Annotated in this window: 52 protein-coding genes and 1 tRNA gene (1 of these 53 cut by a window edge); 28 read left to right on the top strand and 25 right to left on the bottom strand. The window is 63.7% G+C overall.

What is annotated here, in order from left to right:
* Window positions 1-454, bottom strand: partial view of a serine O-acetyltransferase gene (gene cysE / locus P7A97_RS02850; protein WP_277688427.1) — the 5' portion only. Its footprint begins 326 nt before the window's first position; the window shows 454 of its 780 coding nt (coding positions 1-454); the start codon lies at window positions 452-454; the stop codon falls past the left edge of the window.
* A complete protein-coding gene (gene trmJ, locus P7A97_RS02845; protein WP_277688426.1) occupies window positions 447-1226 on the bottom strand; it encodes a tRNA (cytosine(32)/uridine(32)-2'-O)-methyltransferase TrmJ in 780 nt (259 codons plus the stop codon). The genes cysE and trmJ overlap by 8 nt, the downstream gene beginning before the upstream one ends.
* Window positions 1227-1372: 146 nt before the next feature.
* Between trmJ and suhB the strand changes: the two genes are divergently transcribed.
* Complete coding sequence (suhB, locus tag P7A97_RS02840; protein WP_277688425.1) at window positions 1373-2188, top strand: inositol-phosphate phosphatase; 816 nt, start codon at window positions 1373-1375, stop codon at window positions 2186-2188.
* A 54-nt stretch (window positions 2189-2242) separates the two neighbouring features.
* Here the strand turns inward: suhB and P7A97_RS02835 are convergent, their stop codons facing one another.
* The 6 genes from P7A97_RS02835 to queA form a co-directional block, all read right to left on the bottom strand.
* Entirely contained in the window at window positions 2243-2782 is a 540-nt protein-coding gene (locus tag P7A97_RS02835) for a glycine zipper 2TM domain-containing protein (RefSeq protein WP_277688424.1), read from the bottom strand.
* A gap of 172 nt (window positions 2783-2954) precedes the next feature.
* Window positions 2955-3860, bottom strand: a complete 906-nt coding sequence (secF, locus tag P7A97_RS02830) for a protein translocase subunit SecF (RefSeq protein ID WP_277688423.1) — start codon at window positions 3858-3860, stop codon at window positions 2955-2957.
* Window positions 3861-3873: 13 nt separating this feature from the next.
* Window positions 3874-5742 carry a protein translocase subunit SecD gene (gene secD / locus P7A97_RS02825; RefSeq protein WP_277688422.1) on the bottom strand — a complete coding sequence of 623 codons (1869 nt, stop codon included), beginning with the start codon at window positions 5740-5742 and terminating at the stop codon, window positions 3874-3876.
* Between the two features lie 60 nt (window positions 5743-5802).
* The gene (gene yajC, locus P7A97_RS02820; RefSeq protein WP_277688421.1) at window positions 5803-6144 is read right to left on the bottom strand and encodes a preprotein translocase subunit YajC; all 342 of its coding nucleotides are present in this window, start codon (window positions 6142-6144) and stop codon (window positions 5803-5805) included.
* A 98-nt stretch (window positions 6145-6242) separates the two neighbouring features.
* Complete coding sequence (gene tgt, locus P7A97_RS02815) at window positions 6243-7382, bottom strand: tRNA guanosine(34) transglycosylase Tgt (protein WP_277688740.1); 1140 nt, start codon at window positions 7380-7382, stop codon at window positions 6243-6245.
* A 5-nt stretch (window positions 7383-7387) separates the two neighbouring features.
* Window positions 7388-8443: a tRNA preQ1(34) S-adenosylmethionine ribosyltransferase-isomerase QueA gene (queA, locus tag P7A97_RS02810; protein ID WP_277688420.1), complete on the bottom strand. Its 1056-nt coding sequence runs from the start codon at window positions 8441-8443 to the stop codon at window positions 7388-7390.
* A 108-nt stretch (window positions 8444-8551) separates the two neighbouring features.
* On the opposite strand from queA, the gene P7A97_RS02805 reads away from it, so the two are divergent.
* The 3 genes from P7A97_RS02805 to P7A97_RS02795 all read left to right on the top strand — a co-directional run bounded on the left by P7A97_RS02805 (window position 8552) and on the right by P7A97_RS02795 (window position 9706).
* Window positions 8552-8636: transfer RNA gene (locus P7A97_RS02805), tRNA-Leu, on the top strand.
* A 252-nt stretch (window positions 8637-8888) separates the two neighbouring features.
* Entirely contained in the window at window positions 8889-9101 is a 213-nt protein-coding gene (locus P7A97_RS02800) for a cold-shock protein (RefSeq protein WP_044406025.1), read from the top strand.
* Between the two features lie 107 nt (window positions 9102-9208).
* Window positions 9209-9706 (top strand): RDD family protein, encoded by a 498-nt coding sequence (locus tag P7A97_RS02795; RefSeq protein WP_277688419.1) that lies wholly within the window; start codon window positions 9209-9211, stop codon window positions 9704-9706.
* Between the two features lie 4 nt (window positions 9707-9710).
* Here the strand turns inward: P7A97_RS02795 and P7A97_RS02790 are convergent, their stop codons facing one another.
* Complete coding sequence (locus tag P7A97_RS02790) at window positions 9711-10592, bottom strand: GIDE domain-containing protein (protein WP_277688418.1); 882 nt, start codon at window positions 10590-10592, stop codon at window positions 9711-9713.
* A gap of 28 nt (window positions 10593-10620) precedes the next feature.
* Complete coding sequence (locus P7A97_RS02785) at window positions 10621-11193, bottom strand: LemA family protein (RefSeq protein WP_277688417.1); 573 nt, start codon at window positions 11191-11193, stop codon at window positions 10621-10623.
* Window positions 11194-11353: 160 nt separating this feature from the next.
* On the opposite strand from P7A97_RS02785, the gene P7A97_RS02780 reads away from it, so the two are divergent.
* The 7 genes from P7A97_RS02780 (at window position 11354) to P7A97_RS02750 (ending at window position 22867) form a co-directional block, all read left to right on the top strand.
* Window positions 11354-12688, top strand: coding sequence for an imelysin family protein (locus P7A97_RS02780; protein WP_277688416.1), 1335 nt, complete (start codon window positions 11354-11356; stop codon window positions 12686-12688).
* Between the two features lie 230 nt (window positions 12689-12918).
* Window positions 12919-14331, top strand: a complete 1413-nt coding sequence (locus tag P7A97_RS02775; RefSeq protein ID WP_277688415.1) for a di-heme oxidoredictase family protein — start codon at window positions 12919-12921, stop codon at window positions 14329-14331.
* A 10-nt stretch (window positions 14332-14341) separates the two neighbouring features.
* Window positions 14342-15403, top strand: coding sequence for an imelysin family protein (locus P7A97_RS02770; protein WP_277688414.1), 1062 nt, complete (start codon window positions 14342-14344; stop codon window positions 15401-15403).
* Window positions 15404-16498 carry a DUF1513 domain-containing protein gene (locus P7A97_RS02765; protein ID WP_277688413.1) on the top strand — a complete coding sequence of 365 codons (1095 nt, stop codon included), beginning with the start codon at window positions 15404-15406 and terminating at the stop codon, window positions 16496-16498.
* A 280-nt stretch (window positions 16499-16778) separates the two neighbouring features.
* On the top strand, window positions 16779-18404 hold the full coding sequence (locus tag P7A97_RS02760) for a methyl-accepting chemotaxis protein (RefSeq protein ID WP_277688412.1): 1626 nt from the start codon (window positions 16779-16781) through the stop codon (window positions 18402-18404).
* Between the two features lie 200 nt (window positions 18405-18604).
* Window positions 18605-19738, top strand: coding sequence for an efflux RND transporter periplasmic adaptor subunit (locus P7A97_RS02755; protein WP_277688411.1), 1134 nt, complete (start codon window positions 18605-18607; stop codon window positions 19736-19738).
* Window positions 19739-19819: 81 nt separating this feature from the next.
* On the top strand, window positions 19820-22867 hold the full coding sequence (locus tag P7A97_RS02750; RefSeq protein WP_277688410.1) for a multidrug efflux RND transporter permease subunit: 3048 nt from the start codon (window positions 19820-19822) through the stop codon (window positions 22865-22867).
* 57 nt (window positions 22868-22924) lie between these two features.
* Here P7A97_RS02750 and P7A97_RS02745 read toward each other — a convergent pair whose 3' ends face one another.
* The 4 genes from P7A97_RS02745 to P7A97_RS02730 form a co-directional block, all read right to left on the bottom strand.
* The gene (locus P7A97_RS02745) at window positions 22925-23161 is read right to left on the bottom strand and encodes a hypothetical protein (RefSeq protein WP_277688409.1); all 237 of its coding nucleotides are present in this window, start codon (window positions 23159-23161) and stop codon (window positions 22925-22927) included.
* Entirely contained in the window at window positions 23161-23832 is a 672-nt protein-coding gene (locus tag P7A97_RS02740; protein ID WP_277688408.1) for a lipopolysaccharide kinase InaA family protein, read from the bottom strand. The genes P7A97_RS02745 and P7A97_RS02740 overlap by 1 nt, the downstream gene beginning before the upstream one ends.
* Window positions 23833-24008: 176 nt before the next feature.
* Window positions 24009-25280, bottom strand: a complete 1272-nt coding sequence (locus P7A97_RS02735) for a HAMP domain-containing sensor histidine kinase (RefSeq protein WP_277688407.1) — start codon at window positions 25278-25280, stop codon at window positions 24009-24011.
* On the bottom strand, window positions 25270-25953 hold the full coding sequence (locus P7A97_RS02730; RefSeq protein ID WP_277688406.1) for a response regulator transcription factor: 684 nt from the start codon (window positions 25951-25953) through the stop codon (window positions 25270-25272). The genes P7A97_RS02735 and P7A97_RS02730 overlap by 11 nt, the downstream gene beginning before the upstream one ends.
* Before the next feature lie 159 nt (window positions 25954-26112).
* On the opposite strand from P7A97_RS02730, the gene P7A97_RS02725 reads away from it, so the two are divergent.
* A complete protein-coding gene (locus P7A97_RS02725) occupies window positions 26113-26835 on the top strand; it encodes a phosphatase PAP2 family protein (protein ID WP_277688739.1) in 723 nt (240 codons plus the stop codon).
* A gap of 66 nt (window positions 26836-26901) precedes the next feature.
* On the opposite strand, the gene groL is transcribed toward P7A97_RS02725, so the two are convergent.
* The 4 genes from groL to P7A97_RS02705 form a co-directional block, all read right to left on the bottom strand.
* Window positions 26902-28542: a chaperonin GroEL gene (groL, locus tag P7A97_RS02720; protein ID WP_277688405.1), complete on the bottom strand. Its 1641-nt coding sequence runs from the start codon at window positions 28540-28542 to the stop codon at window positions 26902-26904.
* A gap of 45 nt (window positions 28543-28587) precedes the next feature.
* Window positions 28588-28881, bottom strand: a complete 294-nt coding sequence (locus tag P7A97_RS02715; RefSeq protein ID WP_277688404.1) for a co-chaperone GroES — start codon at window positions 28879-28881, stop codon at window positions 28588-28590.
* A gap of 210 nt (window positions 28882-29091) precedes the next feature.
* On the bottom strand, window positions 29092-29541 hold the full coding sequence (locus P7A97_RS02710) for an FxsA family protein (RefSeq protein WP_277688403.1): 450 nt from the start codon (window positions 29539-29541) through the stop codon (window positions 29092-29094).
* A 63-nt stretch (window positions 29542-29604) separates the two neighbouring features.
* A complete protein-coding gene (locus tag P7A97_RS02705; RefSeq protein WP_277688402.1) occupies window positions 29605-30336 on the bottom strand; it encodes a DUF2470 domain-containing protein in 732 nt (243 codons plus the stop codon).
* A gap of 107 nt (window positions 30337-30443) precedes the next feature.
* Between P7A97_RS02705 and P7A97_RS02700 the strand changes: the two genes are divergently transcribed.
* Window positions 30444-31202, top strand: coding sequence for an SDR family oxidoreductase (locus P7A97_RS02700; RefSeq protein WP_277688401.1), 759 nt, complete (start codon window positions 30444-30446; stop codon window positions 31200-31202).
* Between the two features lie 195 nt (window positions 31203-31397).
* Here the strand turns inward: P7A97_RS02700 and P7A97_RS02695 are convergent, their stop codons facing one another.
* The 5 genes from P7A97_RS02695 to P7A97_RS02675 form a co-directional block, all read right to left on the bottom strand.
* A complete protein-coding gene (locus P7A97_RS02695; RefSeq protein ID WP_277688400.1) occupies window positions 31398-32285 on the bottom strand; it encodes a ChaN family lipoprotein in 888 nt (295 codons plus the stop codon).
* Between the two features lie 183 nt (window positions 32286-32468).
* Window positions 32469-33236, bottom strand: a complete 768-nt coding sequence (locus P7A97_RS02690) for a heme ABC transporter ATP-binding protein (protein WP_277688399.1) — start codon at window positions 33234-33236, stop codon at window positions 32469-32471.
* The gene (locus tag P7A97_RS02685) at window positions 33236-34219 is read right to left on the bottom strand and encodes an iron ABC transporter permease (RefSeq protein WP_277688738.1); all 984 of its coding nucleotides are present in this window, start codon (window positions 34217-34219) and stop codon (window positions 33236-33238) included. Before P7A97_RS02685 ends, P7A97_RS02690 begins: the two co-directional genes overlap by 1 nt.
* Window positions 34220-34269: 50 nt before the next feature.
* Entirely contained in the window at window positions 34270-35157 is an 888-nt protein-coding gene (locus P7A97_RS02680; protein WP_277688398.1) for an ABC transporter substrate-binding protein, read from the bottom strand.
* Between the two features lies 1 nt (window position 35158).
* Window positions 35159-36223, bottom strand: a complete 1065-nt coding sequence (locus P7A97_RS02675) for a ChuX/HutX family heme-like substrate-binding protein (RefSeq protein ID WP_277688397.1) — start codon at window positions 36221-36223, stop codon at window positions 35159-35161.
* Between the two features lie 214 nt (window positions 36224-36437).
* On the opposite strand from P7A97_RS02675, the gene P7A97_RS02670 reads away from it, so the two are divergent.
* Window positions 36438-38732, top strand: a complete 2295-nt coding sequence (locus P7A97_RS02670; protein WP_277688396.1) for a TonB-dependent hemoglobin/transferrin/lactoferrin family receptor — start codon at window positions 36438-36440, stop codon at window positions 38730-38732.
* A 74-nt stretch (window positions 38733-38806) separates the two neighbouring features.
* On the top strand, window positions 38807-39124 hold the full coding sequence (locus P7A97_RS02665; protein ID WP_277688395.1) for a Rieske 2Fe-2S domain-containing protein: 318 nt from the start codon (window positions 38807-38809) through the stop codon (window positions 39122-39124).
* A 32-nt stretch (window positions 39125-39156) separates the two neighbouring features.
* Here P7A97_RS02665 and sfsA read toward each other — a convergent pair whose 3' ends face one another.
* Both sfsA and P7A97_RS02655 read right to left on the bottom strand, forming a co-directional pair.
* On the bottom strand, window positions 39157-39861 hold the full coding sequence (gene sfsA / locus P7A97_RS02660; RefSeq protein WP_277688394.1) for a DNA/RNA nuclease SfsA: 705 nt from the start codon (window positions 39859-39861) through the stop codon (window positions 39157-39159).
* A complete protein-coding gene (locus tag P7A97_RS02655) occupies window positions 39851-41032 on the bottom strand; it encodes a pyridoxal phosphate-dependent aminotransferase (protein ID WP_277688393.1) in 1182 nt (393 codons plus the stop codon). Before P7A97_RS02655 ends, sfsA begins: the two co-directional genes overlap by 11 nt.
* A gap of 184 nt (window positions 41033-41216) precedes the next feature.
* Between P7A97_RS02655 and dksA the strand changes: the two genes are divergently transcribed.
* The 13 genes from dksA to P7A97_RS02590 all read left to right on the top strand — a co-directional run.
* Window positions 41217-41660: an RNA polymerase-binding protein DksA gene (gene dksA, locus P7A97_RS02650; protein WP_277688392.1), complete on the top strand. Its 444-nt coding sequence runs from the start codon at window positions 41217-41219 to the stop codon at window positions 41658-41660.
* 93 nt (window positions 41661-41753) lie between these two features.
* A complete protein-coding gene (gene gluQRS, locus P7A97_RS02645; protein ID WP_277688391.1) occupies window positions 41754-42641 on the top strand; it encodes a tRNA glutamyl-Q(34) synthetase GluQRS in 888 nt (295 codons plus the stop codon).
* A gap of 74 nt (window positions 42642-42715) precedes the next feature.
* Window positions 42716-42892, top strand: coding sequence for a hypothetical protein (locus P7A97_RS02640; RefSeq protein WP_277688390.1), 177 nt, complete (start codon window positions 42716-42718; stop codon window positions 42890-42892).
* Window positions 42876-45830 (top strand): sensor histidine kinase, encoded by a 2955-nt coding sequence (locus P7A97_RS02635; protein WP_277688389.1) that lies wholly within the window; start codon window positions 42876-42878, stop codon window positions 45828-45830. The genes P7A97_RS02640 and P7A97_RS02635 overlap by 17 nt, the downstream gene beginning before the upstream one ends.
* Before the next feature lie 65 nt (window positions 45831-45895).
* A complete protein-coding gene (locus P7A97_RS02630; RefSeq protein WP_277688388.1) occupies window positions 45896-47320 on the top strand; it encodes a sigma-54 dependent transcriptional regulator in 1425 nt (474 codons plus the stop codon).
* Between the two features lie 674 nt (window positions 47321-47994).
* The gene (locus tag P7A97_RS02625) at window positions 47995-49398 is read left to right on the top strand and encodes a polynucleotide adenylyltransferase PcnB (protein ID WP_277688387.1); all 1404 of its coding nucleotides are present in this window, start codon (window positions 47995-47997) and stop codon (window positions 49396-49398) included.
* A gap of 1 nt (window position 49399) precedes the next feature.
* On the top strand, window positions 49400-49885 hold the full coding sequence (gene folK, locus P7A97_RS02620) for a 2-amino-4-hydroxy-6-hydroxymethyldihydropteridine diphosphokinase (RefSeq protein WP_277688386.1): 486 nt from the start codon (window positions 49400-49402) through the stop codon (window positions 49883-49885).
* 178 nt (window positions 49886-50063) lie between these two features.
* Entirely contained in the window at window positions 50064-50864 is an 801-nt protein-coding gene (panB, locus tag P7A97_RS02615; protein ID WP_277688385.1) for a 3-methyl-2-oxobutanoate hydroxymethyltransferase, read from the top strand.
* Complete coding sequence (gene panC, locus P7A97_RS02610) at window positions 50861-51709, top strand: pantoate--beta-alanine ligase (protein ID WP_277688384.1); 849 nt, start codon at window positions 50861-50863, stop codon at window positions 51707-51709. The genes panB and panC overlap by 4 nt, the downstream gene beginning before the upstream one ends.
* A 127-nt stretch (window positions 51710-51836) precedes the next feature.
* The gene (gene pgi / locus P7A97_RS02605) at window positions 51837-53501 is read left to right on the top strand and encodes a glucose-6-phosphate isomerase (protein ID WP_277688383.1); all 1665 of its coding nucleotides are present in this window, start codon (window positions 51837-51839) and stop codon (window positions 53499-53501) included.
* A gap of 152 nt (window positions 53502-53653) precedes the next feature.
* Window positions 53654-55591 (top strand): acetate--CoA ligase, encoded by a 1938-nt coding sequence (acs, locus tag P7A97_RS02600; protein WP_277688382.1) that lies wholly within the window; start codon window positions 53654-53656, stop codon window positions 55589-55591.
* 68 nt (window positions 55592-55659) lie between these two features.
* The gene (locus P7A97_RS02595) at window positions 55660-56526 is read left to right on the top strand and encodes an oxygenase MpaB family protein (protein ID WP_277688381.1); all 867 of its coding nucleotides are present in this window, start codon (window positions 55660-55662) and stop codon (window positions 56524-56526) included.
* An 84-nt stretch (window positions 56527-56610) separates the two neighbouring features.
* A partial coding sequence (locus P7A97_RS02590) for a beta-ketoacyl synthase N-terminal-like domain-containing protein (protein ID WP_277688380.1) occupies window positions 56611-57187 on the top strand: 577 nt, incomplete at its 3' end.

The raw sequence follows: 57187 nt of genomic DNA, 5'->3' as shown, positions 1-57187 counted from the left end.
TGGTCACCACCGCATTGGAGCCCACTTTAGCTCCCGCACCGACAGTGAACGGGCCCAGCACCTTGGCACCCGCCCCCACGACCACACCATCCTCCAGCGTCGGGTGACGCTTGCCCTTGTTCCAGCTGGTGCCACCTAGGGTGACCCCCTGATAGAGCGTCACGTCGTCACCAATTTCCGCCGTCTCGCCGATAACGATGCCCATGCCGTGATCAATGAAGAAGCGTCGACCGATCTTGGCCCCTGGGTGAATCTCGATACCGGTCAGCCAGCGACCGAAATTCGACACCACCCGCGCCAGCCACTTCCACCCTGCACCCCACAAGGCATGGGCAACACGATGCAGCCACACGGCATGCAAGCCGGGATAGCAGGTCACCACCTCAAAAGCATTGCGCGCCGCAGGGTCACGATGGAAGACGCTCTGGATATCCTCGCGCATACGCTCAAACATCTTCTTCTCTCCGCTTGTGGGACTCGCCACGCGCCGCCTTCTGAGTTTCCGTGAGAATGCCGCGCAGGATGTTCATTTCCAGCTTGCTGATACCCGAGCGCCCATAGAGGCGGCGCAGGCGCGACATCAAGTGGCGCGGCTTGGCAGGATCAAGGAAACCGATATCCACCAAGGTAGTCTCAAGGTGCCCATAGAACAGTTCCAGTTCGTCAGTGGTCACTGGCTGCGTATTCAGCATCGCGGTGGTTTCCACCTTGCTCATCTTGGTCGGCTGACCTTGAATCGCCAGCCAAGCCATGCGCACCTCATAGGCCAGAACCTGCACGGCAGCCGCCAGATTCAGCGAGCTGAAATCCGGATTTGAAGGAATATGCACATGAAACTGACAGCGCTGCAGCTCTTCATTGGTCAGGCCGGCATATTCACGCCCGAACACCAGCGCCACCTCACCACCCTGCTCCACATGCTGCAGAGAAGTCGTTGCGCATTCACGCGGATCGAGCAACGGCCAGGGAATTCGACGATCCCGCGCACTGGTGCCCAGCGCCACGCTGCAACCCACCAACGCTTCCTCCAAGGTATTCACAACCACGGCGGAGTCGAGAATATCGGTCGCGCCCGAAGCACGCGCCACCGCCTCACCACTGGGAAAGTCCAGCGGATCGACCAGTACCAGGCGCGACAGCCCCATGTTTTTCATGGCCCGCGCAGCGCCGCCTATGTTGCCGGGATGACTGGTATTGACCAGAACCACACGAATATTCTGCAGCACGCTCGCCCTGCCAATAATGCAAAAGGGCTATGGATGTTACAGAAGGCCACAGCCCAATGCCATGCACCGCAATATGCCGGCTGCGTAGAAAAAGCTAGTCTGCTAGAATGCTCGGCTTTCTTCTTTAACGACCCAGGTAACCTTCCATGCAGCCTATGCTGAATATCGCGCTGCGCGCTGCGCGCAGTGCCGGCGAACTGATCATCCGCTCCGTCGAACGCCTGGACGTCATCTCGGTCAACGAGAAAGATGCCAATGACTACGTCAGCGAAGTCGACCGCGCCGCCGAACAGACCATCATCCAAGCGCTGCAGAAGGCCTACCCGAACCACGGCTTCGTCGGTGAAGAGAGCGGCGTCATCAAAGGCAGCGGCGAAGGCGCTGACTACCAGTGGATCATTGACCCGCTGGACGGCACCACCAACTTCCTTCGCGGCGTACCGCACTTCGCCGTGAGCATCGCCTGCAAATACCGTGGTCGCCTGGAGCACGCAGTGGTGCTCGACCCAGTACGCCAGGAAGAGTTCACCGCCAGCCGTGGCCGCGGCGCCGCCGTCAATGGGCGCCGCATCCGCGTCAGCAATCGCAAAAGCCTGGACGGCGCACTGCTGGGCACCGGCTTCCCATTCCGCGCTGAGCAGGTCGACAACCTCGACAACTACCTGGGCATGTTCCGCAGCCTGGTCGGCCAGACCGCCGGCATCCGCCGCGCCGGCGCCGCCAGCCTGGACCTGGCCTACGTCGCCTCCGGTCGCTATGACGCCTTCTGGGAGTTCGGCCTGTCGGAATGGGACATGGCTGCTGGCGCCCTGCTAATCCAGGAAGCTGGCGGCCTGATCAGCGACTTCAGCGGCGGTCACGAATTCCTTGAGAAAGGCCAGGTGGTCGCCGGCAACACCAAATGCTTCAAGGCCGTGCTGACTGCCATCCAGCCGCATCTGGCCCCCTCAATGAAGCGCTGATCGCTAGCCAATAAAAAAGCCGCCCTAGGGCGGCTTTTTTATTGCTGGCAAAATCTACTGAGCAGCCTGGGTCAGCACCAGCTGCCCCTCCTTGTTGACCGGAATCTGCGAGCCAGGATCACGATCCATACGCACCTGCCCGACCTTGCCGTCCAGCTGATACTTCACGTCATAGCCGACCACTTTCTCGCTCGTATCCGTAACCGTGCTGCAGCGGGTCTCGGTCGTGGTGTAGGTATCACGCTCCTGCATACCCTCCTGCACCTTGTTGCCGGCATAACCACCGCCGACAGCACCTGCCACGGTGGCAATCTTCTTACCGCTGCCGCCACCGACCTGGTTGCCGAGCAAGCCACCCACTACTGCACCAATGGCAGTACCGGCGATCTGATGCTGATCCTTGACGGGAGCCTGACGTGTAACGGCGACGTCTTTACAGACCTCACGCGGGGTCTTGATGGTTTCCTTGACCGGCTGCACGGCCAGTACTTCTGCATAGCTTGGGCCGCTGACCAGGCTGTAAGTGGCGACTGCACCGCCGGCAGTGACACCTACCGCACCCAGCACCGCACCCACGATCATCGACTTGTTCATCTCGCCCTCCTCAGGCTTTAACGAGCGTTTTTCGCCCTTGCTCTCAGCCTTGGAAAGCTAAAGCCTGGCGCGAGTTCCACGAAAGGCAAATCGACACCGATAAATGGGACAACCTTCACAGGCCAGAAACGACAAGGCCCGGCATATGCCGGGCCTTGCTCAGTGGCGCGCCTCAAGGACGCTCGTCAACCTCTTCGACTACCGGAGGAATCAGATCATCACGGGTCAGTTTCAGCCAAACAAGCAGCGTGCTGGCGATATACACCGACGAGTAGGTACCCGCAGTCACACCAATAAACAGCGCCAGCGAGAAGCCCCACAGGTTTTCACCACCGAAGACCATCAACGCAATTATCGCCAGCAAGGTGGAAACCGACGTCGCCAAGGTCCGCAGCAGGGTCTGAGTGGTCGAAATGTTGATGTTCTCGATCAGCTCCGCCTTGCGCAGCACGCGGAAGTTCTCGCGAATACGGTCGAAGACCACAATCGTATCGTTCAGCGAGTAGCCGATCAGCGCCAAGACAGCCGCCAGCACCGTGAGGTCGAAGGGAATCTCGAAGAAGGAGAACACCCCGAGCGTCACGATCACGTCGTGAATCAGCGACACGATGGCACCAAAACCGAACTTCCACTGGAAACGAAATGCCACGTACACAAGGATTCCGCCCAACGCGAGGAGCATGCCCAGGCCACCCTGGTCACGCAGCTCTTCCCCCACAGCCGGCCCGACGAACTCCACACGCTTGACACTGAAAGTCTCGCCACTGACCTTGGCCAGATCAGCCGCCAGTTTGCTGCCCAGTTGCGGGTCATCGCCCTGCAGGCGCACGACCACATCGGTAGTGGCACCGAAATGTTGCACCACAGCACTGCCGTAGCCTACTTCCGCCAGCTGGCTACGCACCTTGGCCAGATCGGCCGGCTGCTCGTAGGACAGCTCGATCAGCGCACCACCAGTGAAGTCCAGGCCGAAATTGAGCCCCTTGACCGCCAGGCTACCGAGCGAGATCAGGGTGAGCAGCACAGTCACGGCAAACGCCACGTGGCGAATGCCCATGAAATTGATTACACGTTTCATCGCAACACGCCCCTTAGATCCACAGCTTCTTGAAGTCACGACCACCGAAGATCAGGTTGACCATGGCACGGGTCACGAAGATAGCGGTGAACATCGAGGTGATGATGCCGAGCGACATGGTCACGGCGAAGCCCTTGACCGGGCCGGTCCCCATGGCGAACAGGATGCCACCGACCAAAAGCGTGGTCAGGTTACCGTCGATGATCGCCGAGAAGGCCCGATCGAAGCCCTCGTGAATGGCCCGCGCCACCGACATGCCGTTGGCGATCTCTTCGCGGATACGCGAGAAGATCAGCACGTTGGCGTCCACGGCCATACCCATGGTCAACACGATACCGGCGATACCGGGCAGCGTCAGCGTCGCGCCGAGCGCCGACATCAGCGCCAGCAGCACCACCATGTTCAGCCCCAGAGCAAAGGTCGCCAAAATGCCAAAGAAGCGGTAGATGGCGATGATGAACAGCGACACGAAGAGCATGCCCCAAAGCGACGCGTCGATACCCTTGGCGATGTTGTCGGCACCCAGGCTCGGGCCAATGGTGCGCTCTTCGGCAAAGTACATCGGCGCCGCCAGACCGCCAGCCCGCAGCAGCAGCGCCAGCTCGGAAGACTCACCCTGACCGTTCAGACCGGTAATGCGGAACTGGCTCCCCAGCGGCGACTGAATGGTCGCCAGGCTGATGATCTTCTTCTCTTCCTTGAAGGTCTGAACCGGCACTTCCTTTTCGACGCCGTCGACCACCTGCTTGACATAGCGGGTCAGCGGTTTCTGCTCGATGAAGATCACCGCCATGCTGCGCCCGACATTGTTGCGGGTGGCACGATTCATCAGATCGCCGCCATGGCCATCAAGACGAATATTGACCTGCGGACGACCGTTCTCGTCGAAGCTGGCCTGGGCATCGGTCACCTGATCACCGGTGATGATCAGACTGCGCTCCAGATCCACCGGCGGACGGCCCGACTCACGGAACTCGAAGGACTCGGTCGAGGCACGCGAAGCGTCAACATCAGCCTGCAGACGGAATTCCAGGTTGGCGGTCTTGCCGAGAATACGCTTGGCCTCGGCGGTGTCCTGCACACCCGGCAGCTCGACCACGATGCGGTTGGCACCCTGGCGCTGCACCAGCGGCTCGGCCACGCCCAGCTCGTTGACCCGGTTGCGCACGGTGGTCAGGTTCTGCTTGATCGAGTACTCGCGTATCTCGGCCAGCTTGGCCTGCGTCATCGCCAGGCGCAGCACCTGCTGACCATTGCGCTCTTCACTGGTCAACTCGAAATCATTGAAGCTCTTGCGAATCAGGCTCTGCGCCTGCTCCAGCTGCTCGCTGTCGGCAAAGCCGAGGAGGAAAGCAGTGTCCTGCGCCGGCAAACTACGGTAGCGCACGCGCTCCTTACGCAGCAGACTCTTGACCTCGCTCTCGTAGACCTTGAGGCGAGCATCCAGCGCCTTGTCCATATCCACTTCGAGCAGGAAATGCACACCGCCGGATAGGTCCAGACCCAGCTTCATCGGGCCAGCACCCAGGTTACGCAACCAGTCCGGAGTGGTGGGCGCGAGATTGAGCGCCACTACGTAGTCGTCGCCCAGGACCTTGCGCGCCAACTCCTTGGCTGGCAGCTGATCGTCCTGCTTGACCAGGCGCAGCAAGGCACCCTTGCCCTCCTTGGTCAGGTCGGCCGCCTTCACCGCAATGCCCGCTGTTTCCAGCGCCTGACTGACACGGTCGATATCGCCCCGGCTGATCTCGGTTGCGGTACTGACGCCACTGAACTGGATGGCCGGATCGTCCGGATAAAGATTGGGTGCGGAATAGATGAAGCCGATCACCAGCACAGCCAGGATCAGCAGGTACTTCCACAGGGGAAATTTATTGAGCATGACGCCGCCCGTTATGACACGGGGCGCTAGAAGCGCCCCGTAGTGGTGAACAAAGAATCGTTAGATGGCTTTCAGCGTGCCTTTCGGCAGAGTGGCCGCGATGGCCTGCTTCTGGAACTTCAGTTCGACGTTGTCGGACACCTCGATCACCACGAAATCGTCGGCTACCTTGGTGACCTTGCCGGCAATACCGCCGCTGGTCACAACCTCGTCACCCTTCTGCAGGCTACCGAGCAGATTCTTATGCTCTTTGGCGCGCTTGGCCTGCGGACGCCAGATCATCAGATAGAAGATGACCAGAAAGCCGATCAGAAACACCCACTCGAAGCCACTACCAGCAGGACCAGCGGCAGCTGCCGGAGCGGCGGCATCGGCGTAAGCGGCGGGAATCAGAAAGCTCATGGAACACTCCTATCAAAGGTCGGGAATCGAACTATTTATTATCTGCACCCGCACGCGGCCGGCGGGCTAGGTCGACACTTAATGGGGTGCCGCCCAGCCTATTTCAATGCGGATGCAACTAAGGGCTCGAGAGGCGGCGTTGATTGGCCGCGCTTGGCATAGAAGGCATCGACGAAGTCGGCCAATTTACCCTGTTGAATAGCCTCGCGCAAACCAGCCATCAGGCGCTGATAATGGCGCAAGTTGTGGATCGTATTAAGCATGCTACCCAGCATTTCACCGCATTTATCCAGGTGATGTAGATAGGCACGGGAGAAGTGTTTGCAGGTGTAACAGTCGCACGCGGGATCCAACGGCGAGTTGTCGTGCTTGTGCACCGCGTTGCGGATCTTGATCACACCTGTGTCCGTGAACAGGTGGCCATTGCGCGCGTTACGCGTCGGCATCACGCAATCGAACATGTCCACACCGCGACGCACACCCTCGACCAGATCTTCCGGCTTGCCAACCCCCATCAGATAGCGGGGCTTGTCCGCCGGCATGTGTGGCGGCAGAAAATCCAGCACGCGGATCATCTCTTCCTTGGGTTCGCCCACGGATAGACCGCCGATGGCCAGGCCGTCGAAGCCGATCTCCATCAGCCCCTCCAGCGAGCGCAAGCGTAACTCCTCGTGCATGCCACCCTGAACGATGCCAAACAGCGCCGATGGATTGCCCTCATGAGCGTTCTTCGAACGCTTGGCCCAGCGCAGCGACAGCTCCATGGAGCGCTTGGCCACCTCGAAATCGGCCGGATAAGGCGTGCACTCATCGAAGATCATCACGATGTCCGAGCCGAGATCGCGCTGGACCTGCATGGACTCTTCCGGCCCCATGAACACCTTGGCGCCGTCCACAGGCGAGGAGAAGTAGACGCCCTCTTCCTTGATCTTGCGCATGGCGCCCAGGCTGAACACCTGGAAACCGCCGGAATCGGTGAGGATCGGTCCCTGCCACTGCATGAAATCGTGCAGATCGCCATGACGCTTGATCACCTCGGTGCCCGGGCGCAGCCACAGGTGGAAGGTGTTGCCCAGGATGATCTGCGCACCGATGTCCTCGACATCGCGCGGCAACATGCCCTTGACCGTGCCATAAGTACCCACCGGCATGAACGCCGGGGTCTCCACCACGCCACGCGGGAAAGTCAGTCGACCACGGCGAGCACGTCCGTCGGTGGTCAGCAACTCGAAGGACATATGGCTCATGGGGTTTCCTCGGGGCCACGCGGGGCGGGATTACGGGTAATGAACATGGCATCGCCATAGCTGAAGAAGCGGTACTGCTCGCGCACCGCCTCCGCATAGGCGGCCATAGTTTCCGGATAGCCAGCAAAAGCCGAAACCAGCATCAGCAAGGTCGACTCCGGCAGATGGAAGTTGGTCACCAGGGCATCGACCACATGGAAGGGTTTGCCCGGATAGAGAAAGATGTCGGTATCGCCGCTGAACGCCTTGAGCTCACCATCACGCGCCGCACTCTCCAGCGAGCGCACGCTGGTAGTACCTACCGCGACCACCCGCCCACCACGGGCACGACAGGCCACCACGGCATCGACCACGGCCTGCTCGACCTGCAGCCATTCGCGGTGCATGTGGTGTTCCTCGATGCGCTCGACCCTGACGGGCTGGAACGTACCGGCGCCGACGTGCAAGGTCACAAACGCCGCCTCGACACCCTTGTCCCGAATCGCCGCCAACAGCGCTTCGTCGAAGTGCAGTCCTGCCGTAGGCGCCGCCACGGCACCCGCCTTGTCACGATCGGAGTAGACCGTCTGGTAGCGCTCGCGGTCAGCAGCTTCGTCGGGGCGATCGATATAGGGCGGCAACGGCATGTGCCCCACTCGATCCAGCAACGGCAGTACCGGTTCGGCGAAGCGCAGCTCGAATAGAGAATCATGGCGCTGCAGCATCTCGGCTTCGCCGCCGCCTTCCACCTGAATCAAGGTGCCCGGCTTGGGCGCTTTGCTGGCACGCACATGCGCCAGAACGCGATATTCATCCAGCACCCGCTCGATAAGCATTTCCAGCTTGCCGCCCGAAGCTTTCTGGCCGAACAGCCGCGCAGGAATCACTCGGGTGTTGTTGAACACCATGAGATCGCCGGGCTGCAGGTAATCGAGCAGATCAGGAAACACACGATGGGCTAGGGCACCGCTGGCGCCATCGAGCACCAGCAGGCGACTGCCCCTTCGCTCAGCCAGCGGATGGCGGGCGATCAGGGCATCGGGAAGGTCAAAATGAAAGTCGGCAACACGCATGGTCAGTCAGTCTCGCGGGGGCGAAGAGCTTACCGGAAAGCAACCCCATCTGGCCATTCGGGCCGATTGACCGCCTCTATTCGCCTCCCTATACTGCGCGCCCATCGTGCCTCGGTGGCGGAATCGGTAGACGCGGCGGATTCAAAATCCGTTTTCGAAAGAAGTGAGAGTTCGAGTCTCTCCCGGGGCACCACGATATTCCCTCCTTTACCCCCTGCAGACCTCTGGAATCAGCCTTTCCAAGAGGGTTGGCAAACGCGTTTGAGTTAGCGTAGAGTTGGCCAACTGTGTTTGCATGGGTCGCCTTGAATCGTGACCTGGTGCAGTAGATCCTAGATCCGCTACATCCCGCTCGACTTCTCTTACTCTCTGCAACCAGTTCCAGCCCTCTCGTGCCAGAAGCACAAGAGGCTGTCATCAACTCTAGTTTCAAGGAAATAAGACAATGTCGAATCGTCAAACCGGCACCGTCAAATGGTTCAACGACGAGAAGGGCTTCGGCTTCATCACCCCCGAGAGCGGTCCGGATCTGTTCGTGCACTTCCGCGCTATCGAAGGTTCGGGCTTCCGTAGCCTGAAAGAAGGCCAGAAGGTCACCTTCGAAGCCGTGCAAGGCCAGAAAGGCATGCAAGCTGATAAGGTTCAGGTTCTGGCCTAATCGCTTCAGCTGCGAAAAAGCCCCTGATGGCAACATCAGGGGCTTTTTTGTGCCTGCCGTTTTGACCCCGTACAATCCTGCGCAGTTTTCCTGCTGCCGAGCCCCACATGCCCAAGCACATGCTGCGCCCGCAAGGCGATTTCCCCAGCGCCGGCCTGATCCGACGCCTCGCCGCAATGTTCTATGACTTCCTGCTGTCCGTCGCCCTGCTGATGGTCACCACCCTGCTCTACAAAGTGGTGCAAATGGGCATCTACGGCCAGGAACAGCTTCGTCAGATGTCCGATGCCGGCGCCCTGGACGGTGACCCACTGCTCTCAACCCTGTTGGTAATGACGCTATTCGCCTTCTTCGCCAAGTTCTGGACCCATAACGGCCAGACGCTGGGCATGCAGGTGTGGGGCTTGCGCATTCAGAACGCCGACGGCTCGGCCATTAGCCTGTGGCAAGCACTGCTGCGCTTCGTCGTGGCCATCGGTTCCTGGCTGTTCCTGGGTCTGGGCTTCTTCTGGGTGCTGTGGGACAGAAAAAAACGCAGCTGGCACGACATCTACTCGGACAGCCTCGTGGTGCAACTGCCCAAAGGCATTCACAAGAAGACCTAATCGGCTATAGCTCCGGCAGCAGCACGTTACTCATTAGCCAGGCAGTAGCCAGCGCCCCGGCCACGCACAGCAACGCACCGCCAGCCGCCTGCCAGTAGAAACCCCTTGCCAACTCGTCTTCCCCCCGCGTGGAGAGAATGAAGGGGTAAGCCTCCCCAGGCCGGCGCAGCTGGTGGTGCACCGGCGCTTCACCTCGCGCCTGCTGGCGGCGTTGCGCTTCGACGCGAGCCGACTGACGCATACGCTCCCACTCGGCCGGGTCCAACCGGCCATCGCCATTGCTGTCGAAACGCTGCAGCAACCCGGCGAAGTCGCTCTTCCACTCTCGCACCACGGCGCCCTGGGCCAGGGTCAAGTCGAAGGCCTCGCTACCCCCCTTGGTGCGGAAGTCGCCGATGGCATAGAGCGGCTGCCCTGCATGCAGACGCTCCTCGGTGTAGCGATATTCGCTCCCCGCCGAGAACAGACGACCGAGCAGGCTGCCGCGCCCGCTCAGGCCACGCGGATGCCGCTCGCTGCCACGCCAGACCTGGCGCGTACTGACCCGCACCTCGGCACCGGCCGGGTTGATCAGGCACTCGCCGGTACCGTCCTTCAGCCGCAGCCATGCCTCGCTGGTGCCGCGTTCCACCACCCTCCAGGAGCGCCGCTTGCCGTTGCTGTCATACTCCTCGATCTTGAATCGCCACCATAGGCAAGGCGTGCCGCTCAACGGTGCCTCGACCTCGCCACCCTCCAGCGCATGCAGCACGCCGTACAGCTCGACGTAGCCCTGGGCCGCAGAGCGGATCTTCGAGGTCGGGGTATTGAGCAGAAAGCGCGCTTCCGAAACGCGCTTGACGAACCACCAGCCGCCGCCGGCACAGGCGCCGACACTGAAGGCCATGCTGATGGCCAGCCCCGCCACATCCATCTCAGTTGAACAGCGACTTGAGGTCGACGTCGGCCTTTTCTGCATCGCTGAACTGCAGCAGCTCAGCCGCCTTGAAGGCGAACATGCGCGCCAGAATCACGTCGGGAAACTGCTCGATGCGCACGTTGTTCAGGTTGACCGCCTCGTTGTACAGCTCACGGCGGTCAGCGATCGCATTCTCCAGGCCGGAGATGCGCTGCTGCAGATGCTGGAAGCTTTCGTTGGCTTTCAGTTCCGGGTAGTTCTCGGCCAGGGCAAACAGCTGCCCGAGCCCGGCACGCAGACCGCTCTCGGCTCTGCCCAGAGCGCCCACATCGTGCTGCTCGCGGGCACTGGCGACGGCACTGCGCGCCGCAATTACCCGCTCCAGGGTGGTGCGCTCGTGCTGCATGTATTGCTTGCAGGTTTCCACCAGCTTGGGTAGCTCGTCGTGACGCTGCTTGAGTAGCACGTCGATATTCGACCAGGCCTTGCTCACACCGTGCTTCAGACGCACCAGCCCGTTGTAGAGACTCACCGCCCAGGCGGCGAGCAGAAACAGTACGACAACAACCGCTACGAGCGAGAGACTCATGCCAGGCACTCCATGTGGACTGACGGCATTCTAACGAGCGCAGCACAGGCGTCCAGCGCAGTGCCAAACGGAAAACGTCTTTGCATTTAATGCAAATCTTTCGCATCATTGCTGCCGTTTGTTTCACGCCTTCCAACACTAGAAAGCAAAGGACTCCGCTATGACTCGCATGCCCCTGGCTACCGCCAGCTTGCTGGCACTCGCCATTTCTCTCGCCGGCTGCGGTGACGACCAGAAAGAGGCCGCCGCTTCGCAGGCGGCTGCTCCAGCCGCAGCCGCCGGTGCCGCCGCGCCGGCTAAAGTCGCGGATGCCGAAGCCAAAGCGGTTGTCACTCACTACGCCGACCTGGCCCTGGCCGTGTTCAGCGATGCCGCCAGCACCGGTAAGCAGCTGCAGGCCGCCGTCGACGCCCTGCTGGCCAACCCCAGCGCAGAGACCCTGAACGCCGCTAAGCAGGCCTGGCTGGCTGCTCGAGTGCCCTACATGCAGACCGAAGTATTCCGCTTCGGTAATGCCGTGGTCGACGACTGGGAAGGCCAGCTGAACGCCTGGCCACTGGACGAAGGCCTGATCGACTACGTGGCCAAGGACTACCAGCACGCCCTGGGCAACCCGGGCGCCAGCGCCAACATCATCGCCAACACCGAGATCCAGGTCGGTGAAGACAAGGTCGACGTCAGCGAGATTACCGGAGAGAAACTGGCCGAGCTGAACGAACTGGGCGGTTCCGAAGCCAACGTCGCCACCGGCTACCACGCGATCGAATTCCTGCTCTGGGGCCAGGATCTGCATGGCACCGCTGCCGGCGCCGGCGAGCGCCCCTACACTGACTACCTGACCGGCGAAGGCGCCACTGGCGAGCACAACGAGCGTCGCCGCGCCTACCTGAAAGCCGCTACCGACCTGCTGGTCGCCGACCTCGACAGCATGGTCGAACAGTGGAAAGCCGGTGTTGCCGGCAACTACCGCGCCACCCTGGAAGCCGAGTCGGCCGAGAACGGCCTGCGCAAGATGCTGTTCGGCATGGGCAGCCTATCGCTCGGCGAACTGGCTGGCGAGCGCATGAAAGTCGCGCTGGAAGCCAACTCCACCGAAGACGAGCACGACTGCTTCAGCGACAACACCCACAACTCGCACTTCTACAACGGCAAAGGCATCCGCAACGTCTACCTGGGCGAGTACAAGAAGGTCGACGGCACCACCCTGACCGGCCCGAGCCTGTCCTCGCTGGTGGCCAAGACCGACGCCGCGACCGACACCACCCTCAAGGCCGACCTCGCCGATACCGAGGCCAAGCTGCAGGTACTGGTCGACAGCGCCGAGAAGGATAACGTGCACTTCGACCAACTGATTGCCGCCGGCAACACCGAAAGCCAGCAGAAGGTTCGTGATGCCATCGCCGCCCTGGTCAAGCAGACCGCGGCCATCGAGAAGGCCTCCGCGGCGCTGGGCATCAGCGACCTCAACCCGGACACCGCCGATCACCAGTTCTGATACCCGCAGAGCTGTCCAGGACGGATGCGCCCACAAGGCGCATCCGTTTTTTTATGGCCTGCCATTCCTGGCGCCCCCATAGAGCCGTCGCTGTGCGACGTTAAGAATTGCTCTCGGCACTGTCTTGTACCCGCGACAATCTGGCCGAGACACAAACGCTAATTGCTCTTATTTGATATCCATTAGCCTGCTAAGATTGCCCGCCTGTTCGATTGCCCTGGTTCCTGCCAATGCCCTCCCCGTTGCGTCTCTGCCTTCTGCCGCTGGTTTTCGCCCTGGCAGCCTGCGAGCGCACACCGCCGCCCGCCGAGCCCGGCGAGGCACTTTCCGGGGGCAGCACCACGGTGCGCCAGGCTGACCACAATGCCTTCTCCCTGCCCTCCGCCAACCTCGCCCCATCACGGCGCCTGGACTTCAGCGTGGGCAACAGCTTCTTCCGCAACCCCTGGGTCATCGCCCCGTCCACCACCACCGCGCGCGATGGTCTCGGCCCGCTGTTCAACACCAACGCCTGCCAGAACTGCCATATCAAGGACGGCCGCGGCCACCCGCCAGCAGCCGACGCCGTCAGCGCCGCCTCGCTACTGGTGCGCCTGTCGATCCCCGGTGACGACTCGCCAGCCCACGCCGCCCTGCGCCAGCGCCTGGGCGTGGTGCCCGAGCCGGTGTACGGCGGCCAGTTGCAGGACATGAGCAACCCCGGCCATGCCCCCGAAGGCAAGGTGCGTTTCAGCTACCAGCCGGTGACGGTGCACTTTGCCGATGGCACCCAGGTCGAACTGCGCAAGCCGCAACTGCAGATCAGCAACCTTGGTTACGGCGCAATGCAGGCCGACACCCTGTTCTCCGCCCGCGTCGCACCACCGATGATCGGCCTGGGGCTGCTGGAGGCGATTCCCGAGAGCGCCATTCTGGCCAATGCCGATCCGGATGATCGCAATGGTGACGGCATTCGCGGCATGGCCAACCGGGTCTGGGACGACGCTCGCGGTGAAACCGTACTCGGCCGCTTCGGCTGGAAGGCCGGCCAACCCAGCCTCAACCAGCAAAATGCCCACGCCTTCGCTGGCGACATGGGCCTGACCACCAACCTGCTGCCGCGCGACGATTGCAGCGAGGCGCAAGCCCTCTGCCGCAGCACGCCTGATGGCGGCAGCCCGGAAGTCAGCGACAACATCCTCGCCGCAGTGCTGTTCTACAGCCGCAACCTGGCCGTGCCGGCCCGGCGCAATGTGGACGATCTGGAAGTCCGCCGCGGCAAGCAGCTGTTCATGGACGCCGGCTGCCAGCAATGCCACACCCCCAGCTTCGTCACTGCCGCCGATGCGGCCGAGCCGGAGCTGGCCGAACAGACCATCCGCCCCTATACCGATATGCTGTTGCACGATATGGGCGAAGGCTTGGCCGACAACCGTCCGGAATTCCTCGCCAGCGGCCGCCAATGGCGCACCGCGCCGCTGTGGGGGATCGGCCTGACTGAAACGGTCAACGGCCACACCCAGTTCCTGCATGACGGCCGTGCACGCAACCTGCTGGAAGCCATTCTCTGGCACGGTGGTGAGGCGGAAAGCGCCAAACAGGCCATCCTCGACTTCGATGCCAGCGAGCGCGACGCGCTGCTGGCCTTCCTCAACTCCCTGTAAGGAGACCGGCATGATCCGCTCGCCCTTCGCCATCGCGCTGCTTGCGCTCGGCCTCAGCGCCTGCAGCCAGCCCGATCCCCAGCAACGCGTCAGCGCCGCCCTGGCCGAAGGCGTCATGCTGCCGGCCTACAGCGCCTGGCAGCAGTCGAGCCAGCAACTGGCTGACAGCGCCAAGGCCTACTGCGACGGCAGCCAGGACCTGGGCGCGGCGCAGCAGGCCTTTCTCGCCGACGTCAGCAGCTGGGCCGCCCTGCAACCGCTACTGGTCGGCCCGCTGGCCGAGGGCAACCGCGCCTGGCAGGTGCAGTTCTGGCCAGACAAGAAGAACCTGGTGCAGCGTCAGGTCGAGGCGCTGCTCAAAGGCAAACCGCAGCTGAGCCAGGCGGATGTGGAAAAAGCCAGCGTCGTGGTCCAGGGCCTCACTGCCTATGAATACGTACTTTTCGATGCAGGTGTCGATCTGTCCGACGCTGCGCAGAAGAGCCGCTATTGCCCGCTGCTGACCGCCATCGGCGAGCATCAGGTGCAGCTGTCCGGCGGCATCCTCCAGCAGTGGCAGGCCGAAGGCGGCATGCGCGCCCAGCTCAGCGAATTCCCCAACGCCCGCTACGCCGAAGCGCCCGAAGCCATGGCCGAGCTGCTGCGCGCCCAGGTCAGTGCCATCGACGGCCTGAAGAAAAAGCTCGGCACCGCCCTCGGCCGTCAGAGCAAAGGCGTACCGCAGCCTTATCAGGCCGAGTTCTGGCGCAGCAGCGCCAGCCTGGCCAGCCTCGCGGCCACCCTGAGCAGCGCCGAGCGTATCTGGCTGGGGGCCAATCAGGATGGCGTGCGCGCCCTGCTCGCCGACGACCAGGTCGAGCTGGCCAGGCGCATCGACCAGCAGTACAGCGCTACCCGCCAGCAGCTGGCGGCCCTGCAACGTCCGCTCGGCGAACTGCTGGCCGACGAAATCGGCCGCAGCGAGCTGAATGCCTTCTACGACAACCTGAACACCCTGCATCGCCTGCACGAGAGCGAGCTGGCCAAGGTGCTCGGCATCCAACTGGGCTTCAATGCTCACGATGGTGACTGAATGAAGCGCAGAGCTTTCCTGGGGCTCGGCAGTCTGGCCCTGACCGGTGGCGCACTGGGCGGCTGGCAACTGATCGGCCGAGGCACACACACCATGCTGCTGTCGGCCCGTGATGATGCCGACGGCAACCATTACGCCGTGGGCTACCGCCTGGACGGCAGCAAGGTCTTCGCTACCCGGGTGAGCGAGCGTTGCCATGATGTGGTGCCGCACCCGCACCTGCCCCTGGCGGTGTTCGTCGGCCGCCGGCCAAGTCGCGAGAGCTACTTGATCGATACCCGCGACGGCCGCTTGCTACAGACCCTCGCTTCGCCCGCCGAGCGCCATTTCTATGGCCATGGCGTCTTCCACAAGAGCGGCGACTGGTTCTACGCCACCGAGAACAACACCGCCGAACCGGGCCGTGGCGTACTCGGCGTCTACCACCTGCGCAACAACCAGCTGCAACGTACCGACGAGCACAGCACGCACGGCATCGGCCCGCACCAATTGCTCTGGCTGCCCGGTGGCGAAGCGCTGGTGGTGGCCAATGGCGGCATTCGCACCGAGGCCGACAGCCGGGTAATGATGAACCTCGATGCCATGGAACCGAGCCTGGTACTGATGCACCGCGACGGGCGCCTGATCAGCAAGGAGCAGCTACCCGAACAGATGAACAGCGTGCGCCACCTGGCCGTGGCCGCCGACGGCACCGTGGTATCCGGCCAGCAGTATGAAGGCGAGCCGCTGGACAAGGTGCCGCTGCTGGCGATCAAGCGCCCCGGCCAGCCGTTCCAGCCCTTCCCCCTGGGCGAAGCGCAGCGCGCGGCGATGAGCCAGTACACCGCCAGCCTGGCCATCCATGACGACCTGCGCCTGCTGGCGCTGACCGCGCCGCGTGGCAGCCGCTTCTTCATCTGGAACCTGGACAGCACCGAACTGTTGCTCGACGTACCGCTGCCGGACTGTGCCGGCGTCGGCGCGGTGGCCGACGGTTTCGTCGTCACCTCCGGCCAGGGCCGCTGTCGCCTGTACCACTGCCATGGCGAGCAGATCGTCGCCGAGGCGCTGGAGCTACCCGCCGGGCTGTGGGACAACCACTTGCGTCTGGCCTGAACCCGCGACACACATCTGCAACATAAGTGTTATCAAGGCCAGGCAAGATGCCGCCCCCTGCACAGCCCACGGGGCTGTGCCCAGGCGTCTGAGCGCACGGGCGGCTAAAGGCCATCCCGGCGCGGCCGACCTATACTGAGGTGAGTGTTGCTCTCGCCCGTGAGCCATCCCGGCGGGCCAGCTGCACGCCGGCGCCCCAGCACCGCCTGATAGGGACATCCGCAGTTCCGGCACTCACCCGAGTGCCGGGTGCCATTACTCCTCGAAGAGGCGTTCCCCCATGTTTCTGCAGAAATCTCTGCGCGCGCAGATCCTCACCCTGCTCGGCGGCAGCCTGGCGCTGATCCTGATCACTGCCCTGGCCTGCTTCAGCTTCCTGTCCAGCGGTATGCGCGACTATCGTGGCCTGCTCGATGGCCCGCTGCAGGCCGCGCGCCTGATCGATGTCGCCAACGTCGAATTCAAGATCCAGGTGCAGGAATGGAAGAACGTCCTGCTACGCGGCCAGGACAGCGAGAACCTGAAGAAATACTGGGCGCAGTTCGAGGCCCAGGAGCGCAAGGTTCAGGACACCCTCGGCGAACTGGCCAGCCTGGCCGGCGAGAATGCCCTGCTGAAAAGCCAGGTCGAGCGCCTGCGCAGCGAGCACCAGACCCTCGGCGCCAACTACCGCAAAGGTCGTGATGCCTTCGTCGCCGCCAACGGCGATGCCAAGGCCGGCGATGCCGCGGTCAAGGGCATCGACCGCGCCACCAGCGAGCAGATGAGCGCCCTGGTCGACCAACTGCGCAGCCAGAGCCTGGAGCAAGCCGCACAGATCAACAGCAGCGCCGAACGCACCATTACCCTCGGCACCCTGATCATGCTGGCTGCCGCCACGGTGATCGGCCTGTTCAGCCTGTGGCTGGTCAATAACAACCTGATCATCCCGATCCGCCACCTGATCAGCCATGTCGACCAGCTCAGTCACGGCCGCTTCGACCAGCGTGTCGAAGTCAAACGCCAGGACGAACTGGGCATGCTGGCCCGGGCCGCCAACACCCTGCGCGACTTCCTCGCCAGCACCACCGACAGCCTGCGCCACAGCACCGGCAACCTGGACAACGCCAGCGGCGAACTGAATCAGATCGCCACGCGCATGACCCTGGGCATCAACGAACAGTTCGAGCGTACCGATCAGGTCGCCACCGCCATGCACGAGATGTCCGCCACGGCCCAGGAAGTGGCGCGCCACGCCGCCGAGGCCGCACATGCCGCGGACGATGCCGACCACTCGGCACGCCAGGGTGGCAAGGTCATGGAATCGACCATCCAGACCATCACCGGCATGCGCAGCGAGATCGCCAGCACCGCCGAGGTGATCCGCCGCCTGGAAGCCGACAGCGGGCGCATCGGCAAGGTGCTGGAAGTGATCCGTGGCATCGCCGAGCAAACCAACCTGCTGGCGCTCAACGCCGCCATCGAGGCCGCCCGTGCCGGCGAGCAGGGCCGCGGCTTCGCCGTGGTCGCCGACGAGGTGCGCCACCTGGCACAGCGCACCGCTGAATCCACCGCCGAGATCAACCAGATCATCGACACCGTGCAGACCGGCGCGCTGAACGCCGTGCGCGCCATCGAGAGCGGGCAGAACCGCAGCGAGGAAGGCGTGACCCAGGTCACCGAGGCCGGCGCCATGCTTGAACGCATCACCGGCGCGGTCGAGGCCATCCGCGACATGAACCGGCAGATCGCCACCGCCGCCGAGGAACAGACGTCAGTGGCCGAAGACATCTCGCGCAACCTCACCGAGATCACCGCCATCGCCAGTTCCAACCAGGAAAACGTCGAGCGCACCCAGGCCGCCAGCCAGAACCTGCGCGGCCTGTCCGGCGAGCTCAACGAAGTCACCCGCCGCCTGGGTTCCTGAGCAGGCGCAAGGCCAGGCAGGGCAAGCACAATGGCTGCAGAAAATGCAGCCATTGGCGCTTTTCGCGCAACAAGTCGTCGCAAAAATGCGCACTAGAAACCTTTTGCACATGGGTTTTTTTGACTTGATCGTCAGGCGGTACTAACGTGCCCGCTTCGCCTATTCCCAGGCCCCCAATTGCCCTGCCAAGGAACCGGAATATGTTGCTCCGCCGCATGCTGATCATGCTGGGCGTAGTCGTCCTCGTGGTACTCGCCCTCGCCGCCTACAAAGGCTTCTCCATCTATCAGCAGATCCAGATGTTCTCGGCCCCGCAGCCGGCCATCAGCGTGTCTGCCGCGATTGCCGAAGAGCAGCCCTGGCAGAAACGCCTGCCGGCCATCGGCACGCTCAAGGCCTTTCAGGGCATCGATCTGACTGCCGAAGTCGTAGGCACGGTCGAATCGGTACTGTTCCAGTCCGGCGAGAGCGTCAGCCTGGGCCAGCCGCTGCTGCAGCTGGACAGCAAGGTCGAGCAGGCCATCCTCACCACCGCCGAAGCGGTGCGTGCTCTTGCGCGGGTCGAGTATCAGCGCGGCCAGGACCTGATCAAGCGCCAGGCCATTTCCAAGAGCGAGTTCGACCGGCTCAACGCCGAGCTGCTCAAGGCCGAGGCCAGCGTCACCCAGCTCAAGGCCGAACTGGACAAGAAACGCATCGTCGCCCCTTTCGCCGGCACCATCGGCATTCGCCAGGTAGACACCGGCGACTACCTGAGCCCCGGCAACCCCTTCGCCACCCTGCAGGATTTGTCCAAGCTGTACGTCGACTTCTTCCTGCCCGAACAGGACTACCCCTTACTGGCCATCGGTCAGAAAGTGCGCATCCGCGTGGCGGCGTATCCGGGCGAGGTGTTCGAGGGCGAAGTCAACGCACTCAACCCCAAGGTCGAGGAAACCACCCGCAACGTGCAGGTACGCGCCATGCTACCGAACCCGGACAACAAGCTGCTGCCGGGCATGTTCGCCAACCTGGAAGTGCTGCTGCCGGGCAGCACACCACAGGTGCTGGTCCCGGAAACCGCCATCACCTACACCCTCTACGGCAACTCGGTCTACGTGATCGGCGAACAGAAGGATGAGCAAGGTCAGGTGGTGAAGGACGAGCAGGGCCAGGTACAGCTGAGCGTCGAGCGCCGCTTCGTCGAGACCGGCGAGCGCCGCGATGGCCAGGTGCTGGTCCTCAAGGGCCTCAAGGCTGGCGAGCAGGTCGTCACCGCCGGCCAGCTCAAACTGGACAACGGCGCCCATATCAAGGTGGTCGACGACCCGGCGCTGGCCAGCAAGCCCGAGTAATCGCCGCGAGAGCCCGCCGGCAATTTGACGGGCTCCATTCGCTGATGCACAGGCCGCCCCGCGGCAGCCAAGGAAATCGTTATGGCCTTTACAGATCCCTTTATCCGTCGCCCGGTGCTGGCGACCGTGGTCAGCCTGCTGATCATCCTGCTGGGCCTGCAGGCCTTCAGCAAACTGGTGATCCGCCAGTACCCGCAGATGGAAAACGCCCTGATCACGGTCAGCACCGCCTACCCCGGCGCCAACGCCGAAACCATCCAGGGCTACATCACCCAGCCGCTGCAGCAGAGCCTGGCCAGCGCCGAGGGCATCGACTACATGACCTCGTCGAGCCAGCAGAACCTCTCGGTGATCTCCATCTACGCGCGCATCGGCGCCGACAGCGACCGCCTGTTCACCGAGCTGCTGGCCAAGGCCAACGAGGTGAAGAACCAGCTGCCGCAGGACGCCGAAGACCCGGTGCTGTCCAAGGAAGCGGCCGATGCCTCGGCACTGATGTACGTCAGTTTCTACAGTGACGAGTTGTCCAACCCGCAGATTACCGACTATCTGTCCCGCGTCATCCAACCCAAGCTGGCCACCCTGCCCGGCATGGCCGAGGCCGAGATTCTCGGCAACCAGGTGTTCGCCATGCGCCTGTGGCTGGACCCGGTGAAGATGGCTGCCTACGGCATTAGCGCCGTGGACGTGACCAACGCCGTGCAGCGCTATAACTTCCTCGCCGCCGCCGGCGAAGTGAAGGGCCAGTACGTGGTCACCAGTATCAATGCCAGCACCGACCTCAAGTCGGCCGAGGCTTTCGCCGCCATTCCGGTAAAGACTGACGGCGACAGCCGCGTGTTGGTGCGCGACATCGCCCGGGTGGAAATGGGCGCGGCCAACTACGACTCGATCAGCTCCTTCGACGGCATCCCCTCCGTCTACATCGCGATCAAGGGCACACCCAGCGCCAACCCGCTGGACGTGATCAAGCATGTGCGCGCCGCCCTGCCGGAACTGGAAGCCCAGCTGCCGCCCAACCTGAAAGTCTCCATCGCCTACGACGCCACCGAGTTCATCCGCGCCTCCATCGAGGAAGTGATCAAAACCCTGGGCGAGGCGGTGCTGATCGTCGTCGTCGTGGTGTTCCTGTTCCTCGGTGCCTTCCGCTCAGTGCTGATCCCGGTCATCACCATCCCGCTGTCGATGATCGGCGTGCTGTTCTTCATGCAGCTGATGGGCTACTCGATCAACCTGCTGACCCTGCTGGCCATGGTGCTGGCCATCGGCCTGGTGGTGGACGACGCCATCGTGGTGGTGGAGAACATTCACCGCCATATCGAGGAAGGCAAGACACCGTTCGACGCGGCCATCGAAGGCGCCCGCGAGATCGCCATCCCGGTGGTGTCGATGACCATCACCCTGGCCGCGGTGTACGCCCCCATCGGCTTCCTCGAGGGCCTGACCGGTGCGCTGTTCAAGGAGTTCGCCCTGACCCTGGCCGGCGCGGTGATCATCTCCGGCATCGTTGCCCTGACCCTGTCGCCGATGATGTGCTCGCGCCTGCTGCGTCACGAGGAGAACCCCACGGGCCTGGCACACAAGCTCGACCTGCTCTTCGACAAGCTCAAGCGGCGCTATCAGAAGGCATTGCACGGCACCCTGGAAACCCGTCCGGTGGTACTGGTGTTCGGGGTGATTGTCATGTGCCTGATCCCGGTACTGCTCAGTTTCAGCAAGAACGAACTGGCGCCGGACGAAGACCAGGGCATCGTGTTCCTGTTCACCAACGCGCCACAGCCGACCAACCTCAACTACCTGAACGCCTACACCGATCAGTTCGTGGACATCTTCAAAGAGTTCCCCGAGTACTACTCGTCGTTCCAGATCAACGGTTTTAGTGGCGTACAGTCCGGTATCGGCGGTTTCCTGCTGCAGCCCTGGAGCGAGCGTGAGCGCACGCAGATGGAACTGCTGCCCATCGTTCAGGAACGCCTCAACGACATCCCCGGCCTGCAGATCTTCGGCTTTAACCTGCCGGCCCTGCCCGGCACCGGTGAGGGCCTGCCATTCCAGTTCGTGGTCAACACGCCGAACGACTACGAATCACTGCTGCAAGTCGCCGAGCGGATCAAGACGCGCGCCATGGAATCCGGCAAGTTTGCCTTCCTCAACGTCGACCTGGCCTTCGACAAGCCCGAAGTGGTGGTCGATATCGACCGCGCCAAGGCGGCGCAGATGGGCGTATCCATGCAGGACCTGGGCGCCACCCTGGCGATTCTGCTCGGCGAGGGCGAGATTAACCGCTTCACCATCGACGGGCGCAGCTACAAGGTGATCGCCCAGGTCGAGCGCGCCTACCGCGACAATCCGGGCTGGCTGAGCAACTATTACGTCAAAAGTGAAAGCGGACAGATGGTGCCGCTGGGCACGCTGATCAGCGTCAGTGACCGCGCCCGGCCGACCAAGCTCAAACAGTTCCAGCAGCTCAACTCGGCCATTGTCGAGGGCGTGCCGATCGTCAGCATGGGTGAAGCGGCCGAGACCATCGCCCAGATCGCCCGCGAGGAAGCACCGCGCGGCTTCACCTTCGACTATGCCGGCGCCACCCGCCAGTACGTGCAGGAGGGCAGCGCGCTGTACGTCACCTTCGGCCTGGCCCTAGCCATCATCTTCCTGGTGCTGGCGGCGCAGTTCGAGAGCTTCCGCGACCCACTGGTGATCCTGGTCACCGTGCCGCTGTCGATCTGCGGCGCGCTGATCCCGATCTTCCTCGGCTTCTCCAGCATGAACATCTACACCCAGGTGGGTCTGGTGACGCTGATCGGCCTGATCAGCAAGCACGGCATCCTGATCGTCGAGTTCGCCAACCAGCTGCGCCGCGACAAGGGCATGAGCATCCGCGAAGCGATCGAGGAAGCTGCCTCTATCCGCCTGCGCCCGGTGCTGATGACCACGGCGGCCATGGTCTTCGGCATGGTGCCGCTGATCCTCGCCAGCGGTGCCGGCGCGGTGAGCCGCTTCGACATCGGCCTGGTGATTGCCACCGGTATGAGTGTCGGCACGCTGTTCACCCTGTTCGTGCTGCCCTGTGTCTACACCCTGCTGGCCAAGCCGGACCAGGCGCCGGCCACAGCGCCCGCGCACTGACGCCGAAGAACAAAAAGCCCCGCATCTGCGGGGCTTTTTGTTGCTCCATCCGTTGTTCTACTGCTCGCCTTTCATGGCCTGATTCAGACCGAACATCAACAGCAGCAGGTTGTCGCTGTCGGCCTCGACCGGGGTAAAACCGGCATGATGGGTAGAGACCGCCGGACAGGCTTGCTCGGCACAGTGCTTGTCATCCAGTACGCGCGGGGCCGGCTCCTGCCAGGCTGCGGCGGCCAGCGCGGTAACGCTGAGCGCGCCTACGAGGAACAAACCTCGAGCGATTTCTAGCTTCATCACAGTAACCTCTTGATAGTGCTGCCAAACACCTGTTCGTAACCGTAGACCACCTGCTGCCACTCCACCGCACTCCACGACGAATGGCGCCGTAACTGACGCAGGTCGTGACGCGCCGCTGCCCGGCGAGTCCAGCGGCGGCGGCTCTTCTCCAGATCGAGCAGCGCCACATCCAGCGCGTCGTCGGCCACTTTCACGAACACATGCTTGGCGTACAGGCAACCATGCTGCCAGCGGGCCAAGTTCATGCGAGCCAGCATCGCACCAATGTGTCGCAACAGCTGGTTATGCCGAGCAGGATCGATCTGCTCACGGCCACCCGCGGCATACCAGCTCTCGATATCCTGAAAGCCTTCGAGTTCGGCACTGATCAGCAAGCCGCGCCATCCCTCGACACTGCGCTCGGTACCGCAATAGACGATCTGCGGCACACGCACGCCATGTCGATCGAGTGCGAGCAGGGCCTTGCGCTCACGCAGCACGGTCGGGCAACCGAACGGATGGCGCAAGCTGCGGTAGATATGCCCCACCTGGCGCTTGGCGTAATAGACGCTGCCGTCTTCCTGCTGCAGACGCTGCACGCCGCTCTCCCCGCCACGCCTGCGATTGGGCTCCTCCACCCAATCGCCTTGACGCTGCCACCACTGCTCGAACTGGCCCGCTAGATTCATCTGTTTCTCCGCTCTATAACCCGACTGGGTATACCTTGCTTCTGCTCCCGGTCACCCTGGGTAACACGGTAACCCGCACTCTCACCCACAACGCCTCTGGCTCAAGGGTGCGGACGGTGCAGGGTACTAATCAAAAGCTTCCAGCAAGTTGCATACCGCCAATCATCATCAGCCTGTCATTTGGCCAAATTGACTTCAAAACGACAGCCACGCGGCACAGCATCTGCCAGCTCCACACTCCAGCCCTGGCTTTCACAGATGCGCTGCACCAGGGACAGACCGAGGCCAAGCCCCTCCCCCCGCGCCGCGCCGCCACGCACGAAAGGCTGAAACATCGCCTCGCGCTCCGCTGCGGGAATCCCCACACCCGTGTCCTCGACCACAAAGCCACTGGCCCCCAGGCGCAGCTCGATCCGTCCCTGCTCGGTGTAATGCCAGGCGTTGCGTAGCAGGTTGCCCAATACCGAGCGCAGCAGCGGACCGTTATAGGTTTGCTGGCCGCAGTCTGCCGGCTGGTAGTCAAACACCAGGCCCTTGCTTTCGATCAGCGGACGCCATTGCTCGACCAACCCATCGGCAATCTCGCGCAAACCCGCTTGCGACTCCACGGCGCCGCCATCCGCAGTCGAACGCGCCAGCAGGAGAAAGGTTTGCACCAGCTCGCGCATCTCTTCACACGCGCGGGCAATGCGTTGCACCTGGGTGCGGCTACGCGCGCTCAGTTCCGGGCTTTCCAGCAACAGTTCACAGGAGCTGGCGACGACCATCAACGGCGTACGCAGCTCATGACTGACATCGCTGGTGAACAGTCGCTCACGCATCAGCGAGCGACGTAGCAAGCCGAGCGTGATATCGAAAGAGGCGGCCAGACGCCCTACTTCATCCTCGGCGTAATCCGGCGCCAACTGCGGCGCCCGCTCGAGCAATTGATCCGGATGGCCGACTTGGCCCGACAATCGCACCACGGGCTCGATCACCTTGCGCGCCAGCAACCAGCCAAGCAGGCCGGACAACCCAAGGCTGAGCAGGAAGCCCACCAGCACCACGGCAAACAGCAGCTGTTCACGTTCCTCGAACTCGCTCTGATCCTCCATCAGCACATAGCGCCGGCCGTCGACCAGATGCACATAGGCATAGTAGGAATGGTTGTCGCGAAACAACTCGCTGAACCCAGGCGGCAGGTTTTGCAGATCCTCGCTCAGCGCGAAGTCGCCACGCCCCCCTGAAAAATGGAACAGCTGTGTGGGCTCCGGACGATGCCGCCACTCATCGATACTCTCCATTTTCAGCAGACGGTCGAGGTCGCCGCCCAGCTCGGAGGAAATCAGTCGTTCTTCGACCAGATGCACGGTTTCGACGATGCCGATGGCGAACGTACCGCCAACCAGCGCCGTCATCAGCACGAAAGCGATGACAATGCGCCGCGACAGGCTTTGCTTAAACTCCATCGCCACCCTCGACCAGACGGTAGCCGACACCGTGCACGGTCTGCAGCAAAGCACTGGGGAAAGGTTTGTCGATCACCTGGCGCAACTGATGCACATGGCTGCGCAGGCTGTCGCTGTCGGGACAATCGTCGCCCCATAACGCCTCCTCCAGCACATCGCGGCGCACCACGTGAGGACTCTTCTGCATCAACAGCGCGAGCAGCTTGAGCCCCACGGGATTGAGCTTGAGCGCCTTGCCCGCGCGGACAATCTCCAAGGTGTCGAGGTCATAGCTCAGATCGCCCACCTGCAGCAGACGCTTGCCAGCGCCCAGACTACGGCGCAATACCGCCTCAATGCGTGCGGCCAGCTCGGACAGCGCGAAGGGCTTGACCAAATAGTCGTCAGCCCCCGACTTGAAGCCCTGCAGCCGGTCATCCAGCTGGTCGCGCGCCGTGAGCATGATCACCGGCGTATTGCTGCGCGCCTCCTCACGCAGGCGCTTGCACAGGGTGTAGCCATCGATACCCGGCAACATGATATCCAGCACCAGCAGGTCATAGTGCTGAGTCGTGGCCAGGTGTAGCCCGGACAGGCCATCCTGGGCGCAGTCAACCGTATAGCCCTTGATCTGCAGGTAGTCGGCCATATTGGCCAGAATGTCGCGATTGTCCTCGACCAAGAGGAGGCGCATGGTCGTCGCCCTCGTTATTACGCAGAGCCATAAAGATACCCCGGTGCGCAGGGTTGCCGAGCGTACATGACGGTTTTTTCACATTCGCTTCACCTGCTGCTGACAGGTCAGCAGACAGCCTTGTGGCTGCTCAACACCCTCAGCAAGCAGAGAATGAATATGCCCTACTCGTCGCGCTTCAATCGTCTCTGGTGGTACGGCCTGCCACTGGCCCTGCTGGCAGCGATGCTGGTCTTCGAGCCCAGTCGCCTGGACTTCGCCCTGTCCGACCTGTTCTATGTGCCAGGACAAGGCTTCATCGGCCGTCACAACGCCTTCCTCGAAGACATCCTGCATGATCGCGCCAAGCAGGTATGTATCGCCATTGGCCTGCTCGCGCTGGCGGGCTTTCTGCTTAGCCTGCTACCCACACCCCTGCGCCCCTTGAGGCGCCGTCTCGGTTACCTGGTGTTGGCCATCGGCCTGTCGACCGGCATCGTCACGCCACTGAAGAAGGCTACCCAGATGCACTGCCCCTGGAGCCTCGAACAGTACGGCGGCGTCGAGCACTTCTCGCCCCTGCTCGGGCCACGCGCGGCGCCGGTGGAGAAGCCCGGTAACTGCTGGCCGGGCGGCCACGCGGCAGCAGGCTTTGGCTTGTTCGCCCTGTTCTTCGCCCTGCGTGATCCCAGGCCTCGCCTGGCCCGTGCGATGCTGATCGGCGCCTGCACGCTGGGCATCATCTTCTCGATCTCACGCATGGCCCAGGGCGCCCACTTTCTCTCGCACAACCTGTGGACAGCCGGATTGTGCTGGCTGATTTGTCTCGCCCTCTACGACCTGATGCTGTATCGCCCGCAGGAGCAGATACAGCCGGAGGCCAAACAGCCTGCGCAAGCCTGAACGGCGCCCATAAAAAAGCCCCGCACGAGGCGGGGCTTCTTCTGACAGCTCAGGGAGCGGGTCGGCTTACATCATGCCGCCCATGCCGCCCATGCCACCCATGTCCGGCATGGCCGGAGCAGCCTTGTCTTCCGGAATGTCGGCGACCATGGCTTCGGTGGTGATCATCAGACCGCCGATGGAGGCCGCAGCCTGCAGCGCGGAACGAGTGACCTTGGCCGGGTCCAGGATGCCCATCTCGATCATGTCGCCGTAGGTGTCGGTGGCAGCGTTGAAGCCGAAGTTGCCGGCACCCGCCTTGACCTTGTCTACCACTACGCTCGGCTCGCCGCCGGCGTTGGAAACGATCTGACGCAGCGGTGCTTCAACAGCACGGCGCAGCAGGGCGATACCGACGTTCTGGTCTTCGTTGTCGCCTTTCAGACCTTCGATGGCCTGCAGGGCGCGAACCAGAGCCACGCCACCGCCAGGCACCACGCCTTCTTCCACCGCAGCGCGGGTCGCGTGCAGGGCGTCTTCAACGCGGGCCTTCTTCTCTTTCATCTCGACTTCGGTGGCAGCGCCAACCTTGATCACGGCAACACCGCCAGCCAGCTTGGCCAGACGCTCTTGCAGCTTCTCTTTGTCGTAGTCGGAAGAAGTTTCTTCAACCTGCTTGCGGATCTGCGCAACGCGGGCTTCGATGTCAGCCTGAGCACCAGCACCGTCGATGATGGTGGTGTTTTCCTTGCTCAGTTGAACGCGCTTGGCGTTACCCAGGTGCTCCAGAGTAGCGCCTTCCAGGGACAGGCCGACTTCTTCGGAAATCACGGTACCGCCGGTCAGGATGGCGATGTCCTGCAGCATGGCCTTGCGACGGTCGCCGAAGCCCGGCGCCTTGACGGCAGCTACTTTGACGATGCCACGCATGTTGTTGACGACCAGGGTGGCCAGGGCTTCGCCTTCGACGTCTTCAGCCACGATCAGCAGCGGGCGACCGGCCTTGGCAACGGCTTCCAGCACCGGCAGCAGTTCACGGATGTTGCTGATCTTCTTGTCGACCAGCAGCAGCAGCGGGCTTTCCAGCTCGGCAACCATGGTGTCCGGCTTGTTGATGAAGTAAGGGGACAGGTAGCCACGGTCGAACTGCATGCCTTCTACGACGGACAGTTCGTTTTCCAGGCCAGAGCCTTCCTCAACGGTGATCACGCCTTCCTTGCCGACTTTTTCCATGGCTTCGGCAATGATGTTGCCGATGGAGTCGTCGGAGTTGGCGGAGATGGTGCCCACCTGAGCGATAGCCTTGGTGTCAGCGCACGGCTTGGACAGCTCCTTGATCTGGGCAACGATGGCCGCGGTGGCCTTGTCGATGCCGCGCTTCAGGTCCATCGGGTTCATGCCAGCGGCAACCGACTTCAGACCTTCGTTGACGATGGCCTGGGCCAGAACGGTCGCGGTGGTGGTGCCGTCACCGGCAGCGTCGTTGGCCTTGGAGGCAACGTCTTTCACCAGCTGAGCGCCCATGTTTTCGAACTTGTCTTTCAGCTCGATTTCTTTGGCAACGGATACGCCGTCCTTGGTAATCAGCGGAGCACCGAAGCTGCGATCCAGGACCACGTTACGGCCTTTCGGGCCGAGGGTGGCTTTGACGGCGTCGGCCAGGACGTTGACGCCAACCAGCATTTTCTTACGAGCGGAATCGCCGAATTTGACTTCTTTAGCAGCCATTTTGCTTGTTCCTCAATTCTTGAATTAGACGGGGATTCGCGAGAATCAGGCTTCGATGACAGCGAGGATTTCGTTCTCGCCCATCACCAGCAGGTCTTCGCCGTCGACCTTGACGGTGTTGCTGCCGCTGTACGGGCCGAACACCACTTTGTCACCGACCTTGACGGCCAGGGCGCGGACTTCGCCGTTTTCCAGAACCTTGCCAGCGCCGACAGCGACGATCACACCCTGATTCGGCTTCTCGGCAGCCGAACCCGGCAGCACGATGCCACCGGCGGTTTTGGTCTCTTCTTCGCTACGACGGATTACGACGCGGTCGTGCAGAGGACGAAGCTTCATTGTCGATCACTCCTGATAGTTGTTTCACTGGCCGGCGACTGCGCCGGCGGGTTAGGCAAAACCGGCTTGAGGCCGGGCGCGCCTCGCCGACGGCAAGACGCGAAAGTCTGTTCTGTCGCACAACGCGACAGAAACCTTGCGGTGATCGCTAGATAAGGGCGTTCAAGCGCTTTTCAAGGCCGCGGGCGAAATTTTTTACGCATCGCCCACTCAATCGCGACGCTGATACTCGCCTTCGATCACATGGGGCTGGGTCTGGCCGCTACGGGCCTGGGGATCATCGAAGAAGGCACGCTGACGCAGCGCCTGTTCCTGGGCACGGCGTTGCAGGTTGCCGATCATCAGGCGGCGGGTGAACGGGAACAGACAGAGCAGGCCGAAGATGTCGCTGATAAAGCCCGGCAGCAGCAGCAAGCCGCCACCTACGGCGATCAGCAGGCCCTCGAACATTTCCTGCTCAGGCATCTCACCGCGGGCCAGCTTCTCGCGGGCACGCCAGGCAGTGGCCACACCGGCCACGCGTAGCAGCACGCTACCCAGCACGGCCGAGCCGATGACCAGCAGCAGGGTAGGCAGAACGCCGATGGCGCTACCGACCTGAATCAGCACGGCCAGTTCGAGGATGGGGAACAGCAAAAAGAGAAACAGAAAAGCGCGCATTGCAGGGTCCTTGGCGGAAGAACAGCTTCCGATAACGATGAAGTATGGGGTGCTGCGCTTAATTCAAGCTGAAGCCTGCCCAACGGTCGGCCAGACATCGCTGCGGGCCAGCTGTACCAAGGCCTGACGCACGCTGCCAGGGTTGTTACAGGATGTTGGGAACGCCAGCCAGTGCAGGGCCTTGCCGATGCGCAGGTGGAAGCCCTCACTGTCGATACCGACCAACTGCGCCGGCTCATGCCGTGGCAACCCGGCCAACGCGACATAGTGGGCGATGGCACTGGTGTGATCGTCATTCATGTGCTCGACCATGCTGCGTTCGGCTTCGCCGGCATGCGGATTGGCCAGGGTGACCTCCGCCAGCCAGTGAATGGCGCCGAAACCACCGATATAACGGCTGCGTACCGGTCTCAAGTGCCAAAAGTCGAAGTCATGGGTGCGGTGGTAGTCGCGCGCCTCCGGGAAGTAGCGGTAGTAACGCGCCGCGGCAGCCTCGACGGCGTCGCGCTCTTCTACCTGCTCCGCCTCGGCCAGAATGGTCAACCGGCCAGCGGCCTGAACATCCTCGGCACCCCGCTCGCCCACCAGCAACGAGCATTTGTTGTCCTTCTGCAGGTTATGGGTGTGCTGAGCGATACGGCTGATGAGGATCAGCGGCCAGCCCCGCTCATCCAGGCAATAGGGCACCACTGATCCAAAAGGGAAGCCCTGTAGCACTTTGGAGTGAGTGGAAAGCACCCCTCGGTATTCCTTGAGCAGCAATTCTCGGGCATGCTTTGCGGCTGTTTCGCTCAATTTATGACTCCTCGCTGAGAATCCGTCGAAAATGAAACGGATCGGCGCCCTGCACAGCCAGCTGAAGCGCGGGCGAGGCCACCTGTAAGACCTTGAGGGGTAGTGTTATGGAACTCAAAGACAAAGTCATCATCATCACCGGTGGCTGCCAGGGCCTGGGCCGTGCCATGGGCGAATACCTGGCCGCCAAGGGCGCCAAGCTGGCGCTGGTCGACCTCAACCAGGAAAAACTCGATGAAGCCGTAGCCGCCTGCAAGGCCGCTGGCGGTGACGCCCGCGCTTACCTGTGCAACGTCGCCAATGAAGAGCAGGTGACCCACATGGTCGCCCAGGTAGCCGAGGACTTCGGCGCCATCAACGGCCTGGTCAACAACGCCGGCATCCTGCGTGACGGCCTGACCATCAAGGTCAAGGACGGCGAGCTGAGCAAGATGAGCCTGGCCCAGTGGCAGTCGGTGATCGACGTCAACCTGACCGGCGTGTTCCTCTGCACCCGTGAAGTCGCGGCGAAGATGATCGAGCTGAAGAATACCGGCGCCATCATCAACATCTCCTCCATCTCCCGTGCCGGCAACATCGGCCAGGCCAACTACTCCGCAGCCAAGGCCGGCGTTGCTGCCGACACCGTGGTCTGGGCCAAGGAACTGGCGCGCTACGGTATCCGCGTGGCAGGCGTGGCACCCGGCTTCATCGAGACCGAGATGACCGGCAGCATGAAGCCGGAAGCGCTGGAGAAAATGACCGCCGGCATCCCGCTGCGCCGCATGGGCAAGCCGGCCGAGATCGCCCACTCGGTGGCCTATATCATGGAGAACGACTACTACACCGGTCGTATCCTGGAGCTCGACGGCGGCCTGCGCCTCTGATTGGGTTTCGATCTGCTGCGCGTCGGCCTGGCGTTGTTGGAGAAGGGCCTCAGGCTGCTCATTTACACTCGGTAAACTCCGCGCCCTCGGCCCTTCTCCGCCTAGCCTGGCTCTAGCTCGCGAGATCGATTCTTCGACCCTTAAATAAGCCCCGCAATGCGGGGCTTTTTGTTGTGTGCAGATCGCTAGGCGATCTCATCTCTTACGCAGCTTGGCGCAATAGTCTTCGGACACATTGGCAGCTGTGTACCAGACATAGTCGGCGCTGCCGGCAGCCGGCTGCTTGCCGACTTCGGCGAGGATCAGCACCAGGTTACCTTCGCGGGCACCGAGGTCGGCCAGGTGCAGCGGCACGCCGAGGTCCTTGCGCACATGGAAGGCACCGGCCAGCAGCAGGGCCGGCTGCGGCGCGGCGACCAGACGCTCGGCCATGCGTCGGTCACGCTGCTGCTGCACCGCAAGCATGGCCGGGATCTGGCTGTCCGGCAGCAGGCCGCAGTGGGACTCGCGAATGTCTTCCTGCAGTTTTTCCTGCACCGCCGGCGCGGTGGAGGCCGAGCCTTGCAGGGTCGGACGCGCCTGGTAGATCTGCATGATCTCGGCACGGTCCAGGTTGGCCGCCAGCAGCGGATAGGGCTGGCGCAACTGGTAGTGCACCAGCGCACCATATAAACCCCAATCCCAGCCCGGCTGCCAGGCCAGCGCGGTGAAGGCATCGGCCGGCGGCTGGCCGGCGCGAAGCTGCGCCTGCACCTCTTCGACCCTGGCCTGCTGATTGGGATTGATCATCTCCATCAGCACGCTGCCCTGCGGGCGCTGCGCCGCCAGTTCGCGTGACAGCCACAGCTGCAGGGCATGATGATCGGGGTTGTCGTGCTGCTCGCCAACCAGCACCCGCGGCGCCTTGGCCAGGCGCTCGACCAGTTGTGCCGGGGTGATGCGTTCACCACTGGCCAGGTCGACGATCTGCCCCAACTCGGCATGGTATCGCCCCTCGGGCGCGATGGGTGCCGGTGGGGGCAGCACGCCACGGGACTGGCAGCCAGCCAGCAGGGCAACACAGCAAAGCAGAAGAATGCGCATGCGGCTTCCTTGTGAGTAAGTCCCTCCGTGTTTACGGGGGAACGCCTGGTGGAGAGGGCGAGGGAAATATCCAGCCCTCTCCCCCGGCCCCTCTACCACAAGTGGGAGAGGCGCGTTCATGTGGCCGTAGCCCGGATGCAATCCGGGATGGGCCGCTCCCGGATTGCATCCGGGCTACTTCATTCAACGCGCCACGATCAACGGGTGGCCGCGTTCCGGGTGGCGCTGGATCAGTACGTCGAGGCCGAACACCGCGCTCAACGGCTCGGCCTGCAGCACCTCGTCGGGCGTGCCGAAAGCATGCGGGCGGCCGTTCTGCAGCAGCAGGATGCGGTCGCAATAGCGTGCCGCCAGGTTGAGATCGTGCAGGATCACCAGCACCGCGGCTCCCTGGCCGGCGAAGTCGCGCACAGCCTGCAACGTGGTGTGCTGGTGCAGCGGATCGAGCGCCGAGGTCGGCTCGTCGAGTAGCAGCACCTGCCCTTCCCCACCCGGCCACAGCTGTGCCAGCACCCGCGCCAGATGCACGCGCTGGCGCTCGCCACCGGATAGCGCCAGGTAGCTGCGCCCACGCAGGTGTTCGGCGTCGGCCGCGTGCAGCGCGGCCTCGACGATCTCGGCATCGCGTACGCGGCCGCTGTCATGGGGTAGGCGGCCCATGGCGACCACCTCCTGCACCGGGAAGGCGAAGCTCAGGGTCGAACTCTGCGGCAGCACGGCCAGACGCCGCGCACGCTCCTGGCCAGGCCAGGCGCCGAGGGCCCGCTCGTCGAGCGTCACATGGCCCTCGCTGGGCGCCAATTCGCCGCACAGGGCGCCGAGCAGGGTGCTCTTGCCGGCACCGTTGGGGCCGAGTACGCCGAGCACTTCGCCAGGCTGCAAGGCCAGGTCGATACCTGATAGCACAGTGCAGGGGCCGCGACGGACGCTGAGGTTATCTGCACGCAGCATCAGGCACGCCCCCGGACCAGCAGATACAGGAAGAACGGCGCGCCGATCAGCGCCGTGACGATGCCGATCGGCAGCTCCGCCGGCGCCAGCACCAGGCGCGCCACCAGGTCGGCCAGCAGCAACAGGCTGGCACCGGCCAGCAGGGACGCCGGCAGCAGTACGCGATGGTCCGGGCCGACCAGCAGGCGCATGAGGTGCGGCACCACCAGACCGATGAAGCCGATCAGACCGGCCGCCGCGACCGCCGCGCCAACACCCAGCGCCGTGCACAGCACCAGTTCCAGCTTGATTCGCTCGACATTGAAGCCCAGGTGGCGGGCTTCGGACTCGCCGAGCAGCAGCGCATTGAGCGCCGAGGCGCGGCGTGGCAGCCAGAGGGCGATGCCCAAGGTGATCAGCAGCAAGGGCCACAGCCGCGGATAGCTGGCGCCATTGAGGCTGCCGAGGTTCCAGAAGGTCAGGCTACGCAGGGTGGCGTCGTCGGCCAGGTAGGTGAACAGACCGACACCGGCGCCGGACATGGCCGTCAGCGCCACCCCGGCCAGGAGCATGGTGGCGACGTTGGTCTGCCCGTCGCGCCGGCCGAAGCGATAGACCACGGCCGTGACGATCAGGCCGCCGCCGAAGGCGCAAAACGACAACAAATAAGGTGCAATGGCCGGCGGCAGGCCACCGACCATACTGCCGCCGACGATGGCGATGGCCGCACCGAGCGCCGCACCGCCGGCGACACCGACCAGTCCGGGATCGGCCAGCGGGTTGCGGAACAGGCCCTGCATGGCGACACCGGACAGCGCCAGCACGATGCCCACGCACAGCCCCAGCAGGCTGCGCGGCAGGCGGATCTGGCCGAGAATCAGCTCGGCCTGTTGCAGTCCATCACCTTCGATGGGCAGGCCCAACAGACGCAGCGCCGCCAGCAGGGTGTCGCCCAGCGGCAGGCTAACCGGCCCGAGGGCCAGCGACAGCCAGAAGGCGAGCAACAGGAGAGCACCCATTGCCAACAACAATGGGCGGGGTCGGAAAACAGGAGTCATCGGTCGCGTTTGGCCGTCAGTGCGTGCTCGGAAGGATAAAAGGCTGCCGACAGATCGGCCAGCCCTTCAGGTAGACGCGGGCCAAGACCGCCGACCAGCAGGGTCGGGTCGAGGCTCAACAGGCGGCCCTCACGCGCGGCGCTGGTCTGCCGCAGCACCGGGTTATGCTGTAGCAGCGCCTGGCGCGCCTCCTCACCCTGCAGGCTACGGTCGGCAAAAATCACCACTTGCGGGTCCATGGCCAGCAACGCCTCATTGGAGATCGGCTTATAGCCGCTGTGCTCGGTACGGCTCTCGCCACCGGCCTGTTCAATCAGCCACACCGCCAGGCTGTCTTTGCCCGCTGCCATCACGCTGCTGCCGGCATGGCCAAGCAGCATCAGCACCCTCGGTGCCTTTTGCTGGGTGCGCGCCTCGGCCACCCAATCGGCTTGCTGTTGCAGCGCAGCGCGGTAGGCGGCCATCTGCTCGCGTGCCTTTTCCGCAGTGCCAAGCAGTTCGCCCAAGCGCAGCACGTTATGTTCCAAGGTATCCAGATCAGGCTTGGCCGAGAGGGTCTCGACCGCGATACCAGCGGCCTTGAGCTGGGCGATCACCGGCGGCGGGCCCATTTCCTCGCTGCCGATGAGGATATCCGGGCGCAGCGCCAGCACGCCCTCGGCGGACAGCGCGCGCTGGTAGCCAACACTCGGCAACGCGCGCAGGGTCTGCGGGTGCAGGCTGGTGGTGTCGACGCCAACCAGCTTGCCCTCGCCCCCGAGGCGCACCACCCATTCGCTCAGCGAGCCGCCGGAGCTGACCCAGCGCTGCGGCAACTCGGCCGCCGCTGCGCCGTGGCTGAACAGCAGGCTGCCGCACAGCAGGAGAAACTTGGACAGGCGCATCTCAGGCCTCCAGGGCAGCGAAGGATTCGGCCAGCTCGCGCCACTCGACCAGCTCCGGCACACCCGGCTTGCGCGCACCGAATAGTTGCACGACCAGCTCACCCTCGGCATCGAAGGCCTCGTAGCTGGTGATGATGCCGTCGCTGCTCGGCTTGCGCACACGCCACAACTCGACCACGCCCGAGGTCTTCAGGTGCAGGTTGAACTCGGGGTCGAGCACGTTGAACCAGTCGCCCATCCAGCGCAGGTTACTCACGGTGCCGGAGTGGATCTGGATGCAGTGCGGGTTGCCGACGAAGACCATGATCGGCACCTGACGGCTGCCGACCTCCTCCAGCAGCCTGGGCAGCTCGGCGGTGGCCAGCGGCTCGGCCCACTCGCGACCGGCCAGACGCAGGGCCTGGGTACGCGCAACGGCGTGGCGCTTGAGCAGGGCGAAGAAATGGTGGGTGTCCTTCAGCTCGGTCCAGTCGGCGCGCAGGGCAACGGCGTCCACTTCGGCGTCGGCGCGCGGGACCTGACGTTCCGCCCGTGGCTGCAGGTCCAGCTCAGCGCTCTGCTCCGCCGCGCGAAAGCGCTCGACCAGCGGCGCCCAGGCCGCCTCCTCGCTCTTCTCCGTCAGGAAAACCTTGTGCACGGCGGTGCCCTGGCGGTCGAAGATCTGGATGCTGCGCTGCACGCCACGCTCGGTGGTCTCGGCCACCGCGAACACGCTGGCCCATTGGCTCATGAACAGGCGCAGGTCGATGTCGGCGGATACCACCAGGCCCATGGCGCCGTTGGCGCTGACCGATACCTCGCGGTAGTAGCCCTTGCGCTCGTGCACGCAATGCTCGTTGCGGGTCAGCGCCATGATGTAACCCAGCTCGCCGAGGGCCGGCAGCAGCTCGGCCCAGTCGGTACGCAGGCGTAGGGCATCCACGCCGAGGCGGCTGGCGGTCAGTTCGGCCTCGCTGACGCCCAGGCGGGCCGCGGAGTCGCGGGCGCGCAGGCCGGCTTGTTCGGTGCGCAGCTGTTGCCAGCGCTGATACAGGGGAGAAACGGGCGCTTGGGTGGCGATATCCATGAATGACCTCGAGTTGGCTAGATGACGGCTGAAACACCCCCCACCCCGACGCGGGGAGCAAGGCGCCTCACAAGAAGCGAGTCGGCGCAGACTACCCAAAAGAAAATGAATTTCCAATGCTTTCAAGAATTATTTGCATTTAAGAATTTGATTCAAGTAACGTGCGCCCCGCCAATTCAACCGGCCCCCAGAGCCGTATCGCGGGAGTAATGCCATGACCACACCACCCTTCGCCCTGCGCCCATGGATGGCGCTCGTGTTGCTCAGCCCATCGCTGGCGCTGGCCCAGGACGCCGAGACCAGCAGCGTCGCCACCGAACTAGCCGCCACCCAGGTGGTGAGCCAGCACAGCGAACCCACACTGCCCACCACCAGCGAAACCAGCGCCGCAACCCTCGAACAACGGCAGATCCGCAGCTTCGACGACCTCGGCCGCCGCGCCGAGCCCGGGGTGAGCTACAGCCGCAGCAGCGAGAGCATCAACATCCGTGGCCTGGACCGCGACCGCGTGCTCACTACCATCGACGGCATCCGCGTGCCGTGGCTGACCGACGGTGCACGCAGCCAGGGCCCGACCGGCGGCGCGCAAGGCGGGCTCGACTCGATCGACTTCAGCGGCTTGTCCGCGGTGGACATCGTGCGCGGCGCCAACTCCAGCGTGGTGGGCTCCGGTGCGCTGGGCGGCGCGGTGCAACTGCGCACCCTCAACCCGGAAGATCTGCTGCGCGAGGGCAAGGACTTCGGCAGTCTGGCGAAAACCGATTACGACAGCGCCGACCACAGCTGGGGCCTGAACGGCGCCCTCGCCGGCCGTTACCAGGACACTTCCTGGCTGTTGCAAGCCGGCCAGCGCCAGGGGCATGAACTGGAGAGCGGCGGCAGCGACAACACCTACGGCACCTCGCGCACCGAGGCCAACCCAGCAGACACCGAGCAGCAAAGCCTGCTGGTCAAGCTGCAGCAGCGCTTCGACGGCGGCCACAAGCTCGGCTTCACCGGCGAACTCTTCGAGCGCGAGAACGACATCGACAGCCGCACCGGCCAGGGCAGCACCTACCTGCTGGGCGAAAACAGCACCACCGAGCATGTGAAGCGCCAGCGCCTGTCGGTCGACTACGCCTTCCGCAGCGAGAGCGACGACAGCCTGATCGACAGCGCCAACGCCATCGCCTACTGGCAGAAGCTGCGCCGCCATGACGACCAGAACGGCATCCGCACCGTCAGTGATTCGCGCGCGGCGATTCCGGACTTCGTCTTCGGCCCCGCCGGCAACCCCTACAAGTACCCGAGCGGCGCCTTCGGCCGCGACAACCAGATCGAGAAGGAGCTGTACGGCGTTTCCGGCGACATCGGCAAGACCTTCACCATCGCCGGCTTGCCGAACAGCCTGACCCTGGGCGGCGAGCTGTACCAGGTCAACACCGAACAGGTCTCCGAGGGCTACGACAACTGCCCGGCCGTGCTCAATGAGCGAATGGGGCCCAGCGCCTGCAGCTTCCTGCACACCAACCAGGCCGACATGCCCAAGGCCGAAGGCACCCTGTGGGCGCTCTACGCCAGCAACGAGATCCGCTTCGCCGATGGCCTGGTCAAGCTGACCCCCGGCCTGCGCTACGACCACTACGAGCAGGACCCACAGGCCACCAGCGACTTCGCCAACAACATCAACCCGGCCAACGACCAGACCCTGGAAACCAGCTCGGATCACAAGCTGTCCGGCAGTCTGCTGCTGACCTGGCAGGCGGCTGAGCAGGTCATGCTGTATGCCCAGTGGGCCCAGGGCTTCAAGGCGCCAGACGCCACCCAGCTGTACATGAACTACGGCGCCGAAGGCAGCTACCTGCGCCTGGGCAATGCCGACCTCAAGCCGGAAGAAAGCAATGGCTACGAGATCGGTGCGCAACTGGGTGACGAGAAACTGGGCGGCTCGATCAGCCTGTTCGACAACCACTACAAGAACTTCATCGACGACGACGTGGCCGTGAGCGCCGCCGACCTCGCCGCCATCGGCCTGGACTCGGCCGACTACCCCTACGGCGTGACCCGCACCGAGAACCGCGCCAAGGTGCAGATCTACGGTGCCGAGCTGGCCGCGCACTGGGAGTTCGCCCCGCACTGGCAGGTCTGGGGCTCGGTGGCCTGGGCCAACGGCGAGGATCGTCAGACCAACCAGCGTCTGAGCTCGGTAGCACCGATCAGCAGCCTGCTCGGCCTCAGCTACGAGCGTGACCAGTACGGTGCCGACCTGATGCTGCGCGCCGCCACGGCCCGCGACAAGGTGGAAACCGACGGCGACTTCAAGGCCCCCGGCTACGGCGTGGTGGACCTCACCGGCTGGTGGCAACCCGCCGAGCTGAAGGGCGTCAAGCTGCAGGCCGGCCTGTTCAACGCCTTCGACAAGCAGTACTGGAACGCCCTCAACGTGCCCACCGGCACCCTTGCGCAACCGGACGACTACTACAGCGAGGTCGGACGCAACTTCCGCGTTTCCGCCTCCTGGCAGTACTGAGCAAGACTTTGGCGCAAGGATGCGCCCCCTCTTCCCTTGAGGGATAATCCGCCACCACGTTGCTGGAGGTTGCGATGATCCTTCTCTGCGCCCCGGGCGATCTGGTCGAAGGCCAGAGCCGGGGCTTCTCCGTTCAGGGCCTGCAAGTGCTGGCGGTACGCCGCGAGGGCCGGGTCTACGTCTACCGTAATCGCTGCCCGCACCGGGACCTGAACCTGGAATGGCGCGCCGACGACTTCCTCGACGCCAGCGGCAGCCTGCTGCAGTGCAGCCATCATGGCGCGCTGTTCCTGATCGAGAGTGGCGAGTGCGTGACCGGGCCCTGCGCCGGACAATCCTTGCAGTCCGTGCCCTGCCGGGAAGACAGCGGCGGTATCTGGATCGAGCCCTAGGCAGGATCGCCGCGCGACCAGCAAAGCCGCGCCTACTCCAGCACGTCCAGACGCCTCAGCAGACGCACTTCCTCGGGCGTGATCTCGACGCCATAGGCCAGTACCTCGACCCCCGCCGCCTTCGCCTCGCGCAGGGCCGCCGCGTAGGCCGGATCGATCTCCTCGGCCACGCGCACCGCCGCGATACCGGACAGGTTCACGCAGTACAGCAGCACCGCGCGCATGCCCTGCCGTGCCAGCGCCGCCAGCTCGCGCAAGTGCTTGGCGCCGCGCGTGGTCACCGCATCGGGGAAGGCCGCTACCGGCGAGCCGGCAAAGCCCAGGGTCACGCTCTTCACTTCGACAAAGACAGACTCGCCTGGGTAATCGAGGCGAAAGTCCGCCCGACTGTTCTCCTCACCATAACGCACCTCGCGCATGAGCTCGGTGAAGCCGGCCAGCTCGCCGATCACCCCGGCGCGCAGGGCCTCTTCCACCAGGCCATTGGCGCGTCCGGTATTCAGACAGGCCAGGCGCCCATGCGGAGTCTCGCCCAGTTCCCAGGTGCCCTTGAGCTTGCGCTTGGGGTCATCACTTCGACTGAACCAGACCCGTCCACCCGGGTTCAGGCAGTTGAGCATCGAACCGGTGTTGGGGCAGTGGATGGTCAGCGGCCCGTCTGCCGTCTCGATATCGGCGAAGAAACGGTTGTAGCGCGTGACCAGGCGCCCTTCTTCCAGCGGCGGGTCAAAGCGCATCGGGCCTCCAGGTCTTGAGACCGCGGGCGATGCGTTCAACTGCCTGCTCCAGCCGCTCCAGGTTCTGCGTGTAGGCGAAGCGCACATGGTGGCCGGCCAGGTGGCGACCGAAGTCCAGGCCCGGGGTGAAGGCGACGTGCTCGGTTTCGATGAAGTGTCGGCAGAAGGCAAAGGCATCGCCGCCGAACGCCGAGATGTCGGCATATAGATAGAAGGCACCCTCCGGCTCCACGGCGATGCCGAAGCCCAGCTCGCGCAGTGCCGGCAACAGGTAGTCGCGGCGGCGCTGGAACGCGTGACGACGCTCTTCGAGGATGGCCAGGGTTGCCGGTTCAAAGCAGGCAAGCGCGGCATGCTGGGCCATGCTCGGCGCACTGATGTAGAGGTTCTGCGCCAGCTTTTCCAGCTCCGGCACCGCGTTCTCCGGCGCCACCAGCCAGCCCAGGCGCCAGCCGGTCATGCCGAAATACTTGGAAAAGCTGTTGAGCACGAAGGCCTCGTCATCCACCTCCAGCACGCTGGCCGCGTCGCAGCCGTAGGTCAGGCCGTGGTAGATCTCGTCCACCACCAAGTGCCCGCCACGCTGTTTGATACTGGCCGACAGCGCCGCCAGTTCATCCCGGTGCAACAGGGTGCCGGTAGGGTTGGCCGGCGAGGCGACCAGGGCGCCGACGCTGTCGCCATCCCAGTGGCGCTCGACCAGCTGTGGCGTCAGCTGGTAACGGCTTTCCGGACCGACCGGCACCAGCTGGGCGGCGCCCTCGACCAGGCGCAGGAAGTGGCGATTGCAGGGATAGCCTGGATCGGCCAGCAGCCAGTGCTTGCCGGGGTCGACCAACAGGCTCGATGCCAGCAACAGGGCGCCGGAGCCACCCGGGGTGATCAGGATGCGCTCGGGATCGACCGTCACCCCGTAACGGGCGGCATAGAACCCGGCGATGGCCTGGCGCAACTGTGGAATTCCCCGCGCCGCGGTGTAGCGGGTATGTCCGGCCGCCAGCGCCGCCTGCCCGGCCTGAACGATGGGCGCGGCGGTGGTGAAGTCCGGCTCGCCGATCTCCAGGTGGATCACATCGTGACCGGCCGCCTGCAGTTCGTTGGCCCTGGCCAGCAGGGCCATGACGTGGAAAGGTTCGATGGCGCGACTGCGCCCGCTGTAGGGCTGGGCCATGGGCCTTCCTTAATCTGCGAAATGGAGGGATTCTACCTAACTGCCTATCAGGCATGACAACCGGGAGTAGCGTCGTCGGAATCGATCTGGTAAGTTCGCCCGCTTGCAGCCGCAGGGCCGGCGCATTTGCTGGCAAAGGAACAGATCCTGCGCAATGGATCAGAAGAGTGAGAGGCGGTCATCCATGCCCACCAAAGCAAAACAGAACGGCAGTCAGCTGATTCGTGGCTTCGAACCCTATAAAGAGAAAAAGGGCGAGGAGTACATGAGCGATCCGATGCGAGCTCACTTCACCGGCATCCTCAACAAGTGGAAGCTGGAGCTGATGCAGGAAGTGGATCGCACCGTGCACCACATGCAGGACGAAGCCGCCAACTTCCCGGATCCGGCCGACCGTGCCAGCCAGGAAGAAGAGTTCAGCTTGGAACTGCGTGCCCGCGACCGCGAGCGCAAGCTGATCAAGAAGATCGACGAAACGCTGCAACTGATCGAAGACAACGAGTACGGCTGGTGCGACTCCTGCGGCGTGGAAATCGGCATCCGTCGCCTGGAAGCCCGCCCTACCGCTACCCTGTGCATCGACTGCAAGACCCTGGCGGAAATCAAGGAAAAGCAGCTCGGTTCCTGATCGGGACGGCTGTAACGAAACGGGGCGCTCAGGCGCCCCGTTTGCATTTATGGGGCTGGCAATCGCGATCAGCAGTCGATAGCCTCGCGCCTCATGAACGGCTCTTCCTACATCGGGCGCTTTGCCCCCACCCCTAGCGGTTATCTGCATTTCGGCTCACTGGTAGCCGCCCTCGCCTCCTACCTGGATGCCCGCAGTGTTGGCGGCCAGTGGCTGCTGCGCATGGAAGACCTCGACCCGCCACGGGAAGTCCCCGGCGCCCAGGACGCCATCCTGCGCAGCCTGGAAACCTACGGTTTCGAGTGGGACGGCCAGCTGATACGCCAGAGCGAACGCCACAGCGAATACGCCGCGCTGATCCAGCGCCTGCTCAGCCAGGGCCTGGCCTACGCCTGCACCTGTTCGCGCAAGCAGCTGGAAGGCAGCGGAGGAATTTACCCCGGTACCTGCCGCAACCTCTGCCACCCCGACCAGAACGCCGCCATCCGCCTGCGCGTGCCGGAGCTGGAATACCGATTCGTCGACCGGGTGCAGGGCGAGTTTCGTCAGCACCTGGGCCGCGAAGTCGGCGACTTCGTCATCCGCCGCCGCGACGGCCTGTTCGCCTACCAACTGGCCGTGGTGCTGGACGATGCCTGGCAAGGTGTTACCGACATCGTGCGCGGCGCCGACCTGCTCGACTCGACCCCGCGCCAGCTGTACCTGCAGGAACTGCTCGGCCTGCCGCAGCCGCGTTACCTGCACGTCCCGCTGATCATCCAGCCGGACGGCCACAAGCTGGGCAAGAGCTATCGCTCGCCGCCGCTGCCGGCCGATCAGGCCGCCCCACTGCTGAACCGCGCCTTGCGCGCCCTTGGCCAGCAGCCGCCTGCCGACCTGAGCCAGAGCCGCCCGCAAGAGGTGCTGGCCTGGGGGATCGCCCACTGGGACGCCACGCGCATCCCGCGCAGCCGCACCCTGGCCGAAGCGCAACTGCGCTGATGCGGTCAAGACTCGCCAAGCCAGGGCTCAACGCTTATAACTGACAGCTTGCTGCCTGAGGCCTGTCGCTCAATATGTACATCTATCGACTGGTGCTGATCCTGGTGGTCGGCATCTACCTGTTCTCCCCCGCCATCATGGATTGGTGGATCGACCCGAGTGGCGCCTGGTACCGGCCCTACCTGCTGTGGCTGATCCTCATCGTGGTTACCTTGATCCTGCAGAGTCACCGCGATGCCGATGAGCTTTGATCTCAGCCAGCTGATCCTGATCAGCTGTGCCTACCTGTTGGTGCTGTTCGGCGTGGCCTGGGTCAGCGAGAAGGGCCTGATCCCGCGCTGGATCATCCGCCACCCACTGACCTACACCCTGTCGCTGGGCGTTTACGCCAGCGCCTGGGCCTTCTATGGCACGGTGGGCCTGGCCTACCAGTACGGCTTCGGCTTCCTCGCCAGTTACCTGGGCGTGACGGGCGCCTTCCTGCTCGCACCGGTGCTGCTCTACCCGATCCTGCGCATCACCCGTACCTATCAGCTGTCGTCGCTGGCCGACCTGTTCGCCTTTCGCTTTCGCAGCACCTGGGCTGGCGTGCTCACCACCCTGTTCATGCTGGTCGGCCTGCTGCCACTGCTGGCGTTGCAGATCCAGGCGGTGGCCGACTCCATCGGCATCCTCACCCGCGAACCGTTGCAGGACCGCTTCGCCCTCGGCTTCTGCGCCCTGATCACCCTCTTTACCATCCTCTTCGGCGCCCGCCACATCGCCACCCGGGAGAAACACGAGGGCCTGGTGTTCGCCATCGCCTTCGAATCGGTGGTCAAGCTGGTCGCCCTCGGTGGTATCGGGCTGTACGCCCTGTACGGTGTATTCGGCGGCCCCACCGAGCTGGAGCAGTGGCTGCAACAGAACCAACACGCACTCAGCAACCTGCACACGCCCCTGCAGGAAGGCCCCTGGCGCACCTTGCTGCTGGTGTTTTTCGCCTCGGCCATTGTCATGCCGCACATGTACCACATGACCTTCACCGAGAATCTCAACCCGCGCGCCATCGTCAGCGCCAGCTGGGGCCTGCCCCTGCTCCTGCTGCTGTTCAGCCTGGCGGTGCCGCTGATCCTCTGGGCCAGCCTCAAGCTCGGCACCACCACCAACCCCGAATACTTCACCCTGGGCCTGGGCCTGGCCGTGGGCGATAGTCGTCTGGCGCTACTGGCCTACGTCGGCGGCCTGTCTGCCTCCAGCGGCCTGATCATCGTCAGCACCCTGGCGCTCTCCGGCATGGCCCTCAACCACCTGGTGCTGCCGCTCTATCAGCCACCGGCCGAGGGCAACATCTATCGCTGGCTGAAATGGACACGCCGCGGCCTGATCCTCGCCATCATCGCCGCCGCCTATGGCTTCTACCTGCTGCTCGGTGCCGAGCAGGACCTGGCCAACCTCGGCATCGTCGCCTTCGTCGCCACCCTGCAGTTCCTCCCCGGTGCCCTGTCGGTCCTCTACTGGCCGGCCGCCAATCGCCGCGGCTTCATCGCCGGCCTGCTGACCGGCATCGTCGTGTGGACGCTGAGCATGCTGATTCCACTGGTCAGCAACCTGGAAGGCATGCACCTGCCCTGGTTCGACATCATCTACGTGCTGGACGAGAACAGCTGGCACTACGCAGCCGTCGGCTCGCTGGCGGCCAACGTCCTGGTGTTCACCCTGGTCTCACTGTTCAGCGAGATCAGTGACGAGGAGAAGAGCGCCGCCGAGGCCTGTACCGTCGACAACATCCGCCGCCCACAGCGCCGTGAGCTGGTCGCCGGCTCGCCGCAGGAGTTCGCCAGCGAGCTGGCCAAGCCGCTCGGCGCGGTAACCGCGCAGAAGGAAGTGGAGCGCGCCCTGCGTGACCTGCACCTACCGTTCGACGAGCATCGTCCCTACGCCCTGCGCCGCCTGCGCGACCGTATCGAGGCCAATCTGTCAGGTCTGATGGGCCCGAGCGTAGCGCAGGACATGGTCGAGACCTTCCTGCCCTACAAGGCCGGCAGCGAGGCCTACGTCAGCGAAGACATCCACTTCATCGAGAGCCGCCTGGAAGACTACCAGTCGCGCCTCACCGGCCTGGCCGCCGAGCTCGACGCCCTGCGCCGCTTCCACCGCCAGACCCTGCAAGACCTGCCCATGGGCGTGTGCTCGCTGGCCAAGGATCAGGAGGTGCTGATGTGGAACCGCGCCCTGGAAGAACTCACCGGCGTTGCCGCGCAGCACGTGGTGGGTTCGCGCCTGGCCAGCCTTGACGAGCCCTGGCGCGGCCTGCTGCAGGGCTTCATCGAGCAGGGCGAGGAGCACCAGCATAAGCAGCACCTGGCCGTGGACGGCGAAGTGCGCTGGCTCAACCTGCACAAAGCCGCCATCGACGAACCCCTGGCGCCGGGCAACAGCGGCCTGGTACTGCTGATCGAGGATGTGACCGAGACCCGCGTCCTGGAAGACCAGTTGGTGCATGCCGAACGCCTGGCCAGTATCGGCCGCCTGGCAGCTGGCGTGGCCCACGAGATCGGCAACCCGGTCACCGGCATCGCCTGCCTGGCGCAGAACCTGCGCGAGGATCGCGAGGAAGACGAAGAGATGGTCGAGCTGAGCGGACAAATCCTGCAGCAGACCAAACGCATCTCGCGCATCGTCCAGTCACTGATGAACTTTGCCCACGCCGGTCAGCAGGAGCAGGCCGAATACCCGGTGAGCCTGGCCGAGGCCGCACAGGATGCCATTGGCCTGCTGTCGCTCAACCGCAACGCCAACGAGGTCCAGTTCTTCAACCTGTGCGACCCGCAACACCTGGCCAAGGGCGACCCACAGCGCCTGGCCCAGGTACTGATCAACCTGCTGTCCAATGCCCGCGACGCCTCCCCCCCCGGTGGCGCCATCCGTGTGCGCAGCGAGGCTTCGCAACAGAGCGTGGAGCTGATCGTCGAGGATGACGGCCCGGGTATCCCCCAGGCCATCATGGACCGCCTGTTCGAGCCGTTCTTCACCACCAAGGACCCCGGTAAAGGCACCGGTTTGGGACTCGCGCTGGTCTATTCGATCGTGGAAGAGCATTATGGGCAGATCACCATCGACAGCCCGGCCGACCCACAAGGCCATCACGGAACCCGTTTCCGCGTGACCCTGCCGCGCTATGTCGAAGCGACGTCCGAAGCGACCTGAGTAGTGACCTATGAATCCGCGCCACTTCAACAGGCCCGGAATCTGAGACCGTCGAGAGAGAGTCAATGCCGCATATCCTCATCGTCGAAGACGAAACCATCATCCGCTCCGCCCTGCGCCGTTTGCTCGAGCGCAACCAGTATCAGGTCAGCGAGGCCGGTTCCGTGCAGGAGGCTCAGGAGCGCTTCAGCATTCCCAGCTTCGATCTGGTGGTGAGCGACCTGCGCCTGCCCGGCGCGCCCGGCACCGAGCTGATCAAGCTGGCCCAGGGTATCCCGGTGCTGATCATGACCAGCTACGCCAGCCTGCGCTCGGCCGTGGACTCGATGAAGATGGGTGCGGTCGACTACATCGCCAAACCCTTCGACCACGACGAGATGCTCCAGGCCGTGGCGCGCATCCTGCGTGATTTCCAGGAAGCCCGCCGCAACCCGTCCAGCGAAGCGCCGAGCAAAGCCGCCGGCAAAGCCAATGGCAGTGCCGCCGAGGGTGAGATCGGCATCATCGGCTCCTGCGCCGCCATGCAGGACCTGTACAGCAAGATCCGCAAGGTTTCTCCGACCGACTCCAATGTCCTGATCCAGGGCGAGTCCGGTACCGGCAAGGAGCTGGTGGCCCGAGCCCTGCACAACCTGTCCAAGCGCGCCAAGGCGCCGCTGATCTCGGTGAACTGCGCGGCCATTCCGGAAACCCTGATCGAGTCGGAACTGTTCGGCCATGAAAAAGGCGCGTTCACCGGCGCCAGCGCCGGCCGTGCCGGTCTGGTCGAAGCAGCGGATGGCGGCACCCTGTTTCTCGACGAAATCGGCGAACTGCCGCTGGAAGCGCAGGCCCGCCTGCTGCGCGTGCTGCAGGAAGGCGAGATCCGCCGGGTCGGCTCGGTACAGTCGCAGAAGGTCGATGTGCGCCTGATCGCCGCCACCCACCGCGACCTGAAGACACTGGCCAAAACTGGCCAGTTCCGCGAAGACCTCTATTACCGCCTGCACGTCATCGCCCTCAAGCTGCCACCGCTGCGCGAACGTGGTGCCGACGTCAACGAAATCGCCCACGCCTTCCTCGCCCGCCAATGCACCCGAATGGGGCGTGAGGAGCTGCACTTCGCCCAGGATGCAGAACAGGCCATCCGCCATTACCCCTGGCCAGGTAACGTGCGCGAGCTGGAAAACGCCATCGAGCGCTCGGTGATTCTCTGCGAAGGCACGGAAATCTCCGCCGAGCTGCTGGGCATCGACATCGAGCTGGATGATCTGGACGACGAGGACTACAGCGCCTCCGGCAGCGCATCCGGTTCCAGCAACAACAACCACGAGCCAACCGAAGATCTATCGCTGGAAGACTATTTCCAGCACTTCGTGCTCGAGCACCAGGATCACATGACCGAGACCGAACTGGCGCGCAAGCTGGGCATCAGCCGCAAGTGCCTGTGGGAGCGCCGCCAGCGCCTGGGCATTCCACGGCGCAAGAGCGGGGCCGCGACCGGGTCCTGACAAGAAGGCAAGTGACAAAGGCGGGCGAAAAAGGTTCCGCATTTGTTACCCCTACAAATATCGCGTAACAAAAGCCGGGTTCATCGGTAACGAGAACCCGGCTTTTTTCTGCCCACCCTTACCGCAAGATACCCGCAAACCATTGAAAACAAAGGAATCTAAAAAACTGGCACGGCTTCTGCTTTATCTCTGGCACAACAACAATCACAACGCTTGAAAACTCCATAACAAAAACAACATAGAACGACTCCAGCACAACAAAAACAACAACGCGGAGGCGCAGCTAACTGATTCTTTTGGAGAGGATTTGCCTTAAGAGACTCGTCTCACGGCCAGGTCGAGAACAACAAAAACTGCACTCCAAAGCAGCACCTACCCTGGTTGGATCACGGAAAGATCAAGGCAGCATCAGCATCCAAAGCAATCCGTTTGCTACTGGTACCCGGATGGGGTTACCAAAAACGGGCCGAAAACAAGAACAACAGGCTCGCATCAATAACAAAAACAAAGCACGCACCTATTTGGGGGGGGAGCCTCGGCTCCCCCTGTAGCTTAAGCCCCCTCGCTATCCCCAGCCTGCCTTTACCCTCATTCCCTCTCCCGATGCTAGAATCCGCGCCATTCGTGTGGCTGAAGGTATTTCCAGCCGTCTATTCCTGCAAACAGTGCCCCCCATGCTGAAAAAGCTGTTCAAGTCATTTCGTTCGCCACTCAAGCGCGCCGCTCGCCCGCGCAGCACGCCGGAAATTCTCGGCCCGCGGCAGCACTCACTGCAGCGCGGCCAGTTCAGCCGTAATGCCGTCAGTGTGGTCGAGCGCCTGCAGAAGGCCGGCTACCAGGCTTACCTGGTCGGTGGATGCGTTCGCGATCTGTTGATCGGCGTGCAACCCAAGGATTTCGATGTCGCCACCAGCGCCACGCCCGAACAGGTCCGCGCCGAGTTCCGCAATGCACGCGTCATCGGTCGCCGCTTCAAGCTGGCCCACGTGCACTTCGGTCGCGAGATCATTGAGGTCGCCACCTTCCGCAGCAACCACCCGCAAGGCGACGACGAGGAAGACAGCCATCTGGCCGCACGCCACGAAAGCGGGCGCATCCTGCGTGACAACGTCTACGGCACCCAGGAAAGCGATGCCCAGCGCCGTGACTTCACCATCAACGCTCTGTATTTCGATGTAACCGGCGAGCGCGTACTCGATTACGCCCACGGCGTGCACGACATCCGCAACCGCCTGATTCGTCTGATCGGCGACCCCGAGCAACGCTACCTGGAAGATCCGGTACGCATGCTGCGCGCCGTCCGCTTCGCCGCCAAACTCGATTTCGACATCGAACAGCACAGCGCCGCGCCCATCCGCCGTCTGGCCCCCATGCTGCGCGACATACCTGCCGCGCGCCTGTTCGACGAAGTGCTCAAGCTGTTTCTGGCCGGCTATGCCGAATACACCTTCGAACTGCTGGTCGAGTACGACCTGTTCGCCCCGCTGTTCCCCGCCAGCGCCAGGGCACTGGAACAGAACCCCGACTACACCGGCAAACTGATTCGCCAGGCCCTGGCCAACACCGACGAGCGCATCGCTCTGGGCAAACCGGTCACCCCTGCCTTCCTCTTTGCCGCACTACTCTGGCCGGCCATCCCGGCCCGCGCCGCCCAACTGCAGGCACGCGGTATGCCGCCGATCCCGGCCATGCAGGAAGCCGCGCACGACCTGATCAGCGAACAGTGCAAGCGCATAGCCGTGCCCAAGCGCTTCACCCTGCCGATCCGAGAAATCTGGGACATGCAGGAGCGCCTGCCTCGGCGCCAGGGTAAACGCGCTGACCAGCTGCTGGAGAATCCTCGCTTCCGCGCCGGTTACGACTTCCTCCTGCTGCGCGAAGAGGCGGGTGAACAGACCGGCGGCCTTGGCGACTGGTGGACCGAGTATCAGGACGCCAGCGACAGCGAGCGCCGCGCCATGATCCGCGACCTCAGCAATCGCCCTGCGGAGACTGGAGAAGCGCCGGCCCGCAAGCGCCGCCGTGGTGGACGCAATCGCAACCGCAAACCTCGCGACGATACTCCAGCAGGCGAATAGGATGGAGCGGGTCTATATCGGCCTCGGCAGTAATCTGGCCGAGCCCCGCAAACAGCTGCAGGCAGCACTCACAGCTATCGCCGAACTGCCAAACAGCCACCTGGCTGCCACTTCCTCTCTCTATGCCAGCGACCCGCTGGGGCCGCCTGACCAGCCGCGCTATGTCAACGCAGTAGCCGCACTGGATACCGGCCTGGAACCGCTGCAACTGCTCGACGCCCTGCAACGCATCGAACAAGAGCAGGGGCGTGTGCGCAAAGCCGAACGCTGGGGACCACGCACCCTGGATCTGGACATCTTGCTATTCGGCTCGCGCCAGCTGGCCGAAGAGCGCCTGACCGTACCGCACTACCACATGCACGCCCGAGCCTTCGTGCTCTACCCGCTGGCCGAGATCGCATGCGAGTTGCTACTGCCCGATGGCCGCTCCCTGCAGCAGCTGCTGGCTGAGTGCCCCTACGCCGGCCTGGAGCGCATGTGCGACTAGGCCGCGCCAGTCTGCGGTAACGTCGTAACAGCGCGGTAACACCGCGTGATTGACTTCGCGCACCCTCATCGGGACTATAGGCGTCCCTTTGCCCCGAGACGGCGTATATAAGCCGCCCAGAGAGGCCAGAGCAGGCGCCACAAGTGCCGGAATCCGGCCCGTTGATGAGGATTTGCCAATGCCTGATGTAACCGTAAGCACTCTGTTAGGCCTCAAGCAGAAAGGCGAGAAGATCGTCATGCTGACCGCCTACGACGCCACCTTCGCCCAGGCAGCGTGCCAGGCGGGTGTGGAAGTGCTGCTGGTAGGCGACTCCCTGGGGATGGTCCTGCAAGGCCACGACAGCACCCTGCCGGTGTCCGTCGCCGACATGGCCTACCACACCGCCGCGGTCAAGCGCGGTAATCAGGGCGCGCTGATCCTCACCGACCTGCCCTTCATGGGCTATGCCACGCTGGAACAGACCTTCGCCAGTTGCGCTGCGGTGATGCAGGCAGGAGCGCACATGGTCAAACTGGAAGGCGCCGGCTGGCTGGCCGAACCGATCCGCCAGCTGGCCGAGCGCGGCGTGCCGGTGTGCGCCCACCTGGGCCTGACACCGCAAGCGGTCAATGTCTTCGGTGGCTTCAAGGTACAGGGGCGTGGCGACGCTGCCGCACGCCAGCTGCGTGCCGACGCCATGGCCCTGGAGCAGGCTGGCGCGGCCATGCTGCTGCTTGAGTGTGTACCGAGCGAGCTGGCGGCCGAAATCACCCAGGCAGTGAAGATCCCGGTCATCGGCATCGGCGCCGGCAGCGCCACCGACGGCCAGGTACTGGTGATGCATGACCTGCTCGGCCTGGCGCTGACTGGTCGCACACCCAAGTTCGTGAAGAACTTCATGGAAGGCCAGACCAGCGTGCAAGCGGCCTTCGCCGCCTATGTACGTGCCGTGAAGGACGTCAGTTTCCCCGCCGAGGAGCACGGTTTCTCCGCATGAATACCGTCAAGACCGTACTGGAGCTACGTGCCGCTGTCGCACGTGCACGCAGCGAGGGCAAGCGCATCGCTTTCGTGCCGACCATGGGCAACCTGCATGCCGGGCACGTCGCCTTGGTAGAAAAAGCTCGGCAACGCGCCGACTTCGTGGTTGCTAGCATCTTCGTCAACCCGCTGCAGTTCGGCCCCAGTGAGGATCTGGCCAGCTATCCACGCACCCTGGCCGCCGATCAGGACAAGCTGGTCGCCGCCGGCTGCCATCTGCTGTTCCACCCGGATGTCGAAGAAATGTACCCCCACGGCATGGATAGCCAAACCCGCGTCAGCGTGCGCGGGGTTTCCGAAGGCCTCTGCGGCGGCAGCCGCCCCGGCCACTTCGACGGCGTGGCCACGGTGGTCAGCAAGCTGTTCAACATGGTGCAGCCGGACCTGGCGATATTCGGCGAGAAGGATTTCCAGCAACTGGCGGTGATCCGCACCCTGGTGCGTGACCTGAACATGCCGATCCAGATCATTGGCGAGCCGACCGTACGCGCCGAGGACGGCCTGGCCCTGTCCTCGCGCAACGGCTACCTCGATGCAGAGCAACGCGCCACCGCTCCCGTGCTGTACCGCACGCTGACGCAGATGGCCGACGCCATCCGCGGTGGCGAACGCGACTTCGAACGCCTGACCGAACAAGGCAAAGCCATGCTGCAACGCGCCGGCCTGCGCCCCGACTACCTGGAGGTGCGCGACAGCCACGACCTGCGCAGCGCCACGGAAGAGAGCCGCCAACTGGTCATCCTGGCCGCCGCCTTTCTCGGCAAGACCCGCCTAATCGACAATCTGACCTTCGAGCTGTAATCGCCAGGGCATGGCACCGCGCCACACTGGCTGTCGCCTGAGCACAGCGCATGCCGTTACACTCAAGCCCGGAACCCTCCGGGCTTTTTATTGCCAGGACGCCACACCTACAAGGAGGCAGCACTACATGGCCTACTATCAGCAGCCACTCGACGTCACCGCCCTGCCGAGCTGGCAGGCTCTGCTCCAACACCGCAAGGCCATGCAGGATTTCAGCATGCGCGAAGCATTTGCCAGTGACAGCAAACGTTTCGAGCGTTTTTCCCTCAGCACCAGCGGCATCTTCCTCGACTATTCGAAGAACCTGATCAACGAAGAGACTCGCAACCTGCTGGTCGATCTGGCTAAAGAGAGCGGCCTGCAGGAAGCCATCGAAGCGCTGTTCAACGGCGAACACATCAACGCTTCGGAGAACCGTCCGGCCCTGCATACGGCACTGCGCCGCCCGATCGGCGACTCGGTCGAGGTCGACGGCCAGGATGTGATGCCGCAAGTGCATCGCGTGCTCAACCAGATGACCGATATCGTCAGCCGCATCCACAGCAACCAGTGGCGTGGCTACAGCGACCGGACCATCACGGATGTGGTCAACATCGGTATCGGGGGCTCCTTTCTCGGCCCACAACTGGTTTCGGAAGCCCTGCTGCCTTTCACTCAGCGCGGTGTGCGCTGCCATTACCTGGCCAATATCGACGGCAGCGAGTTCCACGAACTCTCTGCCAAGCTGAATGCCGAAACCACGCTCTTTATCGTCTCCAGCAAGTCCTTCGGCACCCTGGAAACGCTGAAGAACGCCCAGGCCGCACGCAGTTGGTACCTGGCCCGCGGCGGCACCGAAGAAAAGCTCTATCGCCACTTCATCGCCGTGACCAGCAACAAGGAAGCGGCCATCACCTTCGGTATCCGCGAGAAAAACATCTTCCCCATGTGGGATTGGGTCGGCGGGCGCTATTCACTGTGGTCGGCTATCGGCCTGCCCATCGCCCTGGCCATCGGCATGTCCAACTTCAAGGAACTGCTGTCCGGCGCGTACAGCATGGACGTGCACTTCCGTACAGCCCCCTTCGAGCAAAACATGCCTGTGATACTGGCCCTGCTCGGCATCTGGTATGGCAACTTCTGGGGTGCACAGAGTCACGCGATCCTGCCGTACGACCATTACCTGCGCAACATCACCAAGCACCTGCAGCAGCTGGACATGGAATCCAACGGCAAGAGCGTGCGCCAGGACGGCAGCCCGGTCAGCTGCGCAACCGGCCCGGTGATCTGGGGCGGCGTCGGCTGCAATGGCCAGCATGCCTACCACCAACTGCTGCACCAGGGCACCGAGCTGATTCCGGCGGACTTCATCGTACCGGTGGTCAGCTACAACCCGGTGGCTGATCACCATCAGTGGCTCTACGCCAACTGCCTGTCGCAGAGCCAAGCGCTGATGCTGGGCAAGACCCGCAGCGAAGCCGAGGCCGAGCTGCGCGCGCGTGGTGCAGACGAAGCCGAAGTGCAGCGCCTGGCACCACACAAGGTGATCCCCGGAAACCGCCCCAGCAACACCCTGGTGCTGGAACGCATCAGCCCACGCCGCCTCGGCGCGCTGGTGGCCATGTACGAGCACAAGGTGTTCGTACAGAGCGTGCTGTGGGGCATCAACGCCTTCGATCAATGGGGGGTGGAACTGGGCAAGGAGCTGGGCAAGGGCGTGTATGAGCGCCTCACGGGCTGGGACCAGCCGGCGGCAGAGGACGCCTCGACCCAGGGCCTGATCGACTTCTTCCGCGGCCGGCACCGCGGCTGACGAACGTCTGCACCAACGAACCCGGCCCTGCGCCGGGTTCGTGCTTATTGGGGTGTTCTAAAGTGGAGAGGTAGTCCGAATGCGGGTTGAACCAAGCAGCCGCTTGGATGCACCCTAGCCCCATCGCGAACGACAACAAAAAGGCCCAAGCCATGTTCGAAATCACCCGCCATCCCGTGCCCGACGCCGTACGTCAGCGTGCCCTATTGAACAACGAGGGTTACCTGCGCCTGTATCAACAGTCCATCGAGCAGCCCGAAGCGTTCTGGAGCGAGCAGGCACAGCAGTTCCTCGATTGGTTCAAACCCTGGGACCAGCTCCATCACAGCGACCTGAGCAAAGGCGAAGCGCACTGGTTCAAGGGCGGCCTGCTCAACGTCGCGCACAACTGTATCGACCGCCACTTGAACGAGCGCGGCGAGCAGATCGCCATCATCTGGGAAGGCGACAATCCGGCCGAGTCGGCCAACATCACCTACAACAAGCTGCACAGCCATGTCTGCCGCCTGGCCAATGTGCTCAAAAGCCGTGGAGTAAAGAAAGGCGACCGGGTGTGCATCTATATGCCGATGATCCCCGAAGCGGCCTATGCCATGCTCGCCTGCACGCGTATCGGCGCCATCCACTCGGTAGTGTTCGGCGGATTCTCCCCAGACGCGCTGCGCGACCGCATCCTCGATGCCGATTGCCACACCGTGATCACCGCCGACGAGGGCGTGCGTGGCGGCAAGTACATTGCGCTGAAGAACAACGTCGACAAGGCCCTGCAGAGTTGCCCCAAGGTCAGCACCGTGGTGGTGGTCGAGCGCACCCAGGGTGAGATCGCCTGGGTGGAGGGGCGCGACCTCTGGTATCACCAGGCCCTGCATGAGGCCAGTGCAGACTGCCCCGCCGAGCCAATGGACGCCGAGGACCCGCTGTTCATCCTCTACACCTCGGGCAGCACCGGCAAACCCAAGGGCGTGCTGCACAGCACCGGCGGCTACCTGCTCAGCGCGGCCATGACCCACAAGTACGTGTTCGACTACCACGAGGGCGATATCTACTGGTGCACCGCCGACGTTGGCTGGGTCACCGGGCACAGCTACATCGTCTACGGCCCGCTGGCCAACGGTGCCACCACCCTGATGTTCGAGGGCGTGCCCAACTACCCCGATGCCTCGCGCTTCTGGCAGGTGATCGACAAGCATCAGGTCAACATCTTCTACACCGCCCCCACCGCCCTGCGTGCGTTGATGCGCGAGGGGGAGGCGCCGGTCAAGGCCACCGACCGCTCCAGCCTGCGCCTGCTCGGCTCGGTAGGCGAACCGATCAACCCGGAAGCCTGGGAGTGGTACTACCACGTGGTCGGCGAGACCCGCTGCCCGATCGTCGACACCTGGTGGCAGACCGAGACCGGCTCGATCCTGATCACCCCGCTGCCTGGCGCCACCGACCTCAAGCCCGGTTCGGCGACCCGGCCATTCTTCGGCGTGCAACCGGTACTGCTCGACGAACAGGGCAAGGAGATCAGCGGTCCCGGCGCCGGCGTGCTGGCGATCAAAGCCAGCTGGCCGAGCCAGATTCGCAGTGTGTACGGCGACCATCAGCGCATGATCGACACCTACTTCAAGCCCTACCCCGGCTACTACTTCACCGGCGACGGCGCGCGCCGCGACGAGGATGGCTACTACTGGATCACCGGCCGCATCGACGATGTGATCAACGTCTCCGGCCACCGCATCGGCACCGCCGAGGTGGAAAGCGCCCTGGTGCTGCACGACGCCGTGGCCGAAGCGGCAGTGGTCGGTTACCCACACGACCTCAAGGGCCAGGGGATTTACGCCTATGTCACCCTGATGAAAGGCAGCGAACCCTCCGAAGCCCTGCAAAAAGAGCTGCTGACACTGGTCGGCAAGGAGATCGGCAGCTTCGCCAAACCCGAGCTGATCCAGTGGGCGCCCGGCCTGCCCAAGACCCGCTCGGGCAAAATCATGCGCCGCATCCTGCGCAAGATCGCCTGCAACGAGCTGGAGAACATGGGTGACACCTCCACTCTGGCCGACCCTTCGGTGGTCGACAGCCTGATCGAACAGCGCCTCAATCGCTGAAACGCCGGCGGGGCCTCAACCCCGCCAGCGTCTTGATCCAAGGTGTCAGAGCACGGACACTGGCGCACATGGAGCCCCTACGCCGCCAAATAGAAGCCCAGGTGCACAGCCTCACCGGTGCTTCGCTGAAACAGCTCGACCTCGACCAGCCAAGAGGCGACCCCGGCCTGTTCGGCCCCGCCTCGATGGTCTGGGAAGTGCACGCCGACTTCACCTCAATGATGGTCGGAGGCATCTCCGCCCTGCTCCTGCAGATGCTCCATCCGCTGGCCCTGGCTGGGGTCTGGGACCACTCCAACTTCCGCCAGGACATGCTCGGCCGCCTGCGTCGCACCAGCCTGTTCATCGCCGGCACCAGCTATGGCGGGGGGCAGGATGCCGAGCGTCTGCTCGACAAGGTGCGCACCATCCATTTGCAGGTGGTAGGTCAGGCGCCGGATGGCCGTGCCTACGCAGCCAGCGATCCGCAGTTGCTGACCTGGGTGCATGTCTCCGAAGTCAGCCAGTTCCTCGCCGGCTACCTGCGTTACGTCAACCCACGACTGCCAACGGCCGAGCAGGATCGTTACTACCGGGAGGTGGCGCTGATCGCTCATCGCCTGGGCGCGCGGGACGTACCCCAGTCACGCCAGGCGGTCGCCGACTACCTGCAACGCATGCGGGCACAACTGCTCTGCGATGAACGCACCCGCGAAGTGGTCCGGCTGCTGTACGCGGCACCGATGCCAAGCATCCTGGCCAAACCCTTCGGCCATCTGATGATGAACGCCGGCGTCGACCTACTGCCGGACTGGGCCAGTGACCTGCTGGGCGAGCGGCAGGCCGCCTGGCGCCGCCCGTTGATTCGCAGCAGCGTCCAGCGCACGGCTGCAGTGCTGCGCTGGGCCGTGCGCAGCAGTGCTGCCCAGCGCGCCCGAGGCCGCCTATTGCAGTAAAGAGCGTGGCTGGCCGGTCAGCTATGGCTGTGCGACCATCAGCGCCTTTCCGGTCACACCATGATCCGAATCGAGGAACTGCACATGCAAGAAGTCGTCATCGTCGCCGCCACCCGCACCGCCATCGGCGGTTTCCAGGGCGCCCTGGCCAATGTGCCGGCCGTCGACCTGGGCGCCGCGGTGATCCGCAGCCTGCTGGACAAGACCAGCCTCGATCCCGCCGAAGTCGATGAAGTGCTGCTCGGCCATGTGCTCACCGCCGGCGCCGGACAGAACACCGCGCGTCAGGCCGCGATCAAGGCTGGTCTGCCGCATGCCGTGCCGGCCATGACCCTGAACAAGGTCTGCGGCTCCGGCCTCAAGGCCCTGCACCTGGGCGCACAGGCCATTCGCTGCGGCGACGCCGAGGTGATCATCGCCGGCGGCATGGAGAACATGAGTCTGGCGCCCTACGTCATGCCCGCCGCCCGTACCGGCCAGCGCATGGGCCACGGCAAGCTGATCGACAGCATGATCCAGGACGGCCTGTGGGACGCCTTCAACGACTACCACATGGGCATCACTGCCGAGAACCTGGTGGAGAAATACGGCATCAGCCGCGAGGCCCAGGACGCCTTCGCCGCCGCCTCCCAGCAGAAGGCCTGCGCCGCCATCGAGGCCG

Origin of the sequence: Pseudomonas sp. GOM6 (genome assembly GCF_029537485.1) — a bacterium.
GTDB lineage: Bacteria > Pseudomonadota > Gammaproteobacteria > Pseudomonadales > Pseudomonadaceae > Aquipseudomonas.
This window is presented reverse-complemented; position numbering and strand designations above follow the sequence as displayed.

Excerpts from the sequence above, each read along its gene's own strand:
- P7A97_RS02785 (WP_277688417.1), bottom strand. The coding sequence starts at position 11,193 with ATGAGTCTCTCGCTCGTAGCGGTTGTTGTCGTACTGTTTCTGCTCGCC.
- panB (WP_277688385.1), top strand. The coding sequence starts at position 50,064 with ATGCCTGATGTAACCGTAAGCACTCTGTTAGGCCTCAAGCAGAAAGGC.
- P7A97_RS02665 (WP_277688395.1), top strand. The coding sequence starts at position 38,807 with ATGATCCTTCTCTGCGCCCCGGGCGATCTGGTCGAAGGCCAGAGCCGG.
- P7A97_RS02745 (WP_277688409.1), bottom strand. The coding sequence starts at position 23,161 with ATGAAGCTAGAAATCGCTCGAGGTTTGTTCCTCGTAGGCGCGCTCAGC.
- secD (WP_277688422.1), bottom strand. The coding sequence starts at position 5,742 with ATGCTCAATAAATTTCCCCTGTGGAAGTACCTGCTGATCCTGGCTGTG.
- pgi (WP_277688383.1), top strand. The coding sequence starts at position 51,837 with ATGGCCTACTATCAGCAGCCACTCGACGTCACCGCCCTGCCGAGCTGG.
- P7A97_RS02740 (WP_277688408.1), bottom strand. The coding sequence starts at position 23,832 with ATGAATCTAGCGGGCCAGTTCGAGCAGTGGTGGCAGCGTCAAGGCGAT.
- suhB (WP_277688425.1), top strand. The coding sequence starts at position 1,373 with ATGCAGCCTATGCTGAATATCGCGCTGCGCGCTGCGCGCAGTGCCGGC.
- P7A97_RS02675 (WP_277688397.1), bottom strand. The coding sequence starts at position 36,223 with ATGGATATCGCCACCCAAGCGCCCGTTTCTCCCCTGTATCAGCGCTGG.
- P7A97_RS02835 (WP_277688424.1), bottom strand. The coding sequence starts at position 2,782 with ATGAACAAGTCGATGATCGTGGGTGCGGTGCTGGGTGCGGTAGGTGTC.
- P7A97_RS02780 (WP_277688416.1), top strand. The coding sequence starts at position 11,354 with ATGACTCGCATGCCCCTGGCTACCGCCAGCTTGCTGGCACTCGCCATT.
- yajC (WP_277688421.1), bottom strand. The coding sequence starts at position 6,144 with ATGAGCTTTCTGATTCCCGCCGCTTACGCCGATGCCGCCGCTCCGGCA.
- dksA (WP_277688392.1), top strand. The coding sequence starts at position 41,217 with ATGCCCACCAAAGCAAAACAGAACGGCAGTCAGCTGATTCGTGGCTTC.
- P7A97_RS02680 (WP_277688398.1), bottom strand. The coding sequence starts at position 35,157 with ATGCGCCTGTCCAAGTTTCTCCTGCTGTGCGGCAGCCTGCTGTTCAGC.
- P7A97_RS02800 (WP_044406025.1), top strand. The coding sequence starts at position 8,889 with ATGTCGAATCGTCAAACCGGCACCGTCAAATGGTTCAACGACGAGAAG.
- P7A97_RS02655 (WP_277688393.1), bottom strand. The coding sequence starts at position 41,032 with ATGGCCCAGCCCTACAGCGGGCGCAGTCGCGCCATCGAACCTTTCCAC.
- P7A97_RS02700 (WP_277688401.1), top strand. The coding sequence starts at position 30,444 with ATGGAACTCAAAGACAAAGTCATCATCATCACCGGTGGCTGCCAGGGC.
- P7A97_RS02670 (WP_277688396.1), top strand. The coding sequence starts at position 36,438 with ATGACCACACCACCCTTCGCCCTGCGCCCATGGATGGCGCTCGTGTTG.
- queA (WP_277688420.1), bottom strand. The coding sequence starts at position 8,443 with ATGCGTGTTGCCGACTTTCATTTTGACCTTCCCGATGCCCTGATCGCC.
- acs (WP_277688382.1), top strand. The coding sequence starts at position 53,654 with ATGTTCGAAATCACCCGCCATCCCGTGCCCGACGCCGTACGTCAGCGT.
- P7A97_RS02760 (WP_277688412.1), top strand. The coding sequence starts at position 16,779 with ATGTTTCTGCAGAAATCTCTGCGCGCGCAGATCCTCACCCTGCTCGGC.
- P7A97_RS02635 (WP_277688389.1), top strand. The coding sequence starts at position 42,876 with ATGCCGATGAGCTTTGATCTCAGCCAGCTGATCCTGATCAGCTGTGCC.
- P7A97_RS02765 (WP_277688413.1), top strand. The coding sequence starts at position 15,404 with ATGAAGCGCAGAGCTTTCCTGGGGCTCGGCAGTCTGGCCCTGACCGGT.
- P7A97_RS02595 (WP_277688381.1), top strand. The coding sequence starts at position 55,660 with ATGGAGCCCCTACGCCGCCAAATAGAAGCCCAGGTGCACAGCCTCACC.
- secF (WP_277688423.1), bottom strand. The coding sequence starts at position 3,860 with ATGAAACGTGTAATCAATTTCATGGGCATTCGCCACGTGGCGTTTGCC.
- P7A97_RS02715 (WP_277688404.1), bottom strand. The coding sequence starts at position 28,881 with ATGAAGCTTCGTCCTCTGCACGACCGCGTCGTAATCCGTCGTAGCGAA.
- P7A97_RS02750 (WP_277688410.1), top strand. The coding sequence starts at position 19,820 with ATGGCCTTTACAGATCCCTTTATCCGTCGCCCGGTGCTGGCGACCGTG.
- P7A97_RS02735 (WP_277688407.1), bottom strand. The coding sequence starts at position 25,280 with ATGGAGTTTAAGCAAAGCCTGTCGCGGCGCATTGTCATCGCTTTCGTG.
- P7A97_RS02630 (WP_277688388.1), top strand. The coding sequence starts at position 45,896 with ATGCCGCATATCCTCATCGTCGAAGACGAAACCATCATCCGCTCCGCC.
- sfsA (WP_277688394.1), bottom strand. The coding sequence starts at position 39,861 with ATGCGCTTTGACCCGCCGCTGGAAGAAGGGCGCCTGGTCACGCGCTAC.
- P7A97_RS02795 (WP_277688419.1), top strand. The coding sequence starts at position 9,209 with ATGCCCAAGCACATGCTGCGCCCGCAAGGCGATTTCCCCAGCGCCGGC.
- P7A97_RS02755 (WP_277688411.1), top strand. The coding sequence starts at position 18,605 with ATGTTGCTCCGCCGCATGCTGATCATGCTGGGCGTAGTCGTCCTCGTG.
- P7A97_RS02790 (WP_277688418.1), bottom strand. The coding sequence starts at position 10,592 with ATGGCCTTCAGTGTCGGCGCCTGTGCCGGCGGCGGCTGGTGGTTCGTC.
- P7A97_RS02775 (WP_277688415.1), top strand. The coding sequence starts at position 12,919 with ATGCCCTCCCCGTTGCGTCTCTGCCTTCTGCCGCTGGTTTTCGCCCTG.
- tgt (WP_277688740.1), bottom strand. The coding sequence starts at position 7,382 with ATGTCCTTCGAGTTGCTGACCACCGACGGACGTGCTCGCCGTGGTCGA.
- groL (WP_277688405.1), bottom strand. The coding sequence starts at position 28,542 with ATGGCTGCTAAAGAAGTCAAATTCGGCGATTCCGCTCGTAAGAAAATG.
- P7A97_RS02690 (WP_277688399.1), bottom strand. The coding sequence starts at position 33,236 with ATGCTGCGTGCAGATAACCTCAGCGTCCGTCGCGGCCCCTGCACTGTG.
- P7A97_RS02625 (WP_277688387.1), top strand. The coding sequence starts at position 47,995 with ATGCTGAAAAAGCTGTTCAAGTCATTTCGTTCGCCACTCAAGCGCGCC.
- panC (WP_277688384.1), top strand. The coding sequence starts at position 50,861 with ATGAATACCGTCAAGACCGTACTGGAGCTACGTGCCGCTGTCGCACGT.
- gluQRS (WP_277688391.1), top strand. The coding sequence starts at position 41,754 with ATGAACGGCTCTTCCTACATCGGGCGCTTTGCCCCCACCCCTAGCGGT.
- folK (WP_277688386.1), top strand. The coding sequence starts at position 49,400 with ATGGAGCGGGTCTATATCGGCCTCGGCAGTAATCTGGCCGAGCCCCGC.
- P7A97_RS02725 (WP_277688739.1), top strand. The coding sequence starts at position 26,113 with ATGCCCTACTCGTCGCGCTTCAATCGTCTCTGGTGGTACGGCCTGCCA.
- P7A97_RS02730 (WP_277688406.1), bottom strand. The coding sequence starts at position 25,953 with ATGCGCCTCCTCTTGGTCGAGGACAATCGCGACATTCTGGCCAATATG.
- P7A97_RS02695 (WP_277688400.1), bottom strand. The coding sequence starts at position 32,285 with ATGCGCATTCTTCTGCTTTGCTGTGTTGCCCTGCTGGCTGGCTGCCAG.
- P7A97_RS02710 (WP_277688403.1), bottom strand. The coding sequence starts at position 29,541 with ATGCGCGCTTTTCTGTTTCTCTTTTTGCTGTTCCCCATCCTCGAACTG.
- P7A97_RS02640 (WP_277688390.1), top strand. The coding sequence starts at position 42,716 with ATGTACATCTATCGACTGGTGCTGATCCTGGTGGTCGGCATCTACCTG.
- P7A97_RS02770 (WP_277688414.1), top strand. The coding sequence starts at position 14,342 with ATGATCCGCTCGCCCTTCGCCATCGCGCTGCTTGCGCTCGGCCTCAGC.